Below are 55,678 nucleotides of genomic sequence, written 5' to 3' on the forward strand. Positions count from 1 at the left end.
ACCGGCCAGTACGCCTCGGTCGACGAACTGCTCTCCGGCTACGAGAACCTCTACCTCATCGGCCGGCTGCTCGACCTCCCCCGCCGCGACGCCAAGGCCCGCGCCACCGAACTGCTGGAGCGGTTCTCGCTCACCGAGGCCGCCAAGCGGCCGGCCAAGACCTACTCCGGCGGCATGCGCCGCCGCCTCGACCTCGCCGCCTCGATGATCGGCCGGCCCCGGGTGCTCTACCTGGACGAGCCCACCACCGGCCTGGACCCGCGCACCCGCAACGAGGTCTGGGACGAGGTCCAGCGGATGGTCGCCGAGGGCTCCACCGTGCTGCTCACCACCCAGTACATGGAGGAGGCCGAGCAGCTCGCCGGCGAACTGACCGTCATCGACCGCGGCCGGGTGATCGCCGCCGGCGGCATCTCCGAGCTCAAGGCCCAGGTGGGCGGCCGGACCCTCCAGGTGCGCCCGGCGCACCCGGCCGAGCTGCCCGAGATGGCCCGCTGCCTCCAGGACGCCGGCATCACCGCCACCTTCTCCGCCGACACCGGCCTGCTGTCGGTGCCGATCACCGCCGACGAGCAGCTGACCGCCGTGATCGGCGTGCTCGGCACCCGCGGCTTCGCGGTCGCCGGCATCGACACCAAGCTGCCCAGCCTCGACGAGGTCTTCCTCGCCATCACCGGCAAGCCCGCGGACCGTCCGGCCTCCGCGGACACCGCGGACACCGCGGACACCGCCCCCAGCCTCGTCAAGGAGCCCGTCGCATGACCACCGCCACGCTCGCCCCCGCCCGGGCCGAGGACACCGGGATCGGCCTGGCCGGCCACCTCCGGCACGTCGGCGCGCTGACCCGCCGCAACCTGATGCGGATCAAGGCCGACCCGGAGTCGATGTTCGACGCCGTCCTGATGCCGATCATCTTCACGGTGCTGTTCGTCTACGTCTTCGGCGGCGCCATCTCCGGCGGCCAGGACGCCTACAAGCAGTACATGATCCCCGGCCTGCTCGGGCAGACCGGGCTCACCCTGGCGATGGCCGTCGGCACCGGTCTCAACAGCGACTTCCAGACCGGCGTGATGGACCGCTTCCGCACCCTGCCGATCGGCCGCTCCTCGGTGCTGCTGTCCAAGATCGCCGCGGAGACCTGCCGCGCCCTGCTGTCCTTCACCATCCTGATCGTGTTCTCACTGATCCTCGGTTTCGAGCTGAACGGCGGCCCGCTGAAGACGCTGGCGGCGGTCGGCCTCTCGCTGGTGTTCGGCATGTCGATCGTGTGGATCTCGATGCTGCTGGGCATGGCCCTGCGCAGCGCCCAGGCCGTCCAGGGAGTCGCCATGCTGGTGCTGATGCCGATGCAGTTCGGCAGCTCGATCTTCGCCCCGACCGACACCATGCCGGGCTGGCTGCAGGCCTTCACCAAGGTGAACCCGCTGTCCGCACTGGCCGACGCCTGCCGGGCCCTGATGAACGGCCACGGCGCGGTGGCGCACCCGACCCTCGTGGTGCTGGCCTGGTCGGCCGCCATCACCGCGGTCTTCGCGCCGCTCGCCGTGGCCCGGTTCCGCAAGCGGACCTGAACGGTGGGCGGACGGCCGGACCCCGGGGTGCGCGAGGGGAGCGCCCCGGGATCCGCCGTGTCCCGGAACGCGGGGCGCGCGCCGCAGGGGCGTGCACCGGCCGAACGGCCGTCAGCGGAACGGCCGTCAGCCGACCATCCGGTTGAGCAGCGCGGTGGCCTCCAGCACGGACAGCGTGCGCCCCTCGGCGGCCGCCGCCTCGAACACCGCGTCACCGAGCAGGTCCCGCAGGCTCTCCTCGGCCCGCTCGCGCTCCACCCGGTCGAGGAAACCGCCCCGCGGCCCGTTCATCCCGGCGTGCGCGCCGAACAGCACGGCGGCCCGGCGGGCCTGGTCCAGATCCCCGTCGCGCCGGGCGAAGACCTCCAGCACCCCGATCACCGGCGGCAGCAGCATCACCGACAGCTGCTCGACGAACCCGCTCGCGGCCGCCGACACCGAGCGCAGCAGCCCCCGCCCCTCCCGGACGAGTTCGAGCCCCCGGTCCGGGTCGCCGCCGCGGGCGGTGATCCAGCCCCGGGTGACGCTCAGCATCCCGCCGACCACGTCCGGGGCGAACGCGCCGATCCGCGTCCAGTTCAGCGCGTCCAGCTCCGCCAGCGCCGCCTCGTGATCGCCGCGCAGGGCCTGGATGCCGCAGAGCATCAGGTGTCCGAAGAGCAGCGCGCCGTTGGTCGACTGCTTGTCGCCCGGCGTGATCCCGGCCAGCGCCTCGCGGATCACGCGCTCCCCCGCGTCCATGTCCTCGTCCAGCATCGCCGAGCCCAGGTGCACCCGCAGCATCGGCACCTCCTGCGGCGCGCCCAGCTCCTCGGCCAGCTCGATCGCCCGCCGGTACGCCCCGACGGCCTCCGCCGAACGCCCCTGGTTGGCCAGCGACTCGCCGCGCGCGGACAGCGCCTGGGACATCCCCCACAGGTCGCCGGCCCGGCGGTACAGCTCCAGCGACTCCTCGCCGTCCACGGTGCTCTGCGCCGCGCCGTCCGGCCAGTCGTTCATCATCTTGGCCCGGATCTGCAGGATGAACGCCAGGTCGGTGGGGCTGCCGTGCCTGCGGCAGCCCTCCACCGCGTCGTTCAGCAGCTCCTGCATGGTGTCCAGCTGCCCGACCAGGAAGGCGCCGAAGACCCGCATCAGCCCGGGGAAGCGGTAGGCCTGCGGCAGGTCCCGGGTGTAGGCCTCGGTGATCTTCCGGGCCAGGGCGACCGCCTCCGGGTCCGCCAGCACGTCCAGGTTGCCCTCGAACAGGCTGATCAGCCGGGACATGACGACCGCCCGGCGGGCCTCGGCGGCCACCTCCGGCGGCATCGGCAGCGGGTACTCCAGCACCGGCCGGTCCAGCGGCACCGGGCGGGCGTCCGGGCCGAACGGATCCGGGCCGATCGCCAGCACCGCCTCGTACCAGCGGCGGGACTCCTGGCTGAAGCCGCGCAGCGACCAGTACCAGCTCATGCCCAGCACCAGGACCAGCGCCTCGCCCTCGTCCCGGCGGTCGACGGCACGGCGCAGCGCGGTCCGAATGTTGTCGTGCTCCCGCTCCAGCACCGCCAGCCAGTGCAGCTGCGCCGGGCCGTGGACGTTGAGGTCGGCGGTGCGGACCAGCTCGCGGAAGTACCCGACGTGCCGGGCCTCGGTCGCCCCGGTCTCCCGCGCCTCGGCCAGCCGCTCGACCGCGTACTCGTGGATCGTCTCCAGCATCCGGTAGCGCGGCGGGCCGTCCCCGGTCAGGTCGGCGACCAGCAGGGACTTGTCGACCAGCGAGAGCAGCAGGTCGGCGACCTCCTCGCCGGGCACCTCGGCGCCGTCCGAGCAGACCGCCTCGGCCGCCTCCAGCGTCCAGCCGCCGGCGAACACCGCCAGCCGGCGCAGCACCGCGCGCTCCTGCTTGCCGAGCAGGTCCCAGCTCCAGTCGACCACCGCGCGCAGCGTCTGCTGGCGCGGCAGCAGGGTGCGGCTGCCGGCGGTGAGCAGGGCGAACCGGCCGTCCAGCCGGTCGGCGATCTGCCGGGCGGTCATCACCCGCAGCCGGGCGGCGGCCAGTTCGATGGCGAGCGGCAGGCCGTCCAGCCGCCGGCAGATCTCGGCGCACGCCTCCGGGTCGCTCTGCGGGTCGAAGCCGGGCCGGGCGGCGGCGGCCCGCTCGGCCAGCAGCCGCAGCGCCACCGGGTCGGGCAGCGGCTCCACCGGCAGCACGGTCTCCCCCGGCACGCCCAGCGGCTCGCGGCTGGTGGCCAGCACGGTCAGGCCGGGGCACTCGGTGAGCAGGGTCTCGGCGAGGTCGGCGGCGGACTGGATGAGGTGCTCGCAGTTGTCCAGGACGAGCAGCATCCGGCGGCGCCCGCAGTACTCGACCAGCCGGCGCACCGGGTCGTCGCTGCGGGCCTCGATCACCTCGGCGACCATGCTGCCGCCGGTGTGCAGGACGGTCTCGCGCAGGCCGAGTGCGGAGACCACCGCGCCGGGCACCGCGTCCGGGCGCTCCACCGGGGCCAGCTCGGCCAGCCAGACGCCGTCCGGCCAGTGCCCGGCGGCCTGCTCCAGGCGGCCGGCCTCGACCGAGAGGCGGGTCTTGCCGGAGCCGCCGGGGCCGGTCAGGGTGACCAGCCGGCTGGTGCCCAGCACCGAGCGCAGGGCGGCGAGGTCGTGCTCGCGGCCGACGAAGCTGGTGAGGCGGCCGCGCAGATTGCCCGCGGGGCGGGCCGGCGCCGGGGCGGGGGGCACCGGGGCCGCGGGGGGCACCGACGCCGCTGCCGCGGGCGGGGCCCCGGCGGGGGCCAGCAGCTCGGCGTGGAGGGTCCGCAGCTGGCGCCCCGGGTCGACGCCGAGCTCGTCGGCCAGCGCGCGCCGGGTGCGCTCGTAGTGCTGCAGCGCCTCCGCCGTCCGGCCGCTCTCGTGCAGCGCCCGGACCATGAGGTACTGCAGCGGCTCGTCCAGCGGCTGCCGCTCGCACAGCTCGGCGAGCTCGGCCACCAGCTCGGCGGCCCGGCCGAGGCCGAGGTCGGCGGTGATCCGGTGCCGGCGGGCCTCCTCGCGCTGCGCCTCCAGCCGGGTGGCCGGGCCGCCGCGGTCCGGCAGGTCCGCGAGCACCGGGCCGCGCCACAGCGCGAGCGCGGCCCGCAGCCGCTCGGCGGCCTCGGCGTGGTCGCCGCGCTCCAGCGCCCGGCGGCCCTCGCCGGCCAGCCGCTGGAACTCGCCGAGGTCGGTCACCGGGTCGGTCAGCCAGTACCCGGCCGGGCCGGAGCCCACCCGGTCGCGGCCGATGGTGCGGCGCAGCCGGCCGACCAGGGTCTGCAGCGCCGCCGAGGAGTCCTGCGGCGGATCGGCGTCCCACACCTCGTCGACCAGCAGGTCGGCCGGCACCGGGCGCCCGTGCCGCAGCGCCAGCGCGGCGAGCAGGGCGCGCAGCCGGGCGCCGCCGAGCGGGACCGGGGTGCCGTCGTCGTGGTGGGCGGTGGTGGTACCGAGGATGCCGTAGTGCACCGGACCATTCTGGTGGATGGGCGCGGCCGGCCACGCACATTTGTCCGGTCCCCCACCCCGACCCGACCCTGACTCCCGGCGCCTCCCGGAACCGGTACCGGGCTCCGTACGTTCATCCGGGGCGGCTTGTCCGGCGCGGGCGCGCCCGGCATGATCGGCCTCTGCCCCTTCCCCACGCGACCCCGACCACCGGAGCACCCACACCATGACCTTCGCCGCCACGCAGCGCTCCCGCAGCGAGGACCGCCGGATCAGTCCGGTGTTCTGGGCGCTGCTCGCGATCCTCGTCACCGCCGGCATCGCCGTCCACCAGGGGTACGGCAACGCCCGCTTCGGGGTCTTCCTGTTCGTGGTGGCCGGCTGGATGGTCTCGCTGTGCCTGCACGAGTACGCGCACGCGCGGACCGCGTTGCACGGCGGCGACATCAGCGTCGGCGCGAAGGGCTACCTGACCCTCAACCCCTTCAAGTACGCCAACGCGCTGCTCAGCTTCGTGCTGCCGATCGTCTTCGTGCTGCTCGGCGGCATCGGCCTGCCCGGCGGCGCGGTGTGGATCGAGCGGCACCGGGTCCGGGGCCGGCTCAAGCACAGCCTCATTTCGGCCGCCGGACCGCTGGTGAACCTGCTCGCCGCCGTGCTGCTGCTGGTCCCGGTCGGCGCCGGCTGGCTCGACGACCCGGCGGTGCACGCGGTCTGGAACGGCTTCGAGCTGAACGTCTCGCCGTTCGCCCTGGCGCTGGGCTTCCTCGGCATGCTGCAGCTGAGCGCGACCCTGCTGAACCTGCTGCCGGTCCCGGGCCTGGACGGCTACGGGATCGTCGAGCCGTGGCTGTCGCACCGGACCCGGCGGGCGATCGAGCCGTTCGCGCCGTACGGCATGCTGGCGGTCTTCGCGCTGCTCTGGCAGCCCGAGGTGAACCACTGGTTCTTCGAGGCCGTGTACGGCGTGATGGACCTGCTGGGCGTCGACCGCGCCTACCCGCAGGTGGGCCACGAGCTGTTCACGTTCTGGAAGGACTGACCCGCGGGTTCAGGACTGCTCGGCGGCCGCCCGGGCCAGCTTCTCGCGGCGCACGTTCATCCAGAGCACGTTGCTGGCGATGCCCGCCATCGGGAGCCAGATCAGGCCGAGCCACCAGCCCTGCACCAGCGAGACCACGGCGGCGGCCAGCGCGAGAACGGCGACGATCGAGGCGAGGACGGACGTGCGGGGCATGGCGGCAGACTCCTGGGGCCGGTGGACGGACGCCCACCATTCTCGCCGACCTCACCTGCGGACCGGGTCCAGGGGTGAGGTCGGCGAGCCGGTGACCGGACGCCGGTGGTCCGGACGCCGGTGATCAGACGCCGGTGATCAGACGTCGGTGATCCGCAGGCCCGCGTGGGCCTTGTAGCGGCGGTTGACCGAGATGAGGTTCGCCACCAGCGACTCCACCTGGTGGGCGTTGCGCAGCCGTCCCGCGAAGATGCCGCGCATGCCGGGGATCCGCCCGGCCAGCGCCTGCACGATGTCGGTGGCCTCCCGCTCCTCGCCGAGCACCATCACGTCGGTGTCGATCCGCTCGACCGACTCGTCCTGGAGCAGCACCGCCGACAGGTGGTGGAAGGCGGCCGTCACCCGGGAGTCCGGCAGCAGGGCGGCGGCCTGCTGGGCGGCGCTGCCCTCCTCCGGGACGAGCGCGAAGGCGCCCTGCTTGTCGAAGCCGAGCGGGTTGACGCAGTCCACCACGATCTTGCCGGCCAGCTCCTCGCGGAGCGCGGTGAGCGTGGCGGCGTGGCCGTCCCACGGCACCGCGACGATCACGATGTCGCTCTCCCGGGCGGTGGCGGCGTTGTCGGCGCCGCGCACGCCGTGGCCGATCGCGTCCGCCGAGGCCTGCGCGCGGGCCGCGTCGCGCGAGCCGATGATCACCTGCTGGCCGGCCTTGGCCAGCCGCAGGGCCAGCCCCCGCCCCTGGTCGCCGGTGCCGCCGAGGACACCGACCACGAGCTGCGAGACGTCCGGCAGCTCGTGGGCCGGGTTTGTCGCTGAATCGAGGGAAGTCATGGCCCGATCCTGCCAACCGCCGGGCCCTCGCGTCATCCTGTGGCCCATGGACGCGGTGAGAGTTTCGGCACTTCGGGAGCGGTTGGAGGGCACCGGCTGGCTGGAGGCGGTCGGCGGCTTCGCCGGTGAGCTGCGGCGGGCGGTCTCCCGGCGCGGCGCGGGCGAACTGCTGCTGGTGGGCACCGAGGCGTACGAGCCCTGGCACCTGGCCGCCCATCTGGAGGACGAGGCCGCCTGGTCGGCCGTCCCCCGGCTGGCCCCGACGCTGCTGCGGCACCGGGTCCCGGAGCGGGCTCCGGCGCACCTGGCGCACGGCCTGGGCCGGCTGACCGGGGCCGGGCGCGGGGCGACGGTGCTGGTGGTCGCCCCGGCGGCGGCCGGCGGGACGCTGCTGGAGCGGGTGCACGACGCCCGGCGGCACGGCGCGACGGTGCTGGCGGTGGACGGCGCCGGGTCCGCCGACCTGGCCGGGCTGGCGCACCGCCGGCTGGCCGTCGGCACGGCCGAGGAGGAGCCGTTCGACCTGGCGCAGCACCTGGTCAGCGTCGCCGCCGGGCGGCGGCCCGCGCGGCGGGCCGCGCTGGACCGGCTGGCGGCGCTGGCCGGGCGGCTCGCGGCGGGGCCGACGGTCAGCCGCTGGTAGGGCGCGGCGGGGCCGTAAATCGATTGCGGCCCGGCCGGGCGGCCCGCAGGATGGTCGCTCGTGAACGACGCCGCCCCGCCCCCGACCGGCCGGGCGAGGTCCCTGCTGCGCTCGGTCGCCCCCGACCTCTCCCCCTGGCGCTCCTCCCGGGACTTCCGCCTGCTCTGGCTCTCCGGGTGCGTCACCAGCTTCGGCAGCTTCCTCACCTACGTCGCCGTGCCGCTGCAGATCAAGGAGCTCACCGACTCCTCCTTCGCGGTCGGCCTGGTCGGCGCCTTCGAGCTGGTCCCGCTGATCGTCTTCGGTCTCTGGGGCGGCGCCCTCGCCGACGCCCTGGACCGCCGCCGGCTGGTGCTGTTCGCGGAGGCCGGGCTCGGCCTGCTCAGCATGCTGCTGCTGGTCAACGCGCTGCTGCCGACGCCCGTGCTGTGGCCGGTCTACCTGGTGGCCGCGCTGGTCGCCGCCGCCGACGGCCTGCAGCGCCCGTCGCTGGACGCGCTGACCCCGCGGGTCGTCCGGCACGACCAGCTGGCCGCCGCCTTCGCCCTCAACTCCCTCTACCGCAACGTCGGTTCGGTGGCGGGACCAGCGCTGGCGGGCGTCGTGGTGACCTTCGCCGGGGTGCAGACCGCGTACGCGCTGGACGTCGCCACCTTCGGCGCCTCGCTGCTGCTGCTCGCCCGGATCCGCGCCGTCCCGCCGCCGACCGACGCCGAGAAGCCCTCGGTGCGGGCGGTGCTCACCGGGATCCGCTACGCGTGGAGCCGCAAGGACCTGCTGGGCACCTACGCGATCGACCTCTGCGCGATGCTGTTCGCCTTCCCGGTGGCGATCTTCCCGTTCCTGGCCGCCGACCTGCACGCCGACTGGGCCCTCGGCCCGATGTACGCCGCCTCGGCGGCCGGCGCCCTGCTCGTCTCGGTCACCAGCGGCTGGACCTCCCGGGTCCACCGGCACGGCCGGCTGCTGCTGGCCGCCGCGCTCGGCTGGGGTGCGGCGATCGCGGTGGCGGGCCTGTCCGGCTCGGTCTGGTGGGTGCTGCTCTGCCTGGTTGCGGCGGGGGGCGCCGACGAGATCAGCGGCATCGCCCGCTCGACGCTGTGGAACCAGTCGATCCCGGACGAGCTGCGCGGCCGGATGGCCGGGGTGGAACTGCTCAGCTACTCCGTGGGGCCGCAGCTCGGCCAGGTCCGGGCGGGCGGCATGGCCGGGCTGGTGGGCGTCCGGGCCTCGGTGTGGATCGGCGGCGTCGCCTGCGTGGTGGGCGTGCTGGCGCTGGCCACCTCGTTGCCCCGGCTGCTCGCGTACGACGACCGCACCGACCCGAACGCGGCCGCCGTCCGCGCCGAGCACGAGCGGGCGGCGGCCCGGCGGGAGGCGGCGGAGCGGGAGGCCGCGGACCAGGCCCCGGCGGACGCGTCCTGAGCCGGCGCCCGGCCCCTCACTCCCCGGGCGGGTCCGCGGGCCTGTCGCTCCAGCGCGGGTCGTTGGTCCACTCCCGGTTGCGCAGCTCGGCGGTCTCCAGCGCGTGCGCCGCCTCCTCCCGGGTGGCGTACGGGCCGAGGCGGTCCTTGGCCGGGCACTCCGGCCCCTCCTCGACCTTGCCGTGCTTGATGCAGTAGAACCACTCGCCGGGCCGGCCGGTCGGCTTGCTGCGGCGGAATCCCAGGGGCATGGTGTGGTCACCTCCGTGTCGGCGGGTCGCGGCTCACGTCCGCGGTGCGGCGTCGCGTCGTCCCGATCATTCCCCGCCCGGGCACCGTCCGCACACCCGGTGCCCGACCGCGGCGCCCGGCCACGGCTCGCGGGGCCTGCCAACTAGACTCGCCGCCATGGCTCTCGTACCCGGCATCCAGTCCCCCACCCGCAAGGTCCCGGCGCACATCGCGCGCCCCGAGTACGTCGGGAAGCCCGCCCCGGCGGCGTACACCGGGCCCGAGGTGCAGACCGCCGAGACGATCGAGAAGATGCGGATCGCCGGCGGGATCGCCGCCCGGGCGATGGCCGAGGCGGCCAAGCTGATCGCGCCCGGCGTCACCACGGACGCGCTGGACGCGGTCGCCCACGAGTACATGTGCGACCACGGCGCCTACCCGTCCGACCTCGGCTACCGGGGCTTCCCCAAGTCGGTGTGCACCTCGATCAACGAGGTCATCTGCCACGGCATCCCGGACTCGACCGTCCTCCAGGACGGTGACATCGTCAACATCGACGCCACCGCCTACATCCACGGGGTGCACGGCGACCTCAACGCCACCTACCCGGTCGGCGACGTGGACGAGGAGTCCCGGCTGCTGGTCGAGCGGACCCGGGAGTCGCTCGACCGGGCGATCAAGGCGGTCAAGCCCGGCCGCCGGATCAACGTGATCGGACGCGTCATCGAGTCCTACGCCAAGCGCTTCGGCTACGGCGTGGTGCGGGACTTCACCGGGCACGGCATCAACACGTCGTTCCACTCCGGCCTGATCATCCCGCACTACGACAGCGAGCGGGCCACCGAGGTGATCAAGCCGGGCATGACGTTCACCATCGAGCCGATGCTCACCCTCGGCACCTACGACTACGAGATCTGGCCGGACGGCTGGACCGTCGTCACCAAGGACCGCAAGCGCACCGCCCAGTTCGAGCACACCCTGGTCGTCACGGCGGACGGCGCGGAGATCCTCACCCTGCCGTAGCGGCCGCTCCGGCGCGCCCCGGGCCGAAGGGGCGCGCCGGAGGCGGGCGGGCGACGGCGCAGGTCAGCCGATGAGCCACTGCTCCTCGGCGACGGCGCCCACCTCGGTACAGGCGTCGGTCAGCACGTCCAGGACGCGCAGCGGGTCCGGCAGCGGCAGCTCGGGCCCGCGCAGCCACCGCACCTCGGAGCCGTCCGGCAGCGCGGCCGGCGGCAGCAGGGTGTAGGAGCCGCGGCAGTGCCAGCGCAGGCCGGGGTGCTCGGACATGGTGTCCGGCGTGGAGTCCAGGGCGCTCGGCCACCACTCGTCCTCGTCCACCGGGGTGCCCCGGGTGGCGGTGAAGAACAGGTAGCGGTCCTCGCCGACGGCGGCCACGGGGCCCTCGACGCCGAGCGCGGCCAGCCGCTCCAGGGCGAGGCGTCCGGCCTCGGCCGGTACGTCCAGCACGTCGTGGACGCGGCCGGTGGCGGTGATGAAGTTGGCCTGCGGGTCGCGGGAGAGCCAGCGGGCGAGCTGCTCGGGATCGGTGGTCGCCTGGGTCTGCCAGGCGAAGGAGACCGGGTGCTGGGCGGGAGCCGGACAGGCGACCCGGTCGCAGGAACAGCGGTAGCCGGCCGGATGGGCCGCGGGGGCGAGCGGGAACCCGGCGCGGACCGCGCCGAGCAGTTGGTCCAGTCTGGCTGCGGGGCTGTCGGCGGCCGCCGGGCGGCCCCGCTCACGGTCACGCTTCTGCCACCAGGCCGTCCACCTGCCGCCGGATTCCATCGGGCCCCTTCCGCGCATTGCCGTGCCTGGTGTGACACAGCGTTCGACGTACCACTCCGACGCAACGCACGGCGCCCCCCGCTGCTTCCCCGGGTGGTGCTCGGCCCTGCATTCCCGCGCCCTGCCGGCCGGAGCCGGGGTGTCCGGACGGCCGACGCCGGGGTCACGGTACGGAGTCACTGCGGCACGACGGCTGCGGCTCGGCGGCCCGGCGGGCACGGTGAGGTGCGCCTCGCCCGGCCCGTACGGGCCCGCTGACCCGGGTGGACCCCGAGGGCGTAACAGGAAGGATAAGGGTGCGCGGGCCCTCCGGATGACCGGGGGCGGTGCCTCTCCGGTCACACTCCCGCCACCCGGCCCCCACACGGCCTCCGCCCCTGCCCGCGCGGGGTGAGACCCTGGTGGGGTGAAGAGCGCGGACACCGAATTCGTCGGCGGCCCCCTGGACGGCCGGATCCTCCCCGTCCCGCTGGGGCCGATGTACGGCGTGCCCAAGAAGTACACCGTGCCGGTCCCTTCGCACGGGGACACCCCGGCGCGCACACTGGTGTACGTCCGGGCCAAGCAGCAGCGGGGCGCCCGCTGGTTCTGGCGTTACGAGTACGACGAGGCGGCCACCGCCCGCGCTTCCGGGTGACGGCCGCCTCCCCTCGCGGGAGGACGGCGATGGCGAGAACCGTACGGCACCCCAGGACGCGCGCCGAGACGGTGGCGCTCCACAACCGGCAGGCGGCCGCGGTCACGGCGGTCCTGCTGGTGGCGGTCAGCCTCTACAGCGCGGTGCTCGGCCCCGACGGCTGGCTCTGGTTCGGCTGGTCGGTCCTGCTGCTCGTGTGCGTGGGGCTGTTCGCCGTCCGCTCCTGAGCGGCGCACCGCCCCGCCACCGCCGCCCCACCGGTCAGGCGTCCTCGGCGAGGATCAGGTACAGCTTCTTGCGGGCCTCGTTCAGCACCTCCAGGCCCTTGGCCCGCTGCGCCTCGCTCCCCGTCGTCATGACCTGCCGGACGGCGTGGTCCACGGCGCCGAGCGCCTGGCCGACCTCCTGGACCGCGGCCCAGTCGATCTCCTGGCCGGCCTCCGCCCACGGCTCGTCCGGCCCGGCCTCGGCCTCGGCCCGGCCGGCCCCGGTGAGCGAGACCAGCCGCTTGCCGCCGGTCTCCTCCGCCGTGACCAGGCCCTCCTCCTCCAGCAGCTGGAGGGTCGGGTAGACCGAACCGGGGCTCGGCCGCCACGCCCCGCCGGACCGCTCGGCGATCTCGGCGATCATCTCGTAGCCGTGCATCGGCCGTTCCTTGAGCAGCGCCAGCAGCGAGGCGCGCACGTCCCCGCGCCGGGCCCGCCCGCCGCGCCGGCCACCGCGGACCCACGGCGGGCCGCCGAAGCCGCCCCGGCCCCACGGCGGGCCCGGCCGTCCGCCCGGCCCGCCGAACGGCGGCGGACCGAAGGGGCCGAACGCTCCCCGGCCCTCGTGGTACTCGCCGGGCATCCCGGCGAACTCCGGCCCCGGGCGCCACCCGCCGGGGCCCGCCTCACCACGGAATCGTCCTGGGCGCATCGCACCCACCTCCCGTTCGGGCCGCTCCGGGGCGGCCCCGTCGACGCTGGACAGACGATCGTCACGAACAGTCGGATCACTGTCGCGATACCTCGACGATATATCGGTGACTGTCGGCCGTCAACGGATTCCGATACGCCCTGCGACGCATCGCGGCGTCCGGACGCTACGGTGCGGGGCATGGCCGGAGAACGAGACCTCGCGACACTGCTGCGCGACCTGCGCCCCCAGCTCAACCCGGGGCGGTACGTCTACTGCACGCTGCCCACCCGGCTGCCCGCCGGGCTGCGGCCGGTGGCCACGGTGGCCGAACCCGAGGGGGTGACGGTGGTGGTCGCCCAGGAGGAGGCCGACGCGCTCGGCCTGCCCTACGCGTACGTGGCCGCCTGGATCACCCTGCGGATCCACTCGGCGCTGGAGGCCGTCGGCCTGACCGCCGCCGTCGCCACCCGGCTGGCCGAGGAGGGGATCAGCTGCAACGTGCTGGCCGGCTACCACCACGACCACCTCTTCGTCGCCGCCGACGACGCCGAGCGCGCCCTGCGCGCCCTGGAGGACCTCTCGGCCCGCGCCGCGCGCACCGCCCGCGCCGTCTGACCGGCCGGACGCGCCGGGTGGCCGCCCCGCCGGACGGCTCGGAGACTGGAGGGGCCGGGCACCCCCGCCCGGCCCCTCCCCTCCGCCCGGAAGGAAGTGCGCCGCCATGGCCATCTGCGTCACCTGCGGCAACGACTACTGGCTCGCCTTCGAGATCAAGACGGTCACCGGCGACGTCTACACCTTCGACAGCTTCGAGTGCGCGATGGAGAAGCTCGCCCCGCGCTGCGAGCACTGCAACGTCCGGATCGTCGGCCACGGCGTCGAGGTGGCCGGCATGTTCTTCTGCTGCGCCAACTGCGCCCGGGTCAACGGCGGCCTCGGCTCCCAGGTCCGCGACGCCGTCGGCGCCCACCCGGGCTGATCCGGCGCCCCCTGAACGACGAAACCCCCCGGCCAGGTGGGGTCACCTGGCCGAAGGGGAAGGGGGCGGAAGAGTCGGCCTGTACGCCGGGTTCTGTCACCCGGGTTGCTCACGCGGCCCGGGGAGACGGCCATCCATCTAGGGCTGCCGTTGCCGACAGCCTCGTGCGGTCCACCCGCGGACTCGGGCGAGCAGCCCTCAAGCATCCGCGCACAGCGCCCTGGGGCGCCGATCTTGACCTTGCTCCAGGTGGGGTTTACCGAGCCGGCCGGGTCACCCCGGTCGCTGGTGGTCTCTTACACCACCGTTTCACCCTTACCCGTCGCCGAAGCGGCGGGCGGTCTGTTTTCTGTGGCACTGTCCCGCGGGTCACCCCGGGTGGGCGTTACCCACCACCCTGCTCTGTGGAGCCCGGACGTTCCTCGGCGGGTCCTGGGGACCCGTCGCGACCGCCCGGCCGACTCTTCCGCCGTAGTGGTCATGGTAGCCGCTCGGGCGGGGCGTCCCGTACTCCGGGGCGGGTCAGCGGCGGATCGCCGCCGAGGCGGGCGGCCACCCGGGTGGCGGTGGCGGTGCCCCAGGCGGAGGTGGTGACCAGGCCGAGGATCCCGATCGCCGCCCCCAGGCCCGCCACGATGTACCAGCCCGCGTGGCTGGCCGGGGCGAAGCCCGAGGCGACCGTGCCGGCCACCGAGGAGGTGACCACGGTGCCGATCACCGCGACGCCGAGCGACTGGCCGACCTGCCGGCTGGTGGAGGCCACGGCCGCCGCCACCCCCGCCTGGGCGCGCGGCATGCCGGAGACGGCCGCGTTGGTGATCGGCGCGTTCACGAAGCCGAAGCCGAAGCCGAACAGCCCGTACGCGGCCAGCAGCAGGCCCGGCGGGGAGTCCGCGGCCAGCCGGGTCAGCAGCAGCCCGCTGGCGACCAGGCCGAGGCCGGCCAGCACCAGCGGCACCCGGGGGCCCCGGGCGCCGACGATCCGGCCCGAGAGCGGCGCGCAGACCAGCATCATCCCGGCCATCGGCAGCGTCCACAGGCCGGCCTCCATCGGGCTGTAGCCGCGGACGTCCTGCAGGTAGAGGGTGTTCAGGAAGAGGAATCCGCCGAGCGAGGCGAAGGCGCAGACCGCCGTCACGGTGGCGCCGGTGAACGGCGCGCTGCGGAAGAACCTCGGGTCGACCAGCGGCTCGGCGACCCGCCGCTCCCAGAGCGGGAAGGCGACCAGCGCGGCGAGCGCCGCCGCGGCCAGGCCGAGGATCAGCGGGGACGTCCAGCCGTGCGCGGGGCCCTCGATGATCGCGCCGGTGCCGCAGCCCAGCAGCACCATCATCAGCAGCTGCCCCACCGGGTCCGGCCGGCGGGGCCGGGGCGCGCGCGACTCGGGCACGTAACGGGCGGTCAGCAGGAAGGCCAGCAGACCGACCGGAACGTTGATCAGGAAAATCGCCGGCCAGCCCGCGGCGTGCACCAGGAAGCCGCCGAGCAGCGGCCCGAGCGCCATCGAGATGCCGACCACCCCGCCCCAGACGCCGATCGCCCGGGCCCGCTCGCGCGGCTCGGTGAAGGTGTTGGTGATGATCGACATCGCCACCGGGTTGAGCATCGAGCCGCCCACCGCCTGCACCGCCCGGAACGCCACCAGCCAGCCCAGGCCGGGCGCCAGGCTGCAGAGCAGCGAGCCGAGCACGAACACCAGCAGACCGGTCTGGAACACCCGGCGGCGCCCGAAGCGGTCGGCCAGCGAGCCGAACAGCATCAGCAGCGAGGCCAGCACCAGCGTGTAGGCGTCGATGATCCACTGCAGGCCGGAGGCGGGGGCGTCCAGGTCCCGCTGGATCTGCGGGAGGGCGATGTTCACCACGGTGTTGTCGAGCCCGACGATGAACAGGCTCAGGCAGCAGATCGCCAGGACGAGCAGCCGGCGGCGCCGCTCGGGGTCGGTGGACGGCGGGCTCATGGGGGTCGCATCGGACACGGATCGATCCTCCCACCCGGGCGGTCGCCGGGCGGTGGCGGAGCAACCCGTCCGGGTGGCGCGCCCACCGGCGGCTTCAGCGCCCGGGGAGCGCGCGCCGCACCGGGGCGAACGGGCCGGCGGGGCGCCGGTGGCCGCCGTTTTCCGAGGTGGGGGTGGGTTGCGTAGGGTGGCGTGGTCCCGTGGCCCGGAGTGTGGAGGAGTCCGTCGTGCTGGTGCTGTTGCCGCCCTCGGAGGGGAAGGCCGCGTCCGGGGACGGCGTGCCGGTGGCGCTCGGCGGGCTGTCGCTGCCCGGGCTGACGGCGGCGCGGGCGGAGGTGCTGGAGGCACTGGTCTCGCTGTGCCGCGGGGACGAGGACACCGCCGCCGAGGTGCTCGGGCTGAGCCCGGGCCTGCGCGGCGAGGTGGCGCGCAACGCCGGGCTGCCGACGGCGGGCGCCCTCCCGGCCGGGCAGGTGTACACCGGGGTGCTGTTCGACAACCTCGGGCTGGCGACGCTGGACGAGGCCGCGTACGGCCGGGCCGAGCGCAGCCTGCTGGTGTTCTCCGGCCTCTGGGGCGCGGTGCGGATCGGCGACCGGATCCCGCCCTACCGCTGCTCGATGGGCGTGAAACTCCCCGGCCCCGGGGCGCTCGGCGCGTACTGGCGGCGGGCGATGGCGGACGTGCTGCCGACGGCGGCCGACGGCCTGGTGCTGGACCTGCGCTCCTCCGCCTACGCGGCGGCCTGGAAGCCGGCCGGCGAGGTGGTCTCCCGGACGGCGACCGTACGGGTGCTCCAGGAGCGGGACGGCCGGCGGACCGTCGTCAGCCACTTCAACAAGGCCACCAAGGGGCGGCTGGTCCGCGACCTGCTGGTGGCGGGCGCCGAGCCGAAGACGCCGGGCGAGCTGCTGGACGCGCTGACCGGCCTCGGCCACCGGGTGGAGGTCGCCGCCGAGGGCACCGCGCGCAAACCGTGGCAGCTGGACGTGGTGGTCACCGAAGTGCACTGAGCAGGGCGGAGCGCCGGGGGGCGGACCGGCCGGCCGGTCCGCCCCCCGGCGGCCGTCAGCGCAGGTGCCCGGTGTCGTTGAGCAGCCGCAGCGAGGCGTTGCCGTCCGCGTAGTACTGGACGGCGCAGAGCGAGGCGGCGGACAGCTCCATCCGGTACAGCGCGTCCGGCGGGGCGCCCAGCGCCAGCCGGACCAGCGTCTTGATCGGGCTGACGTGCGAGACCACCAGCACGGTCTTCCCCGGGTAGCGGGCCAGGACCTTGTCCCGGGCCACCCCGACCCGGTGGGTGAGGGTGGCGAAGCTCTCGCCGCCCCCGGTCGGCCGGACCTTGGTGGAGCCGAGCCACGCGGTGAGGTCCTCCGGGTAGCGCTCCCGCGCCTCGGCGAAGGTCAGCCCCTCCCAGGCCCCGAAGTCGACCTCGCGCAGCCCCTCCTCGTAGCGGACGTCGAGTCCCAGCCGGGCGGCGACGGTCTCCGCGGTCTGCCGGGTGCGCCGCATCGGCGAGGCCACCACGGCCTGGACCGAGCCCCGCGCGGCCAGCGCCTCGGCGGCCCGCTCGGCCTGCCAGCGGCCCTTCTCGGAGAGCTCCGGATCGGTGCCGCCGCTGCCGGAGAACCGCTTCTCCGGGGTGAGGTGCGTCTCGCCGTGCCGGAGCAGGACGAGCGTGGTCGGGGTGCCGAGGTCCGCCGGGGCCGCCCAGCCCGCCTTGGGGGCGGCGGTCTCCAGCGGCTCCTCGGCGGCGGGCGCGGCGGCCGGTCCGGACGCGACGGCGGGCCGGGGCTCCCACTGGCGGCCGGCCTTGCCCGCGTCCATCGCCTCGTTGGCGAGCCGGTCGGCCTCCTTGTTCTTCTCGCGCGGGATCCAGGAGTACCGGACCCGGCCGCGCGGGAAGACCTCACGGGCCTCGGCGGCGAGCGGCTGCATGTCCGGGTGCTTGATCTTCCACCGGCCGGACATCTGCTCGACGACCAGCTTGGAGTCCATCCGGACGTCCACCGAGGCGTCCGGGTCGATCTCCCGGGCCGCGCGCAGCCCGGCGATCAGCCCCTTGTACTCGGCCACGTTGTTGGTCGCGTGGCCGATGAACTCCGCCGCCTCGGCGAGGATCCGCCCGGTGTCGCCGTCGCGGACCACCGCGCCGTAGCCGGCCGGCCCCGGGTTGCCCCGGGAGCCGCCGTCCGCCTCGACGACGAACCTGCGCACCGCCACCGGCTCAGACGCCGGAGTCGGCGGTGCGGACCAGGATCCGCGAGCAGTTCTCGCAGCGGACCACCTTGTCGGCCGGCTCGGCCTTGATGGAGTTGAGCTCGGTGATCGAGAACTCGGTGCGGCAGCCCTCGCAGCGGCGCTGGTAGAGCCGGGCCGCGCCGACGCCGCCCTGGGTCTCGCGCAGCTTGGTGTAGAGCTTCATGAGGTCGGCCGGGATGACGGCGGCGACGGCCTCGCGGTCACGCTTGACCTTCTCGGCCTCGGCGTCGATCTCGGCGTACGCGGCGTCCCGGCGGCCCTCGGCCTCGGTCAGCACGACGGTGGAGTGCTCCAGGCGCGCGCTCAGCTCGGTGACCCGGGTCTGGGCGGACTCCAGCCGCTCCATGATCTCCAGCACGACGTCCTCCAGGTCCCCCTGGCGCTTGGCCAGCGAGCCGATCTCGTGCTGGAGGTTTTCGAGGTCCTTCGGCGAGGTGATCGCGCCGGAGTCCAGGCGCTGCTGGTTGCGGGCGGCCCGGGTGCGGACCTGCTCGACGTCCTGCTCGGCCTTGGTGAGCTCGCGGGTGGTGTCGCCGTGCTGGGCCTGGGCGGCGACCACCAGGTCCTTGAGGGCGGTGTGGTCGGCGGTGACCTTGTCGATCTCGGCATGCTCGGGCAGGCTGCGCCGCCGGTGGGCCAGCTGGTCGAGCTTGGAGTCGATGGCCTGGAGGTCGAGCAGGCGGATCTGGTCGGCGGGCGCGGCGTTCAAGCGGAGAGCTCCTGTGAATCGGGTCAGGCGGGGAAGGACATGGGGGCGTGCGCGGTCCACGGGTCGGTCACCGTGCGGGAGACCCGGGTCTCCACGGTCCAGCCGTGCTTCTCGGCGGCGCCGTGCAGCGCCCGCTCGGCCAGCGGCAGCCAGGGCCACTCGGTGGCCCAGTGCGCGGCGTCGACCAGGGCGACCGGTGCCGCCTCGGCGGCCTCGGAGGCCGGGTGGTGGCGCAGGTCGGCGGTCAGGTAGGCGTCCACGCCGGCCGCGCGCACCTCGGCGAACAGGCTGTCGCCGGAGCCGCCGCAGACCGCGACCCGGCTGACCAGGCGGTTCGGGTCACCGGAGACCCGCACGCCGGCGGCGGTGGCCGGCAGCCCCTCGGCGACCTTCGCGGCGAACACGGCGAGGGTCAGCGGGGGCTCCAGCAGGCCGACCCGCCCGGTGCCGCGCCGGCCCAGCGGGTCGGTCGGGTCCGGGACGAGCGGGCCGGTGACGGTGACGCCGACCGCCCGGGCGAGCGCGTCCGAGACGCCCGGGTCGGCGTGGTCGGCGTTGGTGTGCGCCACGTGCAGGGCGATCCCGTGGCGAATCAGGGTGTGCACGACGCGGCCCTTGAAGGTGGTCGCAGCGACGCTGGTGGTGCCGCGCAGGTACAGCGGGTGATGGGTGACCACCAGGTCGGCCCCCCACTCGACGGCCTCGTCGACGACCGCCTGCACGGGGTCGACGGCGAACAGCACGCGACGGACCTCGGCCTGAGGGTCCCCGCAGACCAGGCCGACGGCGTCCCAGGACTCCGCCCACTGCGGCGGGTACAGCTCTTCGAGGGCGGTGATGACGTCGGACAGTTTCGGCACCTGTCGAGACTACCGTGCGCGCGGGGGACGGCGGTCCGCGCGGTTGTCCCGCGGGACCCCCGGCGACCGCCCCGGCGCGGCGGTCCGGGGCGTACGGCTGCGCGTCAACCTGCGGCGCGGTGCGCGCGGGCGGGCGGCGCGGCCCCGCCCGGCCGGCACCCGGGGGCGGTCCGCGCGGGTCGGCGGGGCGCGGGCCGCGCACACCGGCCCGTTCGCACGCAGGCGGAACGACGACCGGATCACCCTTACGAGTGAAGTGACCGGCTTCGGATTGAGCATGCCCGGCTACCGAACGTAACTTCACTTCCGCGAACGGGAGTTGCCCGGCCGGGGATCCGGAAGGCGCTCCGCCGGACGCGGCGCCGGCGTCGCCGGCGCCGTCGGCGGACGCCCGGGCGGCTCCCCGGCGCGGGTCCGGGGAACCGAAGTCAGGCCGTGGCGGCGCGCCCCGGCGCCGGAGCAGTGGGGACCGGCGGGGCGCGCCGGCACCGGACGAAGGGATGTGGTGGCGGATGGGGGCGGGCACATCGCTGCGGACGGCGCGGACGGCCGGCGGAACGGACTCGGCGGGCCACGGGCCGGATGCGGCCGGCCCGTGGCCGCAGGCGGCGCGGACGGCTCCGGCGCCGCGCCCGCACCCGGCCGCCCGACCGGGCCGGTGACGACATGACCGTGGCCGCCCGCACCGCCACCCGGGCACTGCGCCGGACCGGCTTCACCTTCGCCGCCGACGGCAGCCACGCCGCCTGCCTCGCCTCCGCCTGCGACGGCGGCTGGTACGTGGAGAGCTGGCGCCTGCCGCCGGGCGGTCCGGCCGTCCCCACCGCGCTGCGCCTGCCGGGGCCCCGCTTCGAGAGCCTCCACTCCCAACTGGTCGCCCTTCCGGACGGGTCGGTGCTGGTCTGCCGGCACGACGGCGAGCGGCACGACCTGGTGACGCTCCGGGCCGCCGCCGACCCCGACGGCCGGCCCGCCGCCGTCGAGCACCCGACGGCCGCCCTGCGGATGCCCGGGCTGCGCCTGCTGCCGCTCCCGGCGGGCGCGCCGTCCGGCCCCGGGGCACCGGTCGCGCTGGCGCTGGGCAGCGACACCCGGCCGGCCACCACCGTCTGGCTGGTGCGCGCCGACGGCTCCGCGCCGCAGCAGATCGCCGGGATCCCGGGCCTGCACGGCGGCGGCGTCTGGCTGGACCGCTGCGGCGCGCTGCTGGCGCTCGACCGGGTGGGCGACGGCGACGGCCTGGTCCGCACCGTGACGCTGGACCTGCGCACCGGCACCGTCACCCCGCTGCTGGAGATCGGCGGGCGCAGCAACGACCGGCTGGTGCTGTTCGACCCGGACAGCCGGTTCGCGATGGTGCGCAGCGACGCCCCCGGCGCCGACCGGATCGGCTGGGGCCTGCTGGGCGAGGGCCGGCCGCTGCGGTTCCCGGACGCCCTGCACGTCGCGGGCATGTTCCTGCGGCCGGTGGCGCTGCGTCCGGGCCCGGACGGGGTCCGGGTGGCCCTCCAGATCGACCACGGCGCGGGCTGCTCGCTCGCGCTGTGGCAGCCGGCCGCCGGCCGGCTGGACCCGCTGCCCGTCCCGCCGGGGCGGCTCGGCGCGGTGGGCCACTGGTCGGCGGGCGGGCTGCGGATGCCGTACTCGGCGCCCGACCACCCGGCCGGGCTCGCCCCCCTGGACGTGGACGCGCTGCTGGCGCACGACCCGGCCGCCACCGCGTCCGGCCCGGTGCCGGTGCCGCTGCCGCTGCAACTGGCACCGCTCGGATCCGGCCTGCCCGGCCCGTGGCGGGACACCGTCCTGCCCTGGCGCCCGGGCGCCGTCGGACGCGTCAACTCCTCCACGCCGCCGCACGGTTGGCGACTGGACGGCTCCCCCGGACCCGGTGACGGCGGCCGTTGGCAGCCCGCACAGAGTCTCGAACTCGCGGGACCGGCCGGGCCGTTGGAGGCGGTGGTGTACGGCGGGGACGGCTGGCTGAGCAGCCCGCACCTGGTGCTGGCGCTGCACGGCGGCCCGGCGGACGCCTGGCGGCTGGAGTTCGACCCGGTCCTGCAGCGGATGGCGGCCGAGGGCCTGGCCGTGCTCGCGCCGAACCAGCGCGGCTCCACCGGCTACGGGTTGGCGCACGCGATGGCCGTCCGCGGCGCCTGGGGCGGGCCGGACCTCGACGACGTGCTGCACCTGCTGGAGGCCGTCGCCGGTCAGCGCGCGGCGCTCGGACTGGAGCCGCCGTCCCTGTTCGGGGTCAGCTACGGCGCGTTCCTCGCCCTGCTGGCGGCGGCGCACGCGCCGGCCGAGCAGCTGACGCGCTGCGCGGTCGTCGCCCCGTTCCTGTCCGGCGCCCGGCTGCTGGCCGAAGCCTCGGCCCCGGTGCGGGCGCTGACCGCCCGGCTGGGCGGCGGCGAGCCGATCGAGGACGCCCGGGGGCCGCGCGACGTGCTCCAGCTCGTGCACCGGATCGGCGCACCGCTGCTGGTCGTGCACGGCGACCGGGACGAGGTGGTCCCGGTGGGACAGTCCCGTGCGCTGCGGCACGAGTTGCTGCGGATCGGGCGCACGGAGGGGAGCGACTTCCGCTACGTCGAGGCGGCGGGCGCCGGGCACGAGGTGCTCGCCGAGGAGGGCGCCGCGGTGCTGCACGAACTGCTCGCCACGTTCCTGCGCACCGGCCGGCCCGGCTAGCAGCGGGCGTCCGCGCGTTCGGACGGCCGTCCCGCCGGGTGTCCGGACACCCGGCGGGACGGCCGGATCCACCTGCGGATCCGCCGCCGTTCGGGGCCGCGCCGCTCCCCGGACGGCCGTCGTGATCTCGATAGGATCTCGCCCGCTCCGGCGGTTAAGGTGGCCGCCGGAGTACGGGCCGCGATCACCGGCCACGCCCCGGTGGCGCCCGCGATGTGCCGGCCGGGCGCCGAACCACCTGCACCCTCGCAAGGAAAAGACGATTCTGATGTCCGACACCCTCACCGACACCACCGGACCCCTCGCCGGGACCGACGCCGACGAGAAGACGGCCGAGGACACCGCGTCGCACGGCCGCCACCGCGGCCGGTCCGCCGCCGACGACCGCCCCGAGGCCGACCCGCACGGCCGCCACCGCGCCGCCGACGCGGCCGGCCGGGGCTGAGCGAGCGCACCGCGGGGCCCGCCGGACCGTCCGGCGGGCCCCGCGCCGCCCGGCCCGGCGTCAGCCCGGCGTCACCACCGTCCGCAGCGCCTCGCCGCCGCGCATCTGCGCGAGCGCCTCGTTGACGTCCGCCAGCCCCACCCGGTGCGTGATCATCCCGGCGAGGTCGATCCGCCCGGCCCGCCACAGCTCCACCGCCAGCGCGACGGTGCGCGTCAGCGGCGCGCCGCCGTACAGCGAGGGCAGCAGCCGCTTCTCGTTGAAGAACAGCTCGCCCATGCTGAAGCTCGCGAGGTCGTCCTGCGCCCCGGCGCCGATCACCACGACCGCGCCCCCGCGCCGGGCGGCGCCGTACCCGGCCCGGACGGTGGCCGAGCGGCCGACCGCCTCGAAGACGTAGTCGAAGCCGCCGCCGGGCAGGGCCTTCGCCACCGCCTTGAGCTCCTCGGGGGCCAGCGCCTCGGTCGCGCCGAAGGCCAGCGCCCGCTCCCGGCGGGAGGGCACCGGGTCGACCACGGCGATCCGGCCCGCGCCGCAGACCCGAGCGCCCTGCACGGCCGCCACGCCCACCCCGCCGGCCCCGATCACCGCGACCGAGGCGCCCGGCTCGACCCGGGCGGTGTGGACGGCCGCGCCGAGGCCGGTGGTGACGCCGCAGCCGATCAGCGCGGCCAGGTCGTAGGGGAGGTCGGCGGGCACCGGGACCACCGCTTCGCGCTCGACCACCACCTCCTCGGCGAAGGTGCCGGTGCCGTAGAACCCGGACGCCTCGCCCTCGCCGTAGCGGAAGTTGGGCGTCCCGAGCCGCCGCAGGCTGGCCACGCAGAGGTGCGAGCGGCCGCGTTCGCAGTGCGCGCACCGGCCGCAGGGCGCCATCCAGCAGAGCACGACGCGGTCGCCGACGGCGACGTCCGTGACGCCCTCGCCGACCTCGACGACGTCCCCGGCGCCCTCGTGGCCGGGGACGAACGGCGCGGGCTGGGGCAGGACGCCGTTCATCGCCGAGAGGTCGGAGTGGCAGAGGCTGGCGGCGCGCAGCCGGACCCGCACCTTGCCGGGGCCGAAGCCCACGGCCTCGACGTCGTCACGGACATCGAGCGACTCCTGACCGGTCGTGTGCAGGATGGCTGCGCGCATGGGGCTGCTCCCGGGTCCGTCGTGGATCGCTGGCCGGGCCGATTCTGGCACGGCACGCCGAGGCCGAGTAGAACACGTTCCACCCCGGCTCCGGCGTAGTGGAGCCGACGGTTCCGGAGGGTTCCCCCGGCCCGTTCGCCCTGGCATGATCGTCCGCCGTGCCGAACCCCGCCGCTCCCCCGTCCTCCGCGCCCGCGTCGCCGTCCGCGCCGCCGTCCGCCGACCGTCCCCGCTCCTGCCCGGCGTGCTCCGGGCCGGTCGACCCCGATCCCCGGTTCACCGCCTGGTGCCCGGCCTGCGAGTGGAACCTCGTCCCCGCGGAGGAGGCCGCCGAGGAGTGCGGCAAGTCCCCCAAGGACCTGGCCCGGGAACGGGCGGCGGCCGAGCGGACCGAGCGGCTGTTCCAGGAGGTCGCGGCGGGCCGCACCGACACCACCCGCCGCGACTGGCTCGCCGCCTCGGCCCTCGCCCTGCCGGTCCACGCCGTCACCGTCGCCGTGGCGGGGGCGGCCGTCTGGCTGCTCGTCACCGGCAACACGCCGCTGCGCTGCCTGGGCGCGCTCCTCCTCGCCGTCGCCTTCCTGCTCCGGCCCCGGCTCGGCCGGGTGCCGAGCGGCGCGGACGTGCTGAAGCGCGGCGAGGCCCCCGCACTGTACGGGCTGGCCGACCGGGTGGCCGCCGAACTCGGGGCGCCGCCGGTCGGGGCGATCCGGGTCACCGAGGACTTCAACGCGAGCATGGCGGTCGTCGGGCTGCGCCGGACGTCGGTGCTCACGGTGGGCCTGCCGCTCTGGGAGGCGCTGGACGACCGGCAGCGGATCGCGGTGCTCGGGCACGAGATCGCCCACCAGGTCAACGGCGACAACCGGCGCGGGCTGTGGCTCGGCTCGGCGATGCGGGCGCTGGCGCACTGGTACGAGCTCGCCCGGCCGGCCGAGCGGAGCCGGGGCGGCTACGGCGTGGTCGCGCTGCTGTCGCTGATCGGGGACTACCTGGGCAACGCCTTCCTGCACCTGGTCAGCCGGCTGCCGTACCAGGCGTACCTGCTGCTCGACCGGCTCACGGCGCGGGCCGGCCAGCAGGCCGAGTACCGGGCCGACGGGCTCGGCGCCCGGGTCGCGTCCACGGAGGCGGCGAGCGAGGCCCTGGAGACGCTGCTGCTCGGTCCGGCGACCGGGACGGTGACCATGCGGCTGCGCGCCGAGATCCAGTCGCGGCCCCGGTCCGGGCGGCGGGACGCCGCCGCGGGGCCGGACGTCACCGAGCTCTGGCCGCAGCTGCGCGCGCACCTGGCCGCGATCCCGCCGCTGGAGCGCGAGCGGCTGCTCCGCCGCTCCCGGCGGGCCGGCCACGCCGTCGACGCCTCGCACCCGCCGACCCACCTGCGGCTGGCGCTGCTCGCCCGGCAGGCGCCCCTTCCGGCGGCCGTCACCTGCGCACCGGACGAGGCCGCCGCCGTCGCCGCCGAACTCGCCCCGCACCGCACCCGCATCGCCCGCACCCTCCTCGCCGGCTGACGGACGCCTCCCGCACCCGCCGTCCCCCGGAGCAGGACGTCGGACCGGCCGACTTCCCGCTCCGCACCCCCCGCCACCCCCCGGGCCGCCGTGCGGCGGACGGGGTGGGGGCGGGCCCGGGGGCGGGGGCGTACCGTCGAGTAGGGTCCGACGGCGAGCAGGGAACACTGGACCACCCGTCGAGGAGCAGCACCATGTCCGACCTCCTGGAAACCACGCGGCCCCGGCCCGAGGTGCTGGCCGCGTTCGAGGGAGCGACCGGGTTCATGCCCGTCGACGAGGGCCTCGCGCTGTACGCCGCCGCCGTGACCGCCGCGCGCCGGACCGGTCTGCCCGTGCTGGAGATCGGCACCTACTGCGGCCGCTCCGCGATCCTGCTGGCCGACGCCGCCCGGGAGGCCGGCACGGTGGCGCTGACCGTCGACCACCACCGGGGCTCCGAGGAGCAGCAGCCCGGCTGGGAGTACCACGACCCGACGCTGGTCGACCCGGAGGTCGGCCGGATGGACACCCTCCCCCGGTTCCGCCGCACCCTGCACGCGGCCGGCCTGGAGGAGCACGTGGTCGCCCTGGTCGGCCGCTCGCCGCAGATCGCGGCCCTGTGGGGCGGGCGGCTCGCCCTGGTCTTCATCGACGGCGGCCACACCGACGAGCACGCCACCGCCGACTACGAGGGCTGGGCACCGCACCTGGCGCCCGAGGGCCTGCTGGTGGTCCACGACGTCTTCCCCGACCCGGCCGACGGCGGCCAGGCACCGTACCGGGTGTACCTGCGGGCGCTGGCCGAGGGCTTCGAGGAGGTCTCGGTGACCGGCTCGCTGCGCGTCCTGCGCCGCCGCACCGCCGGCTGAGCCCCGCCCGGACGGGTGTCCGGAATCGGCCGACCGTTCCCCCGCGCGATCACGGATGCTCTAACGTCGTGCCGGGGCTGTCGGGCGGGGGCGCGAACGGTACGGTGTCCGCGCGGTCGCGGACGCCCGCGAGCGCGGCACGGCCGCATGACACCAGCAGAACATCCGGGCGGAGCGCACCCGGGCCGAGCGTGGGGGCCAGCACAGATGACGGACCAGCAGAACACCGCTCCGGCGGTCTGGGACCCGACCGCCCGGGGCGGTGCGGGCGGCTGGGTGCGCGGTCCCCAGCAGCCCTCGGCCCCGTCGGCCCCCGCCGGCCCCGCCGCGCCGCCGACCGCCCCGGCCGCGCCGCCGCGCCCCCCGCAGTCACCGGCCGGACCGCCGGCCGAGGACGCCCCGACGGCCGTCATCCCGCAGCCGGTGGTGCCGCAGCCCGCCGCGCCCGGCTCACTGCCGCCCCGGACCGCCCCGGCGTTCCCGCAGGCCGCCCCGGGCGGCGGCCCGTCCTACGGCGCGCAGCCCCCGCAGCAGGGTGCCTTCCCGCCCCCGCCCCCGCAGGGCTACGGCGCCCAGGCCCCGTACGGCCACCCCGGCCACCCCCGGCCCGGATACGAGCAGCCCGGCCACGAACAGCCCGGCTACGAACAGCCCGGGTACGGGCAGCCCGGGTACGACCGGTCCGGCTACGACCAGGCGGCCCCCTACGGCCAGCCGGACCACCCCCAGCCCCCCTACCCCGCCGGCCGGCCGGAGTACGACGACGAGGACGGCCCCCGCAACCGGCGCGCACCGCTGCTGATCGCCTTCGCCCTGCTCTTCGTGCTGGCCCTGGGCGGCGGCATCCTGTGGGCGGTCCGGGACAAGGGCTCCGCCACCGACCAGGCCGGCCCCGCCACCCCGTCCGCCGCCGCCACCAACGGCGCCGACGCGTCCGGGAACCCGCCGCCCGCCCCGGCCCCCGGCGGTTCGGGCACACCGGCGCCGACCGCCTCCGACACCGCGCCGGCGAGCGCGACCCCCACCCCGACCGAGACCACCGGCGGGCCCAACGCGCAGTCCCAGGCCAAGGCGCTGGACGAGCTGCTCACCCAGGGCGAGAGCGCCAAGGCCCCGATCGGCAGCGCGGTCGCCAAGGTGAACAGCTGCCCGGCCAAGCCCGACATCGAGTCCGCCGCGCAGACCTTCGACAGCGGCGCCAAGCAGCGCGACCAGCTCCTCACCAAGCTGGCCACGCTGAGCGTCACCGACCTGCCGGGCGGCGCGGACGCCGTGCAGTCGCTGAAGTCCGCCTGGCAGCTGTCCGCCGACATCGACCGGGCGTACGCGAGCTGGGCCCGCACGGTCGCCAACCAGGGCTGCTCGGGCGCCGCGCCGAACACCGCCGACAAGAAGCGCGCCGACGAGCTCAACCCCCAGGCCACCCAGGCGAAGAAGGACTTCGTGACGAAGTGGAAGGTGATCGCCGACCAGTTCGGACTCACCGCCCGCACCCAGGACCGGATCTGAACCACCCGTGACCCGCACCACCACCCACCACCCGGCCGGACCCGCCGAGCCCGTCGACCCCGCCGAGCCCGTCGACCCGACGGACCCGGCCGCCGCCCCCGCCGCCCCGCGCCGCCGCGCCACGCTGCGACGCACCGCGGCGGTGGCCGGCGTCCTGGCCCCGCTCGGCCTGGCCGGCTGGCTCGGCTGGCAGGCCGTCGGCAGCCCCGACCCGAGCGCACCGTCCGCCGCCTCCACCGCCCCCGCCACCCCCGCCGCACCGGCCGCACCGGCCGCCCCCGGAACGACGAGCACGGCGACGGGCGGCACGACGACCGGAACGCCGGCCCCCGGCACGAGCGCCGCCCCCGCCGGCCCCGCGTTCCCGGCCCCGGCCCCCGGCGCCGCCTCGGCCACCACCCTCACCGGCCGCACCGTCCTGCTCGACCCGGGCCACAACACCGGGAACTCCGCCCACACCACCGACATCAACCGCAAGGTCGACATCGGCAACGCCCGCAAGGAGTGCGACACCACCGGCACCGCCACCAACGCCGGCTACACCGAGGCCGAGTACTCGCTCGACGTCGTCCACCGGGCCCGGGCGATCCTCGCCGCGCGGGGCGCCACCGTGGTCCTGGTCCACGACGGCGACCGCCCCTGGGGACCGTGCATCGACGAGCGCGCCCGGATCGGCAACACCGCCCGTGCCGACGCGGCGGTCTCGGTGCACGGCGACGGCGGCCCGGCCGGCGGCAGCGGCTTCCACGTGATCATGCCCGCCAAGGTGGTCGCGGGCAGGGCCGACACCGCCGCGATCGTCGATCCCTCGCACCGGCTCGGCCTGCTGCTGCGCGAGAACTTCCACGCGGCGACCGGCGAGCCCTACGCCGACTACACCGCGAACCAGGGCCTGGACACCCGCTCGGACCTCGGCGGACTGAACCTCTCGACCGTCCCCAAGGTGTTCATCGAGTGCGGTAACATGCGCAACCCGGCGGACGCCCGCCGGATGACGGATCCTCAGTGGCGCCAGCAGGCCGCCCAGGGGATCGCCGACGCGCTGACGGCGTTCCTGACCACCCGGTAGGAGGCCGCCGGGGCCCGGCGGAGCCAGCCGCGTCCGGCGGGCCCGAGGGAAGGGGTCGGAACCGCGTGGTTTGCAACGACTTCGCCCCATTCCCGTGCCCTGCCGTGCACCCGCGCAGCCGTTGGCCCTAGGCTTCTGGTCCGTTCGGGGTTTTCCGGCCGGTCAGCGGACCGGACGGGCGCCGACACCACACCGGCCGAGCGCCGGAACGAAAACCGCCGACCACGACACACCAACGAGGGGAACGTTAGTGAATCTGCGCGCTCTCACCAAGGGAGACGCCGCCGTCGCAGGTGCGGCCGTCCTGCTCTTCATCGCCTCCTTCCTGCCCTACTGGACCGTCGACTGCAAGGGCAAGTACTGCGGCGACACCTCGACGAACGCCTGGGACAGCGTCCTGTTCCCCGTGCTGCCCTCGGTCTTCCTGCTCGGCATCCTCGCCGCCGCCCTGATCCTGGTCCAGCGCTTCCAGGGCCAGGCGGCCGCGAACCGCCAGATCCTCGGCCTGCGCCTGGACCAGTGGGGCATCGCCTTCTCGGTGGCCGCGCTCTGGGCCGCGCTCTGGTCGCTCGGCGGCGGCCTGAAGGGCATCGACCACGGCATCGGCGCCTGGCTCGCCGTCATCGCGCTGATCGTGCTGGCCGGTGCGGCCGCCGGCGGTCAGCTGATCCCCGTGCTCAAGACCCCGCTGGTCACCGACCGCCCGGCCGCCCCGGCCGCCTTCCAGCCCGGCGGCTACCCGGCCCCCGGCCAGCCCGGCCAGCCCGGCCCGCAGGGCCACTACGGCTACCCGGCCCCCGGCCAGCCCGGCGGCTACGGCTACCCGGCCGCCGGCCAGCCCGGCGCGCAGGCCCCCGGCCAGCCGCAGGACGTCGCCGCCCAGCAGGCCGCGGCCGCGCAGGCCGCCGAGGCCGAGGCCGCCCGCCAGGCCGCCGCCCAGCAGGCCGCCCAGCCGCAGCCGGCCCCCGCGGCCGACTTCGCGCCGTTCTGGTTCGCCGTCCCGGCGCCGCGCCAGCTGGCCCCGAAGGACGGCCCGGCCGGCGCACCGGTCGGCGAACTCGTCCCGGGCACCTGGTACCTGGCGGTCGAGCAGCGCGGCACCGCGCTGGTCGCCCAGCTGCAGGACGGCACCCAGGGCGTGCTGGCCGACACCTCGGGCATCCAGCGCGGCTGACCGCGCAGGGCGCGCGAGGCGCGACGCACACCGCGGGCGCACGCCCCCGACGTCGAAGGGGCGGGACCGGATTCCTCCGGTCCCGCCCCTTCGACGTACCCGCCACGGGGCACCGTCCCCGCTCAGCAGCAGTCCTGGACCACCAGTCCGGCCGGCAGCTCCTCACCGCCGAACACCGCCACCGTCGCCGGGTCGCCGCCGAGCGCCGCGACGGCCAGCAGCAGCGCCCCCGCCGTCCAGGTGGTGCGCTCCTCGGGCCAGACGGCGTCGTCCTCGAAGACGTACCCGGTCCAGTACGAGCCGTCCTCGTGCCGCAGGTGCTTCTGGATCCAGCGCAGGATGTCCACCGCGCGGTCGGACTCGCCGACCGCCCAGAGCGCCATGGCCAGCTCGGCGCTCTCGCCGCCGGTCACCCAGGGCCGGTCGCTGACGCAGCGCACGCCGAGGCCGGGGACGACGAAGCGGTCCCAGTCCCGGGCGATCCGCTCCAGCGCGGCCGGGCCGCGCAGCGCGGTGCCGAGCACCGGGTAGTACCAGTCCATCGAGTAGCGGTCCTTGTCGAGGAACCGCTCGGGGTGGTGGGTGACGGCGTGCCGCAGCCGGCCGGCCGCGAGCTCCCAGTCGGGCTGCGGCTCCTCCAGGTAGTCGGCGACGGCCAGTCCGCAGCGCAGCGCGTGCAGGATGCTGGACGAGCCGGTGAGCAGCGCCTCGTCGGTGGCGACGCCCTGCTCGTCGACCCGCCAGGCGATCGGTCCGCCGGGCAGCCGCTGGGCGACGATGAAGTCCAGCGCGCGCCGGACGGTCGGCCAGATCCACTCCAGGAAGGCGTCGTCGCCGGTGGAGAGGTGGTGGTGCCAGACGCCGACGGCCACGTAGGCGCAGAAGTTGGTCTCCTTGGCGGCGTTGCAGACCTCGCCGTCGGCGTGGCCGGGCTGCCCGTAGGCGTAGCCGGCGTACCAGGAGCCGTCCGGGTTCTGACGCGCGGCCAGCCAGCGGTAGGCGGCCTCGGCGGCGGCGTGCTCGCCGGCGGTGTCCAGCGCCATCGCCGCCTCGGTGTGGTCCCAGGGGTCGAGGTGGTGGCCGCGGAACCACGGGACGGCGCCGTCGGGCTGCTGCTCGGCGAGGATGCTGCGGACGGTACCGGCGGCCTGCTCGGCGTCGAGCACCCCGTCGAGCAGCAGGACCTCCGGGACGGCGGCGGTCACTCCGCCCCGCCCGCGGCCCGGTCCGCCGTGCCGCTGCGCTCCCCGCTCCGGTGGGGCTTGGACGCGTAGGCGACGAAGCTCTTGCCGATGACCGGGTTGAGCGCCCGCTCGGCGGCCTTGGTAAGGGTGCTGATCACGGGGGTGCCGACGATGTCCCAGACCAGCAGCCGGTGGTACGCCTTGACCGGCAGCGCCTTGTCGTTGTCCACGCCGACCGCGCACTTGATCCACCAGTACGGCGAGTGCAGCGCGTGCGCGTGGTGGGTGCCGTACGGCTCCAGGCCGGCGTCCTTGAGCTTGTCGAGCAGTTCGTCGCCGCGGTAGATCCGGATGTGGCCGCCTTCGACCTCGTGGTACTCGTCGGAGAGCGCCCAGCAGATCTTCTCGGGCAGCCAGCGCGGCACGGTGACGGCGAGCAGGCCGCCGGGCTTGAGGACCCGGAACATCTCGGCGAGCACGCCCCTGTCGTCCGGGATGTGCTCCATCACCTCGGAGACGATGATCCGGTCGAAGTAGCCGTCCTCGAACGGCAGGGCCAGCGCGTTGCCCTCCATGGCGACCGCGGACGCGCCCTCGGGCGCCTCGCCGGCCTGTTCCATGGCGGCGAACCACTTCCTGACCTCGGCGATCTCCTCGGCGTTCTGGTCGAGGGCGATCACCTCGGCCCCACGCCGGTAGCACTCGAACGCGTGCCGCCCCCCGCCGCAGCCCAGGTCGAGCACCCGGTCGCCGGGGGCGAGCGGGAAGCGCGAGAAATCAACGGTCAGCACTGCGGACTCCCATTCCTTCGGTACCCAAGGTCCCTGACGCCGGGTCAGAGAAAGCGCGGGGCGCACGGCGCGCGTCCGGGGCGGGCGGAGCGGCGCGCACCACTGCCGGCGCGGGTGCGGGGGGCCGGCCGGCTCCCCGGTCGCCGCGGACAGCGTCAGGCCACGTAGCGCCAGCCCGGTCCGGAGCGGGCGCGGCTCCCGGCGCCGGTGGCGATCGCGGCCCGGTAGCCCTCGACGGTCAGCTCGGCGGCGCGCTCCCAGGTGAACCGGGCGAGCACCCGCGCCCGGCCGGCCGCGCCGAGGGCCGCGCGCAGCTGCGGGTCGTCCAGCAGCCGGCCGAGCGCCGACGCGAGCGCGTCGGGGTCGCCCGGGGGCACCGCCAGACAGCTCTCCCCGTCCGGTCCGGCGACCTCGGGGATCGCCCCGCCGGTGGTGGCGACCAGCGGGGTGCCGGTGGCCATCGCCTCGGCGGCCGGCAGCGAGAAGCCCTCGTACAGCGACGGCACGCAGGCCACCTCGGCCGACCGGTAGAGGTCCACCAGCTCCCGGTCGGTCAGCCCGTGCCGGAACTCGATGTGCTCCTCCAGCCCGAAGGCGCGCACCGCGCGGGCGATCGGCCCGTCGTCCTTCTGCGGCTTGCCGACCACGACCAGGTGCGCGTCCCGTTCGGTGCGGACCTTGGCCAGCGCGCCGACCAGGTGCACCAGGCCCTTCAGCGGGACGTCCGCGCTGGAGGTGGTGACGATCCGTCCGGGCACCCGCGCCACCGCGTCGGACGGCGACCAGAGCCGGGTGTCGGCGCCGACCGGCACCACCGAGACGGCGTGCGGCGCGGCGCCCAGGTGCTCGGCGATCTCGCGCTTGGAGGTGCCGGAGACGGTGATGATGTGGTCCAGCCGGGCGGCGACCCGGCGCTGCATCCGGGTGAAGGCGTACCAGCGGCGCAGCGACAGCCGCCTGAGCCGGCTGGTGGCCGCGTCCAGTTCGACCCGGCGGTCCACGGTGACCGGGTGGTGGATCGTGGTGACCAGCGGGAAGCCGTGCCGGCCCAGGCCGAGCAGGCCGTAGCCGAGCGTCTGGTTGTCGTGCACCACGTCGTAGCGGCCGCGGTGGCGGGCCAGGTACTGGCGGGCGCGCAGCGAGAAGGTCAGCGGCTCGGGGAAGCCGCCGGTGCGCATGGTCAGGTACTCCAGGACGTCCACCGGCCCCCGGTACTCCTCGCGCGCCGGGGTGCGGAAGGGGTCGTCGGCCCGGTAGAGGTCCAGGCTGGGCAGTTCGACGAGCCGCACCGAGCCGGGGCCCGTGACCTCGTCCAGGACGGGGTACGGCTGGGCACCGATCACGTCGACGTGGTGGCCGAGGCGGGCCAGCTCACGGGACAGGTGCCGTACGTACACGCCCTGGCCGCCGCAGAACGGGTCGCCGCGGTACGAGAGCAGGGCAATCCGCAGCGGCTGCGCGGTCATCGTCGGCCCTCATCTCTGCTGCTGTCTGTGCTGCCGGTCGGTAAAGTAGATCAGGTTTCAGTGGGTGTGGAGTCCACCGGTGACCATGTGAACAATGAGAGACCTCGAAGATACCGGCCCGTAGCTTGCGCTCAGGATCCAGGGCTGGTGATTCGCGCCACGCCCGGGAGCGTCCTTGCCGTCGTCATCGTCACCGCCCTCACCGCCGCCGCTGCCGTCCCCTCAGGCGCAGGCTCCGCCGCAGGAACCGCCGCTCACCGCCCGGCAGGCGGAGCGGCGGCGGCGGATCCTGCGGACCGCGACCGCACTGGCGGCGCGCGGCGGCTACGACGCCGTCCAGATGCGGGAGGTCGCGGAGGGCGCGCAGGTGGCGCTGGGCACGCTCTACCGGTACTTCCCGTCCAAGGTGCACCTGCTGGTGGCGGTGATGCTGGAGCAGCTGCGCGGCCTCCAGGAGCAGGTCCGGCGGCATCCGCCGGCCGAGTCCGAGCCGGCGCCGCGGGTCGCCGAGACGCTCACCCGGGCGTTCCACGCGCTGCAGCGCGAACCGCTGCTGGCCGAGGCGATGGTGCGGGCGCTGTCCTTCGCCGACCGCTCGGTGGGCGCCGAGGTGGACCAGGTCTCGGCCGCCACCGGGCAGCTCATCCTGGACGCCATCGGGCAGTCCGGGCCGCCCAGCGAGGCGCAGCGCGCCGCCGTCCGGGTGATCGAGCACACCTGGCACGCGGCACTGGTCGCCTGGCTCTCCGGCCGCGCCTCGATCGCCGAGGTGCGGGCCGACCTGCACACGGCGGCGCGGCTGCTCACGCTGCCCTGACCGCGTCCCGCCGGGCCCGCACCGCACCCCCGCGGCGCCCCGGGGCGTTCTCCCGACGGGTGAACTGGAACCTGTTCTCACCCGGTCCGCACCGGGCCGCCCGGCCCGGCGGCTAAAGTCGACGGGCAGGACAACTCCATCCGCTCCTCCTCCGGGGAAAGCCGGTGCGAATCCGGCGCTGACCCCGCAACCGTGAGCCCGGCGCCCGTCCGCCGGGCGAGTCGGAGTGCCCGGGGAAGGGCGAGCGGCCCCGCGCCCGGCGGACCACCGCCGGGCACCGTCGAGGACTACGGAACGGCCCGCCCGGGCCGGCACCGCTCACCGAAAGGCACACCTCCGATCATGCTGACCGCCGCCCGTCTGGGCGCCGCCGCCCTGACCGCCGCGCTGCTCACCGGCACCGCCGCCGCCCCGGCCCTGGCCGACACCCCGGGCACCGGCACGGCCTCGGCCGCCGCGATCCCCGACGGCCTGTACGGCAAGGGCGACCCCGGGTACGACGGCGTCTGGCGGCAGTCGCTCGCCCTGACCGCGCTGACCGCCGCCAAGGTGACCCCGGCCGACTCCGCCGTCGCCTGGCTCACCGGCCAGCAGTGCGCGGACGGCGGCTGGCCCTCGTACCGCGCCGACGCCTCGGCCGCCTGCGACCCCGCGACGGAGGACAGCAACGCGACCGCCGTCGCGGTCCAGGCGCTGGTCGCCCTCGGCGGCCACCAGGACGCCGTGGACAAGGGCGTGCAGTGGTTCAGGGCCAACCAGAACGCCGACGGCAGCTGGGCCTACAACCCCGGCAACCCGGGCGACGCCAACTCGACCGGCCTCGCCGTCAATGCCCTGCTCGCCGCCGGGGCCGACCCGGCGACCGTCGCCAAGGCCGGCAAGAACGCCTTCGACGGACTCGCCCTCTTCCAGCTCGGCTGCGCCGCCCCCGCCGGGCAGCGCGGCGGCTTCGTCTACCAGACCCCGCCCGACGGCGCCCCCGCCGACGCCAACGGTCTCGCCTCCGGCCAGGCCTCGCTCGCCGCGGCCGGCGGCAAGCTGCCGGTCACCAACACCAACCGCACCGACGCCGCCCCCCGGGCCCTGCCCTGCCCGGAGGGCGGCGCCACCGCCACGGCCGTGCCGCGCGCCGACTCCGGCGAGGCGGCGGGCGCCTACCTCACCGCGCAGCTCGCGGCGAACGGGCAGCACCTGACGCTGACCCTGCCCGGCGCCGCCCCCTCCCCCGACTACGCGGCCACCGCCTGGGCCGCGCTCGGCCTGGTCCAGGGCGGCCACCCGCAGCAGGCCGCGGGCGCCGTCGACTGGCTGGCCAAGGAGGGCGGCAGCTGGACCAAGGGCGGCACCGACGCCGCCGCCACCGCCACGCTGGTGCTGGTCGCCCAGGCCGCGCAGCGCGACCCGGCCGCCTTCGGCGGGGCCGACCTGGTCAAGCAGCTGACCGCGCTCGGCCCGGCGCCCAAGGCCACCGGCGCCGCGTCCGCCCCGGCGACGGCCTCCGCACCGGCGAAGAAGGACGACGGCAGCTCCCTCAACGCGTACTGGCCGCTCGGCGTCGGCCTGCTGATCGGCATCGGCGGCGGCCTGCTGCTGAGCCTCCAGCGCAAGCGCGGCCGGAAGCTGTGACCACCCCCGGCCGGGCCCCGCGGCCGGCCCCGCCGGCGGGCGCCGTCACCACCGCCACCACCACCGGGTCCGCGACCCGGCGGCGGGTGGTGCGGGCGGCCGTGCGGTTCGCGGCCGGGGTGATCACCGGGGTGCTGATCCTGCTCGTGCTCGGAGCGGCGCAGGCCCAGGCCGCCGGGTACCGGTACTGGTCGTTCTGGCGCTGGTCCGACGGCGGCTGGGCGTACCAGCAGCAGGGTCCCGCGGTGCACGTCCCGGCGGACGGCGCGGTGGACGGCTGGCGGTTCGCCGTCAGCCCGGACGGCGGGCAGGACGCCGCCCGGCCCCGGGCGCCGGAGGACTTCGCCGCGCTCTGCGCCGGCACGCCGGCCGAGGCCGGGCGCAAGCGGGTGGCCGTGGTCCTGGACTTCGGGGCCGCCGCCGACGCGCCCGGCGGGGAGAGCCCGCCGGAGCCGCGCACCGCGTGCGCCGTCGTCGCACCCCGGGCCAGCTCGGCGGAGGTGCTGGCCACCGTCGCCCCGCCGCTGCGGTACGACACCAACGGACTGCTCTGCGCCATCGCCGGCTACCCGCGCGGGGGCTGCGCCGACCAGCTCGGCGCGGCCGGCGCGCCCCAGGAGGGCGAACGCCCCGCGCAGAGCGCGAGCGCCGCCCGCACCTCCCCGAGCGGCCCCGTCCTCGGAGTGGGCGCCGGCCTCGCGCTGGTCGTCGCGCTCGGCGCGGGCGCCGCCTGGCAGGCGCACCGCCGCCGCTGAGCGCCCCGGTGCCGCGCCCCACTGCCCATCCACCGCCCCCTCCCCTGGACCCCACCGTGCCCCCACCCCGCGCCGCCCGCCGCCGGCCCGCCGCCGGCCCCCGCCACCTCCATCCCGGGGCCTGGTGGCTGTGGGCGCTCGGCCTGGGCGCGGCCGCCACCCGCACCACCAACCCGCTGGTGCTGCTCCTGCTCGCCGCCGTCGCCGGCTACGTCGTCGCCGCCCGGCGCGGCGACGCGCCCTGGTCGCGCTCCTACGGCGCGTTCCTGCGCCTGGGCCTGCTGGTGCTCGGCATCCGCCTCGTCTTCGCCGTCCTGCTCGGCTCCCCGGTGCCCGGCACCCACGTCCTGTTCACCCTGCCCGAAGTCCCGCTCCCCGCCTGGGCGCAGGGCGTGCGGATCGGCGGACGGGTCACCGCCGAGGGGCTGCTCGCGGCGCTGTACGACGGACTGCGGCTGGCCACCCTGCTGGTCTGCGTCGGTGCGGCGAACGCCCTCGCCAGCCCGGCCCGGCTGCTGCGCACGCTCCCCGGCGCGCTCTACGAGGCGGGCGTCGCCGTCGTGGTCGCGATGACCTTCGCGCCCAATCTGGTCGCCGACGTGCAGCGGCTGCGCGCCGCCCGCCGGCTGCGCGGACGCACCGACCGCGGCATCGCCGCCGTGCTCAGCGTCGGACTGCCCGTCCTGGAGGGCGCGCTGGAGCGCTCGGTGGCGCTGGCGGCCGCGATGGACACCCGCGGGTTCGGGCGCACCGCCGCGGTGCCGCGCCGGCTCGCCGTGCTCACCGCCGTCCTCACCCTGGCCGGGCTGCTCGGCGTCTGCCTGGCCGCGTACGGGCTGCTGACGGCGGGCGGCGGCGGGTGGGCGCTGCCGGTGCTCCTGGCCGGTCTGGCCGCCGCCTTCGCCGGGCTGCTGCTCGGCGGCCGGCGCTCGGTGCGCACCCGCTACCGGCCCGATCCGTGGGCGCTGCCCGAGTGGCTCACCGCCGGGTCCGGGATCGCGGTCGCCGCGGTGACGGCCCGGCTCGCCTCGCTGGACCCGCTCGCGTTCGCCCCGACCGTCGTCCCGCCGACCGCGCCGGTCCTGCCGGTCACCGCCGCGGCGGCCGTCCTGCTCGGCCTGGTCCCCGCGTTCGCGGCCCCGCCCCCGCCGTCCACCACCGCGGACCCGCACCCCCTGACCGTCCCCACCGACCTGACCGCCCCGGCCGACCCGGCCGGGCCCCGGAGGACCTCGTGATCACCTTCGACCAGGTCGGCGTCCAGTACGCCGACGCCGCGGCGCCCGCGCTCACCGGCGTCGACCTGACCGTCCCCGAGGGCGAACTCTGCCTGCTCGTCGGCCCGTCGGGTTCCGGGAAGTCCACCCTGCTGGGCACGGTGAGCGGCCTCGTCCCGCACTTCACCGGCGGCGTGCTGCACGGCCGGGTCACCGTCGGCGGGCGCGACACCCGTGAGCACCGGCCGCGCGACCTCGCCGACCTGGTCGGCACCGTGGGCCAGGACCCGCGCGCGCACTTCGTCACCGACACCGTCGAGGACGAACTCGCCTACGGCATGGAGTCCCTGGGCCTGCCGCCGGACGTCATGCGGCGCCGCGTCGAGGAGACCCTCGACCTGCTGGGCCTGGCCGACCTGCGCCGGCGCGCACTCGCCTCGCTCTCCGGCGGCCAGCAGCAGCGGGTCGCGATCGGCTCGGTGCTCACCGTCCACCCGCGGGTGCTGGTGCTGGACGAGCCCACCTCCGCCCTGGACCCGGGCGCCGCCGAGGAGGTGCTCGCCGTGCTCCAGCGGCTGGTCCACGACCTCGGCACCACCGTCCTGATGGCGGAGCACCGGCTGGAGCGGGTGGTCCAGTACGCCGACCGGGTGCTGCTGCTGACCCCCGGCGCCCCGCCCGTGCTCGGCGAGCCGGCCGCGGTGATGGCGCACTCGCCGGTCCACCCGCCGGTGGTCGGGCTCGGCCGGCTGGCCGGCTGGCGCCCGCTGCCGCTCACCGTCCGCGACGCCCGGCGCCGGGCCGCCGGGCTGCGCACCCGGCTGGACGGCCGCCGCCCGCCCGTGCCGCCCGCCGCCGCGCACCGCGGCGCGCCGCTCGCCACCGCCTCCCGGCTGGTCGTCCACCGCGGCCCGGTACCCGCCCTGCGCGGGGTCGACCTCGCCCTCCACCCGGGCGAGGTCACCGCCCTGATGGGCCGCAACGGCGCCGGGAAGTCCACCCTGCTCGGCGCCCTGGTCGGCCTGCACCCGCCTGCCGCCGGCTCGGTCGCCGTCGGCGGGCGCACCCCGCACCGCACCCGGCCCGCCGAGCTGATCCGCCACGTCGGCCTCGTCCCGCAGGACCCGCGCGACCTGCTGTACGGCGAGAGCGTCGGCGCCGAGTGCGCGTCCGCCGACCGCGACGCCGCCGCCGCACCCGGCACCTGCCGCGCCCTGGTCGAACGGCTGCTGCCCGGCCTCGACGACACCGCCCACCCGCGCGACCTCTCCGAGGGCCAGCGCCTCACCCTCGCCCTGGCCGTGGTGCTCACCGCCCGGCCGCCGCTGATCCTGCTCGACGAACCCACCCGGGGCCTGGACTACGCGGCGAAGGCCCGGCTGGTGGAGATCCTGCGCGGCCTCGCCGCCGACGGCCACGCCGTGCTGCTCGCCACGCATGACGTCGAGCTGGCGGCCGAACTCTCCCACCGCACGGCCGTCCTGGCCGACGGCGAGATCGTCGCGGACGGACCGACGCCCGAGGTGGTGCTCGGCTCGCCCGCGTTCGCCCCGCAGGTCGCCAAGATCCTGGCGCCGGGCCCGTGGCTCACCGTCCACCAGGTCGCCGACGCCCTCGCGGAGGCCTCCGCGTGACCGGCCCGCTCGCCCGTCCGGTCCCGCTCGGCCGCCGCTCGGTCGCCGCCCTGGCCCTGACCTCCCTGGTCGGGGTGGCCGGCTTCGGCTGGCCGCTGCTCGCCGCAACGGACTCCGCCCTCGTCGGCCACGCCGCCGACGCCCCCTGGCTGTTCGCCCTGCTGCTCCCGCTGCTGCTCGCCGTCGTCGTCGCCCAGATCTCCGAGGGCCGCACGGCGGGCGGCGGCGCGCCCGGCCTGGACGCCAAGTCGGTGGCCCTGCTCGGCGTGCTGGCCGCCACCGGGGCCGCCCTGCGCCCGCTCGGCGCGGGCACCGCCGGGCTGGAGCCGATGTTCTTCCTGATGGTGCTGTCCGGCCGGGTGCTCGGGCCGGGCTTCGGCTTCGTGCTCGGCGCGCTGTCGATGTTCGCCTCCGCCCTGCTGACCGGCGGGGTGGGGCCCTGGCTGCCGTTCCAGATGCTCGCCATGGGCTGGGTGTGCCTCGGCGCCGGCCTGCTGCCCGGCCCGGCCCGGCTGCGCGGGCGCCGCGAGCTCGCCCTCCTCGCCGGGTACGGAGCGGCGGCCTCCCTCCTCTACGGCGTGATCATGAACCTCCAGGGCTGGCCCTACATCGCGGGCCTGGCGAGCTCGATCTCCTTCGTCCCCGGCGACCCGCTCCCCGACAACCTGGTCCGCTTCGCCGCCTACTGCCTCACCACCTCCCTCGGCTGGGACCTCCCCCGCGCCGCCCTCACCGTCACCCTCTGCCTCACCCTCGGCACCCCCGTCCTGCGCGCCCTGCGCCGCGCCACCCGCCGCGCCGCCTTCGCCGCCCCGGCCGCCTTCCGCCCGCCGGCCGACCCCGCCCCCTGACCCCTCCGCCCGAGCGGACGGCACCGCGCCCCGGACCGGAGCGGTCCGGGGCACGGTGTCTCCTGCCGCGGCTCAGGCCTTGGGGCCGGCGGCCTGGACGACGTCGAAGGACCAGAGGGTGGAGCCGCTGGCGGCGGGGCGCTGCGGGGCCCCGCCCTCCGGGGAGGCCGGACGGTGGGCGGCCTGCATCGGGCCCGAGAGCCAGGCCTGGAAGGACTCCTCGTCACGCCAGCGGGTGTAGACGAGGTACTGGTCGGTGCCCTCGACCGGGCGCAGCAGCTCGAAGTGCTCGAAGCCGTCGGAACCCTCGACCGCGCCGGCCCGGGCGGCGAAGCGCTTCTCCAGTTCCTCCCGCTGCTCAGCGGGGACGGTCAGGACATTGATCTTGACGACGGACACGCCGTACCTCCTCAGGGTTGTCTGGGAAGGCAGTCTGCTACACCTCACACGGTCCACGGCGGGGCCACCCGGTCCCCGGGGTCCGGGGCCGGGGGCCGTGGCCGGCGCCCGGGGGGGGCGACGTACGGCGGGTGTCGCCGGCGCCGGGCGTCAGAAGGAGCGGCCCTCGCCGCGGTACGGGGGCTCGTGGCCGACGGGGTCCGGCCGGTCCCGGGGATCGGCGCAGAGCGAGGACGCCAGCCGGGTGAGCAGTGCGGCGAGGTCGTCGAACTGCTTCTCGTCCCAGTCGCCGAGGAGTTCGGCCAGTTGCTCGCGCCGGGCGGCGACCAGCTGCAGCGCCGCCGCCTCACCCGGCTCGGTGAGCCGCAGCGGCAGCCCGGCACTGCGCACGGCCAGGCCCCGGCCCTCGACCTCGCGCGCCGCCTCCTCCACCACCGCGAAGGGGACGACCCGGCGCTCCGCCAGTTCGCCGGGATCCACCGAGCCGTGATGGTGCATCTGGAGCAGCAGCCAGCTGGAGGCGGGCTTGAGGTCGAGCCCGGCGGTGGCGGTGATCCGCTTGAACAGGTCGCGCCGGGCCTCCCGGGTGTTCAGCACGGACAGGGCCCGGCCGATCTCGTCGAGCGAGGAGCGCTCCACCGGGTTGACGCCGATCGACTCGCCGAGGTCGGGGGCGGTCACGGTGCTGCGCAGCTTCTGCTCCCGCAGGAACAGCGACAGGACGAAGGCGACGGCGGCCACCGGCACCGCGTACAGGAAGACCCGGGTGATCGACTCGGCGTAGGCGTGGTGAATCCCGTCCTGGACGGCGGCGGGCAGGCTGTCGACGACGCGCGGATCGGCGGCGACCGTCCCGAGGTCGAAGCCGGGCGGCAGCGGGACTCCGGCCAGGGCGTCCCGCAGCCGGTTGTTGAGGCCGGAGGCGAAGACCGTGCCGAAGACCGAGACGCCCACCGAGGCGCCGATGGAGCGGAAGAAGGTGGCACCGGCGGTGGCGACGCCGAGGTCCTGGTAGCCGACCGAGTTCTGCACGATCAGCACCAGCACCTGCATCACCAGGCCCAGGCCCAGGCCGAAGACCAGGAAGTAGCAGCTCATCACGAAGGTGCTGGTGTGCTCGTCGAGCAGCGAGAGCAGCAGCAGGCCGACGACGGTGATGGCGGTGCCGGCGATCGGGAAGACCCGGTAGTGACCTGTCCGGGCCACGATCTGACCGGAGCCGATCGAGGTGACCAGCATGCCGATCACCATCGGCAGCATGTGGATGCCGGACATCGTCGGCGAGACGTTCATGACGACCTGGAGGAAGGTCGGCAGGTAGGTGAGCGCGCCGAACATCGCGAAGCCGACCACGAAGGAGATGACGGCCACCAGACTGAACGTCCGCGAGCGGAACAGCCGCAGCGGCAGGACGGGTTCGACGGCGGTCCGCTCCACCCGGACGAAGGCCAGCAGCAGGACCAGGCCGAGCACGCCCAGGCCGATGATCTGCCAGGAGTCCCACGCCCAGGTCGTACCGCCGAGCGAGGTCACCAGGACCACACAGGTGGCCACGGCGGCGATCAGCACCGTGCCGAGGTAGTCGATCCGGTGCCGGCGCCGGATCTGCACCCCGCGCAGCACGGTCGCGATCACGGCGAGGGCGACCACGCCGATCGGCAGGTTGATGTAGAACACCCACCGCCAGCTGAGGTTGTCGACGAACAGCCCGCCGAGCAGCGGCCCGAGCACGCTGGTGACGCCGAAGACGGCGCCGAAGACGCCCTGGTACTTCCCACGGTCCCGCGGGGTCACCAGGTCCCCGACGATGGCCTGCGAGAGCACCATCAGACCGCCGCCGCCCAGGCCCTGAATGGCGCGGAAGGCGATCAGCTCGCCCATGTTCTGGGCGACGCCGCACAGCACCGAGCCCAGCAGGAAGATCACGATGGACGCCTGGAAGAAGACCTTCCGGCCGTACATGTCGCCGAGCTTGCCCCAGAGCGGGGTGGCCGCGGTGGAGGCGAGCAGGTAGGCGGTGACCACCCAGGAGAGGTGCTCCAGCCCGCCGAGGTCGCTGACGATGGTGGGCAGGGCGGTGGAGACGATGGTCTGGTCGAGCGCGGCGAGCAGCATCGCCAGCAGCAGGGCGCCGATCGACAGCCACAGGGTGCGCCCGGTGGCCGGGGTCGGTCCCGGTTCGCCCGCCGGGACCCGGTCGGACGCGGCGAGCGGATCCGTCATGGCGTCTCCGTATCCGTAGCGGCTCGGCGGCGATCACTCCCGGCTCACCATGGTGTCAGAAATGCGCAGTTTTGCGCGTTTTCAGTTGAGCCGAACGTAACGTTGTCCGATATCAGGACGTTCGCCTCGGCGCAGGACCGTTCACCGATCCCCCGCCCCCGCCGGCCGGCCCGAGGACCCCTCGGCGGGCCGGACCGCCCTGTCCCCTCCCAGGGACGTCCTGCATAATCAGGCCCGTCCACCGCCTGAACCCCAGGACGAACGCAGCCCGAGTCCGAGACCGCCACCGACCGCGACACCGAGGAGGGCCGGCCGATGCCGGACCAGCACTGCCCGACGTGCGGCACCGCACGCTCCACAGGGTGCGGCTGCCTCGCCCCGGCCGGCAGCCTCGACGAGACCGCCGTCCTGCCGCACCTGGAGGGCCCGCCGCTGGTGCGCCCGTACGTGCCGCAGGCCGTCGGCCAGGTCGTGGACGGCCAGCCGCCCGGGGTGGACGCCGAACCGGTCGCCGGCCCGCCCGCCGGCCCGGCAGCGGCGCCCGTGCCGGCACCGCCGGCCACCGACCCGTTCGGCACGACCGTGCTGCCGCCGCCCGCGGCCCCGCTGGGCCCGGACGCCGACGCCTACGCGACCACCGTGCTGCCGCCCGTCGCCTCCGCCCCGCCGTTCCCGCCGGAGCCGCCGCAGCAGCCGGCGTCGCGGCCCCAGGCGCCGCCCGCGCCCGCGGGCGGGCCCGCCGCCGAGGAGGCGGACGAGCTCGGTGTCTTCCCGTTCGCCCAGGCCGCCCCCGCGGCCACCGCCGCCGGTGGCGGCCGGGCCGCCCGGCGCGCGGCGGCGCAGGAGGACTCCCGCGGCCCGCTCGCCCGCCGCAGGGGCCTGCTGATCGCGGCCGGCGCCGGCCTGCTGGCGCTCACCGTGGGCCTCGCCTACGCGCTCACCCCCTCCGCCGAGCCGGACGACCGGGCCGCCCCCGCGCCGACCGCCACGCTCGGCCTCGCCCCGGTGGAGCCGACCGTCCCGGCCCAGCCGAGCCCGAGCGCGCCGCCGCCCACCGAGGACAGTCCCAGCGCGGCACCGACGCCGACCCGCACCAGCGCGAAGCCCTCCCCGAGCCGGAGCGCCTCCGCCACCCCGTCCCCGGCCACGCCCGCCACCACGGCGGCCGCTCCCCCGGCCCCCGTACCGGTCCCGGTGCCCGACCCGGTGACCACGCCCGCGGCCCAGGCGCCCACGCCGCCGCCGCAGACCACGCCCCCGGCGCCCGCCCCCACCGCGACGCCGACGCCGGCCCCGACCGCCACCCCCACCGCCACCCGGGTGCTCCAGCTGGGCATGGAGGGGAGCGACGTCAAGGACATGCAGCTGCGGCTCTCGGAGGCGTACTGCGGCGCTGTCGACAAGTCGATCGCCAGCGGCCGCTTCGACTGGTGGACCCAGACGGTGCTGGGCCAGTACCAGCGCAGCTACAAGATCAAGGGCGAGACCACCCAGACCGGCGGCGCCGTCTACGGGCCCAGGACCCGGGCCGCGCTGGAGGGCAACCCGGCGGACTGCTGAGCCCGGACGCACGGACGGACAGCAGGGCCGGACCGCAGGGCCGGACCGCAGGGCCGGACCGCACGGCGGGACAGCAGGGCCGGGACCGGACCCGCGCCCGGCCCCGGCCCCGGCCCGCCGTGTCAGCCCTTGATCGCCTGGACGATGCTGAACCCGGCCATCAGCACCATCACGCTCGCCGCGACCCGGATGATCACCTTCATCGGCACGTGCTTCAGCAGCTTCTGCCCGCCCAGGATCGCGATCCCCGCCACCGCGCACAGCGCCAGCCAGGCGCCCAGGCCCACGGCCAGCGGGTCGGCGTACTTGGCGGCCAGGTTGGCGGTCATGATCTGGGTCAGGTCACCGAACTCGGCGATCGCCACGACCACGAAGCTGGCCCCGGCGACCTTCCAGAAGCTGTTGGCGGACGGCTCCTTGGCCGCGTGCCCGTCCTCCTCGCCGTCCCCGCCGTGGAACAGCAGCATCGCCGCGCCGGCCAGGAACAGCACACCGGTGACGCCCTCCACCCAGCGGTGCGGCAGCAGCGAGAGCAGCTTTCCGGCGACCAGGGCGAGGCCCACCTGGAGGGCGAAGGCGGCGGCGATCCCGGCGAAGACGTAGCTCGCCCGGTACTTGGCGCCGAGCATCAGGCTGGCCAAGGCGGTCTTGTCGGGCAGTTCGGACAGGAAAATGATGCCGAACGTGATCGCGGCGACGGTCAGACTCATCGGGGGTGGTGTCCCTCGGGTTCGGGCCGCCGGACCGCAGCAGCTCCGTCAGGGGGTCGCTCCGGCCCGACAGCACTGGTTGGCAATCCACGGCACGCGCACGACGCGCGCCCGTACACACAGCACTGCGGCCGAAGGTCTCGCCGGCACCGGTCGCGAGACCGCGGTGCCCCGGGCGCCGGGCCCGAGGGCCAGTATGTCGACGGTCCGGTGGAGGGCTACTCCCCTTCAACGCGCCCAGCCTACCCGATCACTCCTCCCGGCCGCCCGGCCCGCACCAGCCCCCGGCCGACCAGCTCCAGCACCACCACGACCGCCACCGACTCCACCGCCAGCAGCGCGACCAGCACGAACAGCTGCACCGCGCCCGCCTGGACCGGCGAGGCCCCGCCGAGCAGCATGCCGACGAACGCGCCCGGCAGGGTCACCAGGCCCACCGTCCGGGTCTGGTCGAGCGCCGGGACGAGCGAGGTCGCGGCGGCGGTGCGGCAGATCTCCATCCGGGCGTCGCGCTCCTCGAAGCCGAGCGCCAGCGCCGCCTCGACCTCGCCGTGCCGCTGGCTCAGCTCGTCCAGGGCGCGCCGCCCGGACAGCGAGGTGGCGGTGAGCGCGCCCCCGATCAGGATGCCGGCGACCGGGATCACCGACAGGCCCTTCGGCGGCAGCAGTCCGCTGCCGAGCAGCAGCGCCAGCACCGGCAGCACCCCGGCCCCGACCGGCACGGCCGCCCACAGCCAGCCGCGCCCCGGGGCCGGCACCATCCGCCGCCCGGCGGTGCGCACCGCGACCGCGAACATCAGCAGCACGAACAGCGCCGACCACCAGCGCGAGCCGACCACCCAGGTGATCACCAGCGCGACGGCGGCGAGCTGCACCACCGCACGCAGCCCGGCCCGCAGCACGGCGCGCCCCTGGCCGAGCCGTCCCCACCCGGCGACCGCCACGGCGGCCAGCAGCAGGACGGCGGTGACCGCACCCAGCCCCGGGGTGACCGGCAGCAGCTGCCCCCCGCCGGCGAGCCGGAGCACCGGTCAGATCCAGCTGGTGAACCACATCCGGTCCTGCCAGGACGTCATCGGGATCACCTCCGCGGTGTACAGCGGGTAGAAGAAGGCGAAGCAGGCCATGATCGCCAGCACGATCAGCCCGGCGCCGACCGCACCGATCCGGCGCCGTTCGGGCGAGCACCCCTGCGGCCCCAGCATCGCGCCCAGCATCTGCGCCACGGCCAGGCAGAGGAAGGGGACGAGCACCACCATGTAGAAGGAGAAGACCGTCCGCTCCTGGTACTGGAACCACGGCAGGTAGACGCCGGCCACGCCGCACAGCACCGCGCCGGAGCGCCAGTCCCGGCGGAAGAACCAGCGCCAGAGCAGGTAGACCAGCGCGCAGCAGGCCGTCCACCAGAGCAGCGGGGTGCCGAGGCCGAGGATCTGCGCCGCGCAGCCGCCGGACGCGGTGCAGCCGCGCTGGCCGGCCGGCACCTGCTCCCAGAACATGGAGACCGGCCGGCCCTGGACCAGCCAGCTGAACGGGTTGGACTGGTAGGTGTGCGGGCTGCTCAGGCCGGTATTGAAGTCGTACATCTGGGCGTGGTAGTGCCAGAGGCTGCGCAGCGGGGCGGGCACCCAGCTCATCGGCACCTGCGGCAGGCCGACGCCGAGGACGCTGTCCGGGGAGAGTCCGGCCCGGTCGTCGGCCCAGTGCCGGTCGAAGCCGCCGCCGGTGAACAGCCAGCCGGCCCAGCCGCCGAGGTAGACGACGAACGCGGAGCCGGCCACGGAGAGGAAGGCGGGCAGCGCGTCGAGGCGCAGCATCGAGCGCCAGGGGCGACGGGCGCCGGCCCAGCGGCGGCCGGACTGGTCCCACAGCACGGTGAGCAGACCGAAGGCGGCGAGCACCATGGCGCCGTTCCACTTGACCCCGGCGGCGGCGCCCAGGCAGAGCCCGGCGGTGATCCGCCAGGGGCGCGGGCCGAGGCGGACGGTGTCGCCGCCGTGGCCGGGCAGCACGGCGGCGAGCCGGGCCCGGGTGCGGTCGCGGTCGATCAGCAGCGCGCCGAAGGCGGCCAGCACGAAGAACATCTGGACGCCGTCGAGCAGGCCGATGCGGCTCATCACCAGCTGGAGGCCGTCGACGGCCATCAGCAGGGCGGCGGTGCAGCCGATCAGGGTGGAGCCGAAGAGCCGGCGGCCGATCCTGGCGAGCATCAGCACGGTGACGGTGCCGAGCAGCGCGGTCATGAACCGCCAGCCGAAGGGATTCAGGCCGAAGGCCCACTCGCCGAGCGAGATCACCCATTTGCCGAGCGGCGGGTGGGCGATGAACTCGGGCGCGGAGGTGAGCGGGATCTGCTGCGGGACGGCGAGGACCTGCTCGTTCGCGTGCTCCGGCCAGGTGCCCTCGTAGCCCTGGCGCAGCAGCGACCAGGCGTCCTTGGGGTAGTAGGTCTCGTCGAAGACGAAGGCGTCGGGGTGGCCGAGGTTCCAGAACCGCAGCAGTCCGGCGAAGAGCGCCACGCCGATCGGCCCGAGCCAGTCGGAGCGGTCCGCCGCCCGGCGCAGCAGCCCCCGCCGTCGCGGTGCCGGGCCGTCCTGGTCCGCCGCCGCCGGGGGGTGGGTGAGCGCCGCTTGCGTCATGGTGTCGGTTGCCTCGCCGGTTCGCCTGTCTCGCCTGGGCCGGCCGCCGGCGTGGTGCGCCGGTGGCCGCGGTCGGCCCGCGCCGGCCGGGCGGCCCGCACCGGCCCGTCCGACCTCGGCCGGACGGCCGACAGCCACCGACACTATGTGCCGGTGGGCGCGAAACCAAGCGCGACGGGCGCCGGACAGGTGACCTGTCCGGCGCCCGTCAGGGCCGCGTCACGCCGCGGTCTGCAGTTCGCGGACCGGCCGGGCCGGGGTGCGGACCGGGGCCGAGGGGGCCTGCTCGTCCCCGGCGGAGCCGTCGGCCGCGTTGTCCTGGGCGGCGGTGAGGTGGGGCCGCAGACGCAGCGCCAGGACGACGATCAGCACGGTGCAGCCGGTCATGGCCGCCAGGTAGAGCGGCCAGGTGCCGGAGCCGACCAGCAGGACACCCACGGCCGGGCCGACGGCGATGGCGATCTGCTTCACCAGGGCGTACCCGGAGTTGTAGGTGCCGAGCAGCCGCGCCGGGGCGAGGTCCGCGACCATCGGGCCCATGGTGGGGGCGAGCAGCGACTCGCCGACGCCGAACAGGGCGTAGATCGAGACGATCGCGACGGTGGCGGCCATCGCCTCGGTCCGGATCAGGCCGGCCACCAGGGCCATCGCCCAGGCACCGAGCCAGACCACGCCGGCGGCGGCCATCGCGGTGGTGCGCCGGCGGCGGGCGGTGATCCGCACCACGAACATCTGCAGCACCACGATGGTCAGCGCGTTGGCGCCGATGGCGATGCCGAGGGTCGACGGGGCGGTGCCGACGGTGTCGGTCGCGAAGGCGGCGACGCCGGACTCGAACTGGCCGTAGCAGGTGAAGAAGATCAGGCCGGCGAGCGCGCTGAGCCGGAGCATGGCCTTGTCGGCGAGCAGGGCGCGCAGGCCCTGCGGGCCGTCGGTCCGCTCCTGGACGAGCAGCGGCGCGGCCTTCGGGATCCGGGCGGTGCCGGTCACCAGGGCCAGGCCCAGGAAGGTCAGGGCCTCGATGGTGAACAGCCGGGTCAGGCTGGCCGGGTCGGCGACGTCGACGATCTGCCCGCCGACCAGCGCGCCGACGCCCATGCCCAGGTTGATCAGGGTGAACTGCAGCGCGAAGGCGTGCGAGCGGGTCGCCGCGGTGGAGCAGCGGACGATCATCGTGGCCAGCGCCGGCTGGCAGGTGGTGACACCCGCGCCGAACAGGAAGGAGGAGACCAGCAGCGCCGGGGTGCCGGTGGCGTGCCCGAAGGCGAACGCGCCGGTGGCGGCCAGCGCGGCGCCGGCCAGCAGCACCGGGCGCGGCCCGTACCGGTCGATGCCGCGGCCGGTGAACGGCAGGACGGCGAGCGCGGCCAGCGCGAAGACGGTGAACACCATCCCGGCCGCGAGCGAGCCCAGCCCGCGCACCTGGTCCACGTACACGAACATGTACGGCATCGTGAATCCGCTGCCGAACGCGCTGAGCGCGTTTCCGATCTGGACGCGGCGCAGCGGGCCGCCCGCCCCGCGTCGCTGCTGCCTCTGCTGCTTCACCGTGCCGGTCACCGTGCACACCCCTTCATTGCGGACGGAGGCGTCAGGACTCCGTCAGTTTCGCTGCGTACTCTTAAGGGAAGAAGACTTAAGAGCTAAAGTTTGACTCTAAAGTCTTAGCACCAGAAGAGTGCCGAGTCAAAGGCTTAAGGAGTGCACTTCGCATGGGAGACTGGTCCGCATGACTGCAGAGAAGCCCGCGCCGGCCACTCCCCGCGAGCTGGGCATCAGCGAGCAGGTGGCCCTCTACCAGCGGGAATTCCCCACCGTCGACCCCCAGGTGGAGACCATCGTGCAGACACTCTCCCGGGTCGCCCGGCGGATGACCGTCGCCTACGACCGGCAGCTGACTGTGCTCGGAATCACCTCGGCCGAGTGGGAGGTGCTCAAGGCCCTGGTGGTCTCCGGCAGCCCCTACCGGCTCGGGCCCGGCGAGCTGGCCAAGCGGCTCGGCCTCACCCCGGCCGCGATGACCCACCGGATCGACCGGATGGTCACCGAGGGGCTGGTCACCCGGGAGCGGGACGAGGCCAACCGGGTCCGGGTGATCATCGAGCTGACCGAGATCGGCCGGGACAAGTGGCTGGAGTCGATGCGGATGGCCGCGGTCTTCGAGGAGGAGCTGCTCCAGGACGTCGTCGGCGAGGACCGCACCGTGCTCTCCGGGATGCTGGCCCGGATGCTGCGCCGGATCGAGGAGAGCCAGCCGGACGCCCTGGGGCGCACCGCCGACCTGGGCTGATCCGGCCCGTGACGCCGACAAGTCCGGCCCGCCGGGGGACTCCCCCGGCGGGCCGGACTCTTCGTGCGGTGGGTGCGAGGGTCCGTCAGGCCCTCATCCGGTCAGTGCCGGGTCAGCAGGGACCGTTGTCGGTCCACACGCCCCAGGCGCCGCTGGCGCTCGGGTCGTCGCCCTTGGTCCACCACTTGTTGGTGTAGTAGTGACCCTTCCAGGAGACCTTGGTCGGGGTCGCGTAGGTGGCGGCCGAGTCCCAGCCCGGGGCGCCCGCGCAGCCGGCCGGGGTGGTCGGCGGCGTGGTCGGCGGGGTCGTGGGCGGGGTGGTCGGCGGCGTGGTGGGCGGGGTGGTCGGCGGCGTGGTCACCGGCGGGGCCGGGCAGGCCGCGGCGGAACCGTTGGTGGCCTCGACCATCTTGTCGAAGAGCGCGGTCTTGGTGCCCAGGTCGTACAGCGAGAAGGCGAAGGAGCCGCCGAGGCCGTTGCAGTGCGCGTAGTCCAGCTTGGCCTGGATCGAGCGGGCGTCCTCACCGGACCAGAAGACGTTGCCGTCGTAGAAGTAGGTCGCCTTGGCCGCGTCGTCCCAGTAGGTCTTCGCCGGGTTGTCGACGAAGCCGGCCAGCTCCTTGTACATCTGGATGCCGGCGACGTTGCCCGACAGGGCCGCGCCCGGGGCCGGGGCGGTGGCGGGCTGGAACAGACCGTTCTTGCCGTTGTTCTGGACGCCGGTCCAGCCGCGGTAGTAGAACGGCACGCCGACGTTGATCTTCTTGGCCGGGAAGCCGCCGGGGATGCCGTACTGCGGGTCACCCACGGTGTAGGCCTTGACGGCGTTGTCGACCGAGTACTTGCCGGTGCCACCGGGGACCGGGTTCATCGGGTCGTTCGGGCCGCTGTAGATCGGGGCCTGGTGGTTGGTCGGGCCCTTGGCCTCCCAGCCGCCGTGCATGTCGTACGTCATGATGTCGAGGAACGACAGGTACTGACCGATCTTGTCGGTCTCGACGTTCTTGATCTTGTCCTGGCCGGCGCCCACCGCGGCCGCGGTGTGGTAGGTCTTGCCGTCGGCCTTGCCCTGCGCGTCGAGCTGCTCACGCAGCTCCTTCAGCAGCAGGGTGAAGTTCTGCTTGTCGTTCGGGCTCTCCTGGTTGCCGAGGTGGCCGCCGCCGCCCGGGTACTCCCAGTCGATGTCGATGCCGTCGAAGATGCCGGCCGCCGAGCCCGGGCCGCCGTAGCCGGCGTCGACCGGCAGGTTGCCCTTGATGAACATGTCGATGCAGGACGAGACCAGCTTCTTGCGCGAGGCGTCCGTGGCGGCCGCCGACGAGAAGTACTTGGAGTACGTCCAGCCGCCCAGCGAGATCAGGATCTTGAGGTTCGGGTTCTTCGCCTTCAGCTTCTTCAGCTGGTTGAAGTTGCCCGCGATCGGCTGGCCCCAGACGTCGCCGACGCCGTCGACCGAGATGTCCGGGCCGAAGCTCTTCTGGTAGTCGGCGAACGCGTCCGCCGCACCGTCACCCGCGCTGGGGTTGTTCTCGTCCTGGCTCGCGGCCTTGGTGGCCTGGAAACAGGTGCCGTTGGTGGGGTGGATGTTGGCGAACGAGTAGATCATGTAATCCAGCTTCCCGGCGACGCCGGTGTCCTGGATCGTCTTCGCGTAGTACGCGTTCGAGTAGATCGACCACTGGTCGAAGTAGGCGACCTTGATGCCACCGCTGGTGGCGGGCGCGCCGGTGCTGTTGCCGACGGCGGCGTTGGCCGCGGTGCCGCCGCTGAGCGCGAGGCCCGCGCCGAGCAGCAGGGAGGCGGTGGTACCGGCGGCGATCGCGGTCAGGCTCTTGGACCGCTTGCGACGGCCGTCCTCCTGAACCGGGGCCCCGGCCCTTTCGATGCGTGAACGGAGCATGGGTGCGTGACTCCTGGTGTGGGGGATTCCGACGTGTCCCGGGACGCAGGTACGGGGTGGGGCCGTACGACCGGGGCATGACAGAACGGGATGGGGGAATCGAGCGGATACATGCCTTGACGGACGCCGGGATATGCCGAACCGGCGCCTGCGGCGGACCGCTGACGCCGGTTCAGGGGCTCCCTGCACCTGGGGACTAAAATGGACTAGACCAACTACCCCGTCAAGGGGTGACGTTGCGGCTTGAGCCGCCCTTAAGGTTCACCGGGAACCGAACCACCCCCGCTGACCTGCGGATCAGCGAGGGTGGTTCGGAAGCGGGCCGGGCGCCCGGCGGCGCTCAGTAGCGCACCGCGTTGGCCACCACGGCCTTCGCCGAGCCCGAGAGGTCCCGGTTGCTGCGCGCCTTGACCTCGGTGCTCTGACTCGCCGCCAGGTCCGGGACCGTCACGGCGGTCACGTCCAGGACGTTGCCGCTGTCGTCGGTGAAGTTGACCTGGATCACGTACCGGCTGGTGTCCTGGCCGTGGTTGGTGACGGTCAGCGCCGCCTCGGCCTTGCCGTCCACGAACGCCACCGTGCCGACCGCGACGTCCCCCTTCGCGTCCAGCCCGCCCTTGATGCCGGCGATCGCGGAGGACGCCTTCGCCTGCGCCGAGGCGACCGCGGAGGCCGCCGCCGAGGGCAGCCCGCCGGCCGCCGTGGCCAGCACCGACTCCGCCGCCGAGGCCGCGGCGGAGGCGGCGCCGGCGATCGCCGAACCCGCCTGCGCGGCGGCCGAGGAGGCCGCGGCGCCCGTCTTGCCCCCGCCGCCGTCGGACGAGCAGCCCGCCAGCACGGCCCCGCCGAGCAACGCCGCCACCACCCCCGCGGCCAGGGCGCGGTACGGGCGGCGGACGGCGGGGGCGTGCGGGTCCGCGGCGGTCGGCCGGGGCGGGGACGCGGGGCGGCGGGTCGGGTGGCGGTCCATCGGGATCCTCGATTCTGGCCGTCGGGGTTCCGGCCGTCGGGTCCGGCCGCGCCGGGCTGCCCGGCGGGCCTCCCCGCCCACGTTCCGTGGACCGGGAGGTGTTCGCCACCAGGGCCGGGGCGTTCGGGTGAGCCGCCCCCGGCCGGGCGCGGGCTCAGGAGAGCCCCGAGCCCTCCTGGGTCTCGGCCTCCACCGCCGCGCGCTCCTCCGCCAGCCGCACGGCGTGCCGGCGGCGGGCCACCACCCCGTAGGCCGCGGCCGCGCTCCCCGCGAAGGCCAGCACCCCGACCCACGGCCGGTTGAAGGCGTGCCCGCTCAGGTGGTCCAGCGAGTACCGGCCCGGCCCGGCCAGGCCGACCGCCAGACCGGCCGCACCGAGGAACGCCGGGTACTCGTAACCGCCGGACATCGCGAAGAACCCCGACGGGGCGTGCACCGCGACCGCGCCCGCCATCGTCCCGGCCACCACCGCGCCGGCCGCCGGCGTGGCCAGCCCGACGACCAGCAGCGCGCCGCCGCCCGCCTCGCCGAGGCCCGCGGCCAGGGCGCTCTGCCGCGGCGGGTGGAACCCCATCGCCTCCATCGCCTGGGCGGTGCCGTCCAGGCCGCCACCGCCGAACCAGCCGAACAGCTTCTGGGTGCCGTGGGCGATCAGCACCCCGCCCAGGGCACCGCGCAGGGCCAGCAGACCCAGGTCGCTTCGGTTCAGAGCCATGTCCAAGTCCCCTTCGGGAGCCCTCCGCCGCACGGAGGGAGGTCCGGCTTCCATGGCAGCGGAAACCGCCCGGCCGCTCGACCTGGGGCAGCCGTTCGGGCGAATCACGGCGTGAACGGGAATAACCCGGGCGCAGGCGTGGCAGCCGAACGGCGATGATCACCGCGGCCATGCTTGGCGCATGTTCGTCTTCGACCTGAGCAGCGCCTTCATCGCCTTCTTCGCCGTGGTCGGCCCGCCGAAGGTCCTGCTGTCCTTCGCCCGGCTGGCCTCCACCCGGACCTCCGGGGAGCTGCGGCGCCTGGCGGCCTGGAGCACGCTGATCTCGGCGCTGATCGGCGTGGCCCTCGCCTTCAGCGCGGACTTCGTCACCTCGCTGTTCCACATCAGCAACCAGTCGCTGCAGCTCGCCGGCGGCCTGATCTTCTTCGTCTACGCGGTCGCGCTGGTCTTCGGCGTCCACCTGGGCGCCGGCGCCGACGAGACGGACGAGCACCTGGCGAACCCGCTGGTGGAGGGGATCCGCGAGCTGCTGCTGCCCTACCTGGCCAGCCCGCTCGCGGTCACCGCCGTCCTGGTCGGCTCGCTCGCCAAGGACGACTGGGGCTGGCACGCCACCGTGGCCGGCGCGTACGTCGCCGTGGTGGCGGTCAACTACGTCTGCGTCGCCGTGCTCGCCCCGCTGATGCTGCGCACCCACCGGACCTCGCTGGAGGTGGTGGCCCGGCTGCTCGGCCTGCTGCTCGCGGCGGTCGGCGCCGAGCTGTTCCTGGAAGGACTCGCCGGGCTCGGCGTGCACCTGCCCGAGGAGCACTGAGCGCGGGCGCGGCACCGCGGCACAGCGGTACGGCGGCACAGCGGTACGGCGGCGCGGGCGACGGCGGCGCGGGCGACGGCGGCGCGGGCGACCGCGGCTCAGGCCGACGCCGCCAGCCGGAGCAGGGCCTCGCCGATCCGGTCCCGCACCAGCGGGTCGGCGACCAGCCCGTCCGCACCGACGTCCCCGCGCGCCAGCGGCACCCGGACGCAGGCCGCCTCGACCACGGACGCCCCCGTGTGGCGCAGCACCGTGCGCAACGCCTCCTCGGCGCCCAGGCCCCGCCCCGTCCCGGCGGCGTTGATCCAGGCCGCCGGCTTGTCCGCGATCTCGATGCCGCCGACCGTCCAGTCGAGCAGGTTCTTGAACGCGCCCGGCAGGGTCCCGGCGTACTCGGGCGTACAGATCAGCAGGGCGTCGGCGGCCTCGACCGCCGCCCGCAGCGCGGTGACCGGCGCCGGCAGCGGGTCGGTGTCGAGGTCCGGGTTGAAGTGCGGCAGACCCGCCAGCCCGGTGTAGTAGGTGGTCGCGACGCCCTCGGTGGCCAGCGCCACGGCGGCGGCGGTGCGCAGCACGGTCTCGTTGACGGACCCGGCGCGCAGGCTGCCCGGGAGCAGCAGGATGTGACGGTCGATCGGCATGGGCAGGAACCTATCGGCCGGGTCAGGGCACGACCACCGGCCGCCAGGGAACCGGGCTGGAGAGGATCATCGAACTGGCCGGCTGCCCGTAGCCGCCGAGCCGGTCGATGAGGGCCTCGAAATCGGCCATCGCCGGAACCGCGACCAGCAGCACGCAGCAGGCACCGCCGGTGACCCGGTGCAGCTGCAGCACCTCCGGCCAGCCGGCCACCTCCGGGTCGCGCAGCACGCAGCGCGGGCCGTAGCACTGCAGCTGCACCAGCGCGGTGATCGGCAGGCCGGAGCGGGTGAGGTCGACGTGGGCGTGGTACCCGGTGATCACCCCGTCGGCCTCCAGGCGGCGGACCCGTTCGGCCACGGCGGGTGCGGACAGGCTCACCCGGCGGGAGAGTTCGTTGTAGGAGAGCCGCGCATCGGCCTGCAGCTCGGCCAGCAGGCGGCGGTCGACGGCGTCCACGGCGGCTCCTGAGGGTGTGGTCCGGTTGGCTGGATCCCGCTGCTTTGCGATCGTGAGGAGGATCGGGAAAACACCTCGCGTACGACAGGCGCGGCCGCGGTTGCCGTGCCCGTCGCCCATTCAAATGCGCGACGG

At 75.5% G+C, this 55,678-nt stretch carries 52 protein-coding genes, 1 other RNA gene and 1 riboswitch (1 of these 54 cut by a window edge); of the genes, 27 read left to right on the plus strand and 26 right to left on the minus strand.

Annotation, left to right across the window (positions count from 1 at the left end; translation table 11 throughout):
• Positions 1 to 762: the 3' portion of an ATP-binding cassette domain-containing protein gene (locus ACF1AK_RS01850; protein ID WP_391496796.1), read on the plus strand. The gene continues 285 nt to the left of window position 1, outside the view; the window shows 762 of its 1,047 coding nt (coding positions 286-1,047); the start codon falls outside the window, past its left edge; it ends in the stop codon at positions 760 to 762.
• Positions 759 to 1,571 carry an ABC transporter permease gene (locus ACF1AK_RS01855; RefSeq protein ID WP_391496797.1) on the plus strand — a complete coding sequence of 271 codons (813 nt, stop codon included), beginning with the start codon at positions 759 to 761 and terminating at the stop codon, positions 1,569 to 1,571. Before ACF1AK_RS01850 ends, ACF1AK_RS01855 begins: the two co-directional genes overlap by 4 nt.
• A 126-nt stretch (positions 1,572 to 1,697) precedes the next feature.
• Here the strand turns inward: ACF1AK_RS01855 and ACF1AK_RS01860 are convergent, their stop codons facing one another.
• Positions 1,698 to 5,051 carry a BTAD domain-containing putative transcriptional regulator gene (locus ACF1AK_RS01860; RefSeq protein WP_391496798.1) on the minus strand — a complete coding sequence of 1,118 codons (3,354 nt, stop codon included), beginning with the start codon at positions 5,049 to 5,051 and terminating at the stop codon, positions 1,698 to 1,700.
• Between the two features lie 205 nt (positions 5,052 to 5,256).
• Here ACF1AK_RS01860 and ACF1AK_RS01865 point away from each other — a divergent pair, with 205 nt between their 5' ends.
• Entirely contained in the window at positions 5,257 to 6,072 is an 816-nt protein-coding gene (locus tag ACF1AK_RS01865; protein WP_391496799.1) for a site-2 protease family protein, read from the plus strand.
• Between the two features lie 9 nt (positions 6,073 to 6,081).
• On the opposite strand, the gene ACF1AK_RS01870 is transcribed toward ACF1AK_RS01865, so the two are convergent.
• Positions 6,082 to 6,267: a hypothetical protein gene (locus ACF1AK_RS01870; protein ID WP_380295165.1), complete on the minus strand. Its 186-nt coding sequence runs from the start codon at positions 6,265 to 6,267 to the stop codon at positions 6,082 to 6,084.
• Between the two features lie 138 nt (positions 6,268 to 6,405).
• Positions 6,406 to 7,098 carry an NADPH-dependent F420 reductase gene (gene npdG, locus ACF1AK_RS01875; RefSeq protein ID WP_391496800.1) on the minus strand — a complete coding sequence of 231 codons (693 nt, stop codon included), beginning with the start codon at positions 7,096 to 7,098 and terminating at the stop codon, positions 6,406 to 6,408.
• 46 nt (positions 7,099 to 7,144) lie between these two features.
• Between npdG and ACF1AK_RS01880 the strand changes: the two genes are divergently transcribed.
• Positions 7,145 to 7,741, plus strand: a complete 597-nt coding sequence (locus ACF1AK_RS01880) for a hypothetical protein (RefSeq protein WP_391496801.1) — start codon at positions 7,145 to 7,147, stop codon at positions 7,739 to 7,741.
• Positions 7,742 to 7,801: 60 nt separating this feature from the next.
• A complete protein-coding gene (locus ACF1AK_RS01885) occupies positions 7,802 to 9,166 on the plus strand; it encodes an MFS transporter (RefSeq protein ID WP_391496802.1) in 1,365 nt (454 codons plus the stop codon).
• Positions 9,167 to 9,182: 16 nt separating this feature from the next.
• On the opposite strand, the gene ACF1AK_RS01890 is transcribed toward ACF1AK_RS01885, so the two are convergent.
• Positions 9,183 to 9,416: a hypothetical protein gene (locus ACF1AK_RS01890; RefSeq protein WP_380295158.1), complete on the minus strand. Its 234-nt coding sequence runs from the start codon at positions 9,414 to 9,416 to the stop codon at positions 9,183 to 9,185.
• Positions 9,417 to 9,573: 157 nt separating this feature from the next.
• Here ACF1AK_RS01890 and map point away from each other — a divergent pair, with 157 nt between their 5' ends.
• Positions 9,574 to 10,419 carry a type I methionyl aminopeptidase gene (gene map / locus ACF1AK_RS01895; protein ID WP_391496803.1) on the plus strand — a complete coding sequence of 282 codons (846 nt, stop codon included), beginning with the start codon at positions 9,574 to 9,576 and terminating at the stop codon, positions 10,417 to 10,419.
• Between the two features lie 63 nt (positions 10,420 to 10,482).
• Here the strand turns inward: map and ACF1AK_RS01900 are convergent, their stop codons facing one another.
• Complete coding sequence (locus ACF1AK_RS01900; protein ID WP_380295154.1) at positions 10,483 to 11,184, minus strand: bifunctional DNA primase/polymerase; 702 nt, start codon at positions 11,182 to 11,184, stop codon at positions 10,483 to 10,485.
• 406 nt (positions 11,185 to 11,590) lie between these two features.
• On the opposite strand from ACF1AK_RS01900, the gene ACF1AK_RS01905 reads away from it, so the two are divergent.
• Positions 11,591 to 11,821: a hypothetical protein gene (locus ACF1AK_RS01905; protein ID WP_380295152.1), complete on the plus strand. Its 231-nt coding sequence runs from the start codon at positions 11,591 to 11,593 to the stop codon at positions 11,819 to 11,821.
• Between the two features lie 29 nt (positions 11,822 to 11,850).
• The gene (locus ACF1AK_RS01910; RefSeq protein WP_391496804.1) at positions 11,851 to 12,048 is read left to right on the plus strand and encodes a hypothetical protein; all 198 of its coding nucleotides are present in this window, start codon (positions 11,851 to 11,853) and stop codon (positions 12,046 to 12,048) included.
• A gap of 34 nt (positions 12,049 to 12,082) precedes the next feature.
• On the opposite strand, the gene ACF1AK_RS01915 is transcribed toward ACF1AK_RS01910, so the two are convergent.
• Positions 12,083 to 12,739, minus strand: coding sequence for a PadR family transcriptional regulator (locus tag ACF1AK_RS01915; protein ID WP_391496805.1), 657 nt, complete (start codon positions 12,737 to 12,739; stop codon positions 12,083 to 12,085).
• A 180-nt stretch (positions 12,740 to 12,919) separates the two neighbouring features.
• On the opposite strand from ACF1AK_RS01915, the gene ACF1AK_RS01920 reads away from it, so the two are divergent.
• Both ACF1AK_RS01920 and ACF1AK_RS01925 read left to right on the plus strand, forming a co-directional pair.
• Entirely contained in the window at positions 12,920 to 13,336 is a 417-nt protein-coding gene (locus tag ACF1AK_RS01920) for an ACT domain-containing protein (RefSeq protein ID WP_391496806.1), read from the plus strand.
• 106 nt (positions 13,337 to 13,442) lie between these two features.
• The gene (locus ACF1AK_RS01925; protein ID WP_380295144.1) at positions 13,443 to 13,700 is read left to right on the plus strand and encodes a Prokaryotic metallothionein; all 258 of its coding nucleotides are present in this window, start codon (positions 13,443 to 13,445) and stop codon (positions 13,698 to 13,700) included.
• A 66-nt stretch (positions 13,701 to 13,766) separates the two neighbouring features.
• On the opposite strand, the gene rnpB is transcribed toward ACF1AK_RS01925, so the two are convergent.
• An RNA gene (gene rnpB, locus ACF1AK_RS01930) (RNase P RNA component class A) lies at positions 13,767 to 14,165 on the minus strand.
• 13 nt (positions 14,166 to 14,178) lie between these two features.
• Positions 14,179 to 15,660: an MFS transporter gene (locus ACF1AK_RS01935; protein ID WP_391497339.1), complete on the minus strand. Its 1,482-nt coding sequence runs from the start codon at positions 15,658 to 15,660 to the stop codon at positions 14,179 to 14,181.
• 227 nt (positions 15,661 to 15,887) lie between these two features.
• Between ACF1AK_RS01935 and yaaA the strand changes: the two genes are divergently transcribed.
• Positions 15,888 to 16,673, plus strand: a complete 786-nt coding sequence (gene yaaA, locus ACF1AK_RS01940) for a peroxide stress protein YaaA (RefSeq protein ID WP_391497340.1) — start codon at positions 15,888 to 15,890, stop codon at positions 16,671 to 16,673.
• A gap of 55 nt (positions 16,674 to 16,728) precedes the next feature.
• On the opposite strand, the gene ACF1AK_RS01945 is transcribed toward yaaA, so the two are convergent.
• The 3 genes from ACF1AK_RS01945 to ACF1AK_RS01955 are packed head-to-tail and all read right to left on the minus strand — an operon-like array spanning position 16,729 to position 19,491.
• A complete protein-coding gene (locus ACF1AK_RS01945; RefSeq protein WP_391496807.1) occupies positions 16,729 to 17,877 on the minus strand; it encodes a bifunctional RNase H/acid phosphatase in 1,149 nt (382 codons plus the stop codon).
• A gap of 10 nt (positions 17,878 to 17,887) precedes the next feature.
• On the minus strand, positions 17,888 to 18,631 hold the full coding sequence (locus ACF1AK_RS01950) for a zinc ribbon domain-containing protein (protein WP_391496808.1): 744 nt from the start codon (positions 18,629 to 18,631) through the stop codon (positions 17,888 to 17,890).
• Between the two features lie 23 nt (positions 18,632 to 18,654).
• The gene (locus ACF1AK_RS01955; RefSeq protein ID WP_391496809.1) at positions 18,655 to 19,491 is read right to left on the minus strand and encodes a Nif3-like dinuclear metal center hexameric protein; all 837 of its coding nucleotides are present in this window, start codon (positions 19,489 to 19,491) and stop codon (positions 18,655 to 18,657) included.
• A gap of 666 nt (positions 19,492 to 20,157) precedes the next feature.
• Here ACF1AK_RS01955 and ACF1AK_RS01960 point away from each other — a divergent pair.
• Together ACF1AK_RS01960 and ACF1AK_RS01965 are read left to right on the plus strand one after the other, a co-directional pair.
• The gene (locus ACF1AK_RS01960; protein ID WP_391496810.1) at positions 20,158 to 22,179 is read left to right on the plus strand and encodes a prolyl oligopeptidase family serine peptidase; all 2,022 of its coding nucleotides are present in this window, start codon (positions 20,158 to 20,160) and stop codon (positions 22,177 to 22,179) included.
• Between the two features lie 268 nt (positions 22,180 to 22,447).
• Positions 22,448 to 22,624 carry a hypothetical protein gene (locus tag ACF1AK_RS01965; RefSeq protein WP_391496811.1) on the plus strand — a complete coding sequence of 59 codons (177 nt, stop codon included), beginning with the start codon at positions 22,448 to 22,450 and terminating at the stop codon, positions 22,622 to 22,624.
• 60 nt (positions 22,625 to 22,684) lie between these two features.
• Here the strand turns inward: ACF1AK_RS01965 and ACF1AK_RS01970 are convergent, their stop codons facing one another.
• Positions 22,685 to 23,761, minus strand: coding sequence for an alcohol dehydrogenase catalytic domain-containing protein (locus tag ACF1AK_RS01970; protein WP_391496812.1), 1,077 nt, complete (start codon positions 23,759 to 23,761; stop codon positions 22,685 to 22,687).
• Positions 23,762 to 23,919: 158 nt separating this feature from the next.
• Here ACF1AK_RS01970 and ACF1AK_RS01975 point away from each other — a divergent pair, with 158 nt between their 5' ends.
• The 5 genes from ACF1AK_RS01975 (at position 23,920) to ACF1AK_RS01995 (ending at position 29,881) form a co-directional block, all read left to right on the plus strand.
• The gene (locus ACF1AK_RS01975) at positions 23,920 to 25,278 is read left to right on the plus strand and encodes a M48 family metallopeptidase (protein WP_391496813.1); all 1,359 of its coding nucleotides are present in this window, start codon (positions 23,920 to 23,922) and stop codon (positions 25,276 to 25,278) included.
• A gap of 194 nt (positions 25,279 to 25,472) precedes the next feature.
• The gene (locus ACF1AK_RS01980) at positions 25,473 to 26,129 is read left to right on the plus strand and encodes a class I SAM-dependent methyltransferase (RefSeq protein ID WP_380291892.1); all 657 of its coding nucleotides are present in this window, start codon (positions 25,473 to 25,475) and stop codon (positions 26,127 to 26,129) included.
• A 207-nt stretch (positions 26,130 to 26,336) separates the two neighbouring features.
• Positions 26,337 to 27,638 carry a hypothetical protein gene (locus ACF1AK_RS01985; protein WP_391496814.1) on the plus strand — a complete coding sequence of 434 codons (1,302 nt, stop codon included), beginning with the start codon at positions 26,337 to 26,339 and terminating at the stop codon, positions 27,636 to 27,638.
• 7 nt (positions 27,639 to 27,645) lie between these two features.
• The gene (locus ACF1AK_RS01990; RefSeq protein ID WP_391496815.1) at positions 27,646 to 28,707 is read left to right on the plus strand and encodes an N-acetylmuramoyl-L-alanine amidase; all 1,062 of its coding nucleotides are present in this window, start codon (positions 27,646 to 27,648) and stop codon (positions 28,705 to 28,707) included.
• 250 nt (positions 28,708 to 28,957) lie between these two features.
• Positions 28,958 to 29,881, plus strand: a complete 924-nt coding sequence (locus ACF1AK_RS01995; RefSeq protein ID WP_391496816.1) for a hypothetical protein — start codon at positions 28,958 to 28,960, stop codon at positions 29,879 to 29,881.
• A 122-nt stretch (positions 29,882 to 30,003) separates the two neighbouring features.
• Here ACF1AK_RS01995 and ACF1AK_RS02000 read toward each other — a convergent pair whose 3' ends face one another.
• The 3 genes from ACF1AK_RS02000 to ACF1AK_RS02010 form a co-directional block, all read right to left on the minus strand.
• Positions 30,004 to 31,086 carry a prenyltransferase gene (locus ACF1AK_RS02000; protein ID WP_391496817.1) on the minus strand — a complete coding sequence of 361 codons (1,083 nt, stop codon included), beginning with the start codon at positions 31,084 to 31,086 and terminating at the stop codon, positions 30,004 to 30,006.
• On the minus strand, positions 31,083 to 31,856 hold the full coding sequence (locus ACF1AK_RS02005) for a class I SAM-dependent methyltransferase (RefSeq protein ID WP_391496818.1): 774 nt from the start codon (positions 31,854 to 31,856) through the stop codon (positions 31,083 to 31,085). Before ACF1AK_RS02005 ends, ACF1AK_RS02000 begins: the two co-directional genes overlap by 4 nt.
• A gap of 155 nt (positions 31,857 to 32,011) precedes the next feature.
• Complete coding sequence (locus ACF1AK_RS02010; protein ID WP_391496819.1) at positions 32,012 to 33,322, minus strand: glycosyltransferase family 4 protein; 1,311 nt, start codon at positions 33,320 to 33,322, stop codon at positions 32,012 to 32,014.
• Positions 33,323 to 33,533: 211 nt separating this feature from the next.
• Here ACF1AK_RS02010 and ACF1AK_RS02015 point away from each other — a divergent pair, with 211 nt between their 5' ends.
• The 6 genes from ACF1AK_RS02015 to ACF1AK_RS02040 all read left to right on the plus strand — a co-directional run bounded on the left by ACF1AK_RS02015 (position 33,534) and on the right by ACF1AK_RS02040 (position 40,222).
• On the plus strand, positions 33,534 to 34,139 hold the full coding sequence (locus ACF1AK_RS02015; RefSeq protein WP_391497341.1) for a TetR family transcriptional regulator: 606 nt from the start codon (positions 33,534 to 33,536) through the stop codon (positions 34,137 to 34,139).
• 160 nt (positions 34,140 to 34,299) lie between these two features.
• Positions 34,300 to 34,365: riboswitch (cobalamin riboswitch) on the plus strand.
• Positions 34,366 to 34,481: 116 nt separating this feature from the next.
• Positions 34,482 to 35,765, plus strand: coding sequence for a prenyltransferase/squalene oxidase repeat-containing protein (locus ACF1AK_RS02020; RefSeq protein WP_391496820.1), 1,284 nt, complete (start codon positions 34,482 to 34,484; stop codon positions 35,763 to 35,765).
• Between the two features lie 89 nt (positions 35,766 to 35,854).
• On the plus strand, positions 35,855 to 36,520 hold the full coding sequence (locus ACF1AK_RS02025) for an SCO2322 family protein (protein ID WP_391497342.1): 666 nt from the start codon (positions 35,855 to 35,857) through the stop codon (positions 36,518 to 36,520).
• A gap of 56 nt (positions 36,521 to 36,576) precedes the next feature.
• On the plus strand, positions 36,577 to 37,758 hold the full coding sequence (locus ACF1AK_RS02030; RefSeq protein WP_391496821.1) for a CbiQ family ECF transporter T component: 1,182 nt from the start codon (positions 36,577 to 36,579) through the stop codon (positions 37,756 to 37,758).
• Entirely contained in the window at positions 37,755 to 39,371 is a 1,617-nt protein-coding gene (locus ACF1AK_RS02035) for an ABC transporter ATP-binding protein (protein WP_391496822.1), read from the plus strand. Before ACF1AK_RS02030 ends, ACF1AK_RS02035 begins: the two co-directional genes overlap by 4 nt.
• The gene (locus ACF1AK_RS02040) at positions 39,368 to 40,222 is read left to right on the plus strand and encodes an ECF transporter S component (protein ID WP_391496823.1); all 855 of its coding nucleotides are present in this window, start codon (positions 39,368 to 39,370) and stop codon (positions 40,220 to 40,222) included. The genes ACF1AK_RS02035 and ACF1AK_RS02040 overlap by 4 nt, the downstream gene beginning before the upstream one ends.
• Before the next feature lie 72 nt (positions 40,223 to 40,294).
• On the opposite strand, the gene ACF1AK_RS02045 is transcribed toward ACF1AK_RS02040, so the two are convergent.
• Positions 40,295 to 40,621 (minus strand): antibiotic biosynthesis monooxygenase family protein, encoded by a 327-nt coding sequence (locus ACF1AK_RS02045; RefSeq protein ID WP_391496824.1) that lies wholly within the window; start codon positions 40,619 to 40,621, stop codon positions 40,295 to 40,297.
• 150 nt (positions 40,622 to 40,771) lie between these two features.
• Complete coding sequence (locus tag ACF1AK_RS02050; protein ID WP_391496825.1) at positions 40,772 to 42,844, minus strand: MFS transporter; 2,073 nt, start codon at positions 42,842 to 42,844, stop codon at positions 40,772 to 40,774.
• A 315-nt stretch (positions 42,845 to 43,159) separates the two neighbouring features.
• Here ACF1AK_RS02050 and ACF1AK_RS02055 point away from each other — a divergent pair, with 315 nt between their 5' ends.
• Positions 43,160 to 44,404, plus strand: a complete 1,245-nt coding sequence (locus tag ACF1AK_RS02055; protein WP_391496826.1) for a peptidoglycan-binding domain-containing protein — start codon at positions 43,160 to 43,162, stop codon at positions 44,402 to 44,404.
• Positions 44,405 to 44,526: 122 nt separating this feature from the next.
• On the opposite strand, the gene ACF1AK_RS02060 is transcribed toward ACF1AK_RS02055, so the two are convergent.
• From ACF1AK_RS02060 to ACF1AK_RS02075, 4 genes are all read right to left on the minus strand, one after another.
• Complete coding sequence (locus ACF1AK_RS02060; protein ID WP_391496827.1) at positions 44,527 to 45,114, minus strand: TMEM165/GDT1 family protein; 588 nt, start codon at positions 45,112 to 45,114, stop codon at positions 44,527 to 44,529.
• A 242-nt stretch (positions 45,115 to 45,356) separates the two neighbouring features.
• Positions 45,357 to 46,142 (minus strand): ABC transporter permease, encoded by a 786-nt coding sequence (locus ACF1AK_RS02065; protein WP_391496828.1) that lies wholly within the window; start codon positions 46,140 to 46,142, stop codon positions 45,357 to 45,359.
• Between the two features lie 3 nt (positions 46,143 to 46,145).
• On the minus strand, positions 46,146 to 47,753 hold the full coding sequence (locus ACF1AK_RS02070; protein WP_391496829.1) for a dolichyl-phosphate-mannose--protein mannosyltransferase: 1,608 nt from the start codon (positions 47,751 to 47,753) through the stop codon (positions 46,146 to 46,148).
• A gap of 219 nt (positions 47,754 to 47,972) precedes the next feature.
• Positions 47,973 to 49,301 (minus strand): MFS transporter, encoded by a 1,329-nt coding sequence (locus ACF1AK_RS02075; RefSeq protein WP_391496830.1) that lies wholly within the window; start codon positions 49,299 to 49,301, stop codon positions 47,973 to 47,975.
• 181 nt (positions 49,302 to 49,482) lie between these two features.
• Here ACF1AK_RS02075 and ACF1AK_RS02080 point away from each other — a divergent pair, with 181 nt between their 5' ends.
• Positions 49,483 to 50,043: a MarR family winged helix-turn-helix transcriptional regulator gene (locus tag ACF1AK_RS02080; RefSeq protein ID WP_391496831.1), complete on the plus strand. Its 561-nt coding sequence runs from the start codon at positions 49,483 to 49,485 to the stop codon at positions 50,041 to 50,043.
• Positions 50,044 to 50,155: 112 nt separating this feature from the next.
• On the opposite strand, the gene ACF1AK_RS02085 is transcribed toward ACF1AK_RS02080, so the two are convergent.
• The 3 genes from ACF1AK_RS02085 to ACF1AK_RS02095 form a co-directional block, all read right to left on the minus strand.
• The gene (locus ACF1AK_RS02085; protein ID WP_391496832.1) at positions 50,156 to 51,943 is read right to left on the minus strand and encodes a glycosyl hydrolase family 18 protein; all 1,788 of its coding nucleotides are present in this window, start codon (positions 51,941 to 51,943) and stop codon (positions 50,156 to 50,158) included.
• A 340-nt stretch (positions 51,944 to 52,283) separates the two neighbouring features.
• Complete coding sequence (locus tag ACF1AK_RS02090; protein WP_391496833.1) at positions 52,284 to 52,913, minus strand: FxLYD domain-containing protein; 630 nt, start codon at positions 52,911 to 52,913, stop codon at positions 52,284 to 52,286.
• Between the two features lie 154 nt (positions 52,914 to 53,067).
• Positions 53,068 to 53,628, minus strand: a complete 561-nt coding sequence (locus tag ACF1AK_RS02095) for a DoxX family protein (RefSeq protein WP_391496834.1) — start codon at positions 53,626 to 53,628, stop codon at positions 53,068 to 53,070.
• Positions 53,629 to 53,809: 181 nt separating this feature from the next.
• On the opposite strand from ACF1AK_RS02095, the gene ACF1AK_RS02100 reads away from it, so the two are divergent.
• The gene (locus tag ACF1AK_RS02100; RefSeq protein ID WP_391496835.1) at positions 53,810 to 54,445 is read left to right on the plus strand and encodes a MarC family protein; all 636 of its coding nucleotides are present in this window, start codon (positions 53,810 to 53,812) and stop codon (positions 54,443 to 54,445) included.
• Between the two features lie 98 nt (positions 54,446 to 54,543).
• Here ACF1AK_RS02100 and ACF1AK_RS02105 read toward each other — a convergent pair whose 3' ends face one another.
• Positions 54,544 to 55,086 (minus strand): NADPH-dependent FMN reductase, encoded by a 543-nt coding sequence (locus ACF1AK_RS02105; RefSeq protein ID WP_391496836.1) that lies wholly within the window; start codon positions 55,084 to 55,086, stop codon positions 54,544 to 54,546.
• Between the two features lie 22 nt (positions 55,087 to 55,108).
• Positions 55,109 to 55,543: an Lrp/AsnC family transcriptional regulator gene (locus ACF1AK_RS02110; protein ID WP_380291938.1), complete on the minus strand. Its 435-nt coding sequence runs from the start codon at positions 55,541 to 55,543 to the stop codon at positions 55,109 to 55,111.
• Positions 55,544 to 55,678: the final 135 nt, after the last annotated feature.

It is taken from the genome of Kitasatospora sp. NPDC015120 (assembly GCF_043080305.1).
In the GTDB taxonomy this organism is placed as follows: Bacteria; Actinomycetota; Actinomycetes; order Streptomycetales; family Streptomycetaceae; genus Kitasatospora.

Coding starts and splice junctions, on each gene's coding strand:
- ACF1AK_RS01855 (WP_391496797.1), top strand. CDS start 759: ATGACCACCGCCACGCTCGCCCCCGCCCGGGCCGAGGACACCGGGATC.
- ACF1AK_RS01865 (WP_391496799.1), top strand. CDS start 5,257: ATGACCTTCGCCGCCACGCAGCGCTCCCGCAGCGAGGACCGCCGGATC.
- ACF1AK_RS01870 (WP_380295165.1), bottom strand. CDS start 6,267: ATGCCCCGCACGTCCGTCCTCGCCTCGATCGTCGCCGTTCTCGCGCTG.
- npdG (WP_391496800.1), bottom strand. CDS start 7,098: ATGACTTCCCTCGATTCAGCGACAAACCCGGCCCACGAGCTGCCGGAC.
- ACF1AK_RS01880 (WP_391496801.1), top strand. CDS start 7,145: ATGGACGCGGTGAGAGTTTCGGCACTTCGGGAGCGGTTGGAGGGCACC.
- ACF1AK_RS01890 (WP_380295158.1), bottom strand. CDS start 9,416: ATGCCCCTGGGATTCCGCCGCAGCAAGCCGACCGGCCGGCCCGGCGAG.
- map (WP_391496803.1), top strand. CDS start 9,574: ATGGCTCTCGTACCCGGCATCCAGTCCCCCACCCGCAAGGTCCCGGCG.
- ACF1AK_RS01900 (WP_380295154.1), bottom strand. CDS start 11,184: ATGGAATCCGGCGGCAGGTGGACGGCCTGGTGGCAGAAGCGTGACCGT.
- ACF1AK_RS01910 (WP_391496804.1), top strand. CDS start 11,851: ATGGCGAGAACCGTACGGCACCCCAGGACGCGCGCCGAGACGGTGGCG.
- ACF1AK_RS01915 (WP_391496805.1), bottom strand. CDS start 12,739: ATGCGCCCAGGACGATTCCGTGGTGAGGCGGGCCCCGGCGGGTGGCGC.
- ACF1AK_RS01920 (WP_391496806.1), top strand. CDS start 12,920: ATGGCCGGAGAACGAGACCTCGCGACACTGCTGCGCGACCTGCGCCCC.
- ACF1AK_RS01925 (WP_380295144.1), top strand. CDS start 13,443: ATGGCCATCTGCGTCACCTGCGGCAACGACTACTGGCTCGCCTTCGAG.
- ACF1AK_RS01935 (WP_391497339.1), bottom strand. CDS start 15,660: ATGAGCCCGCCGTCCACCGACCCCGAGCGGCGCCGCCGGCTGCTCGTC.
- ACF1AK_RS01960 (WP_391496810.1), top strand. CDS start 20,158: ATGACCGTGGCCGCCCGCACCGCCACCCGGGCACTGCGCCGGACCGGC.
- ACF1AK_RS01965 (WP_391496811.1), top strand. CDS start 22,448: ATGTCCGACACCCTCACCGACACCACCGGACCCCTCGCCGGGACCGAC.
- ACF1AK_RS01970 (WP_391496812.1), bottom strand. CDS start 23,761: ATGCGCGCAGCCATCCTGCACACGACCGGTCAGGAGTCGCTCGATGTC.
- ACF1AK_RS01980 (WP_380291892.1), top strand. CDS start 25,473: ATGTCCGACCTCCTGGAAACCACGCGGCCCCGGCCCGAGGTGCTGGCC.
- ACF1AK_RS01985 (WP_391496814.1), top strand. CDS start 26,337: ATGACGGACCAGCAGAACACCGCTCCGGCGGTCTGGGACCCGACCGCC.
- ACF1AK_RS02010 (WP_391496819.1), bottom strand. CDS start 33,322: ATGACCGCGCAGCCGCTGCGGATTGCCCTGCTCTCGTACCGCGGCGAC.
- ACF1AK_RS02020 (WP_391496820.1), top strand. CDS start 34,482: ATGCTGACCGCCGCCCGTCTGGGCGCCGCCGCCCTGACCGCCGCGCTG.
- ACF1AK_RS02050 (WP_391496825.1), bottom strand. CDS start 42,844: ATGACGGATCCGCTCGCCGCGTCCGACCGGGTCCCGGCGGGCGAACCG.
- ACF1AK_RS02055 (WP_391496826.1), top strand. CDS start 43,160: ATGCCGGACCAGCACTGCCCGACGTGCGGCACCGCACGCTCCACAGGG.
- ACF1AK_RS02060 (WP_391496827.1), bottom strand. CDS start 45,114: ATGAGTCTGACCGTCGCCGCGATCACGTTCGGCATCATTTTCCTGTCC.
- ACF1AK_RS02070 (WP_391496829.1), bottom strand. CDS start 47,753: ATGACGCAAGCGGCGCTCACCCACCCCCCGGCGGCGGCGGACCAGGAC.
- ACF1AK_RS02080 (WP_391496831.1), top strand. CDS start 49,483: ATGACTGCAGAGAAGCCCGCGCCGGCCACTCCCCGCGAGCTGGGCATC.
- ACF1AK_RS02085 (WP_391496832.1), bottom strand. CDS start 51,943: ATGCTCCGTTCACGCATCGAAAGGGCCGGGGCCCCGGTTCAGGAGGAC.
- ACF1AK_RS02090 (WP_391496833.1), bottom strand. CDS start 52,913: ATGGACCGCCACCCGACCCGCCGCCCCGCGTCCCCGCCCCGGCCGACC.
- ACF1AK_RS02095 (WP_391496834.1), bottom strand. CDS start 53,628: ATGGCTCTGAACCGAAGCGACCTGGGTCTGCTGGCCCTGCGCGGTGCC.
- ACF1AK_RS02100 (WP_391496835.1), top strand. CDS start 53,810: ATGTTCGTCTTCGACCTGAGCAGCGCCTTCATCGCCTTCTTCGCCGTG.
- ACF1AK_RS02105 (WP_391496836.1), bottom strand. CDS start 55,086: ATGCCGATCGACCGTCACATCCTGCTGCTCCCGGGCAGCCTGCGCGCC.